At 64.0% G+C, this 55,951-nt stretch carries 53 protein-coding genes (1 of these 53 cut by a window edge); 24 read left to right on the forward strand and 29 right to left on the reverse strand.

Annotated features, from left to right (window positions below; all coding sequences use genetic code 11):
* Window positions 1–221 precede the first annotated feature (221 nt).
* The 6 genes from AB4Z51_RS30555 to AB4Z51_RS30580 all read right to left on the reverse strand — a co-directional run bounded on the left by AB4Z51_RS30555 (window position 222) and on the right by AB4Z51_RS30580 (window position 5,072).
* A complete protein-coding gene (locus AB4Z51_RS30555; protein ID WP_063981995.1) occupies window positions 222–521 on the reverse strand; it encodes a copper-binding protein in 300 nt (99 codons plus the stop codon).
* A 139-nt stretch (window positions 522–660) separates the two neighbouring features.
* On the reverse strand, window positions 661–1,269 hold the full coding sequence (locus tag AB4Z51_RS30560; protein WP_063981996.1) for a hypothetical protein: 609 nt from the start codon (window positions 1,267–1,269) through the stop codon (window positions 661–663).
* Window positions 1,266–2,114 carry an ABC transporter permease gene (locus AB4Z51_RS30565; protein WP_085405679.1) on the reverse strand — a complete coding sequence of 283 codons (849 nt, stop codon included), beginning with the start codon at window positions 2,112–2,114 and terminating at the stop codon, window positions 1,266–1,268. Before AB4Z51_RS30565 ends, AB4Z51_RS30560 begins: the two co-directional genes overlap by 4 nt.
* Window positions 2,111–2,917 carry an ABC transporter ATP-binding protein gene (locus tag AB4Z51_RS30570; RefSeq protein WP_135215176.1) on the reverse strand — a complete coding sequence of 269 codons (807 nt, stop codon included), beginning with the start codon at window positions 2,915–2,917 and terminating at the stop codon, window positions 2,111–2,113. The genes AB4Z51_RS30565 and AB4Z51_RS30570 overlap by 4 nt, the downstream gene beginning before the upstream one ends.
* Complete coding sequence (locus AB4Z51_RS30575) at window positions 2,914–3,882, reverse strand: YVTN family beta-propeller repeat protein (RefSeq protein ID WP_166343188.1); 969 nt, start codon at window positions 3,880–3,882, stop codon at window positions 2,914–2,916. Before AB4Z51_RS30575 ends, AB4Z51_RS30570 begins: the two co-directional genes overlap by 4 nt.
* An 8-nt stretch (window positions 3,883–3,890) precedes the next feature.
* Window positions 3,891–5,072 carry an ABC transporter substrate-binding protein gene (locus AB4Z51_RS30580; protein ID WP_135215174.1) on the reverse strand — a complete coding sequence of 394 codons (1,182 nt, stop codon included), beginning with the start codon at window positions 5,070–5,072 and terminating at the stop codon, window positions 3,891–3,893.
* Between the two features lie 59 nt (window positions 5,073–5,131).
* Between AB4Z51_RS30580 and AB4Z51_RS30585 the strand changes: the two genes are divergently transcribed.
* Window positions 5,132–5,704 carry a DUF3280 domain-containing protein gene (locus tag AB4Z51_RS30585; protein WP_135215173.1) on the forward strand — a complete coding sequence of 191 codons (573 nt, stop codon included), beginning with the start codon at window positions 5,132–5,134 and terminating at the stop codon, window positions 5,702–5,704.
* 172 nt (window positions 5,705–5,876) lie between these two features.
* Here the strand turns inward: AB4Z51_RS30585 and fghA are convergent, their stop codons facing one another.
* Together fghA and AB4Z51_RS30595 are read right to left on the reverse strand one after the other, a co-directional pair.
* On the reverse strand, window positions 5,877–6,722 hold the full coding sequence (gene fghA / locus AB4Z51_RS30590; RefSeq protein ID WP_135215172.1) for an S-formylglutathione hydrolase: 846 nt from the start codon (window positions 6,720–6,722) through the stop codon (window positions 5,877–5,879).
* Between the two features lie 74 nt (window positions 6,723–6,796).
* On the reverse strand, window positions 6,797–7,417 hold the full coding sequence (locus AB4Z51_RS30595; RefSeq protein WP_014493646.1) for a response regulator: 621 nt from the start codon (window positions 7,415–7,417) through the stop codon (window positions 6,797–6,799).
* 192 nt (window positions 7,418–7,609) lie between these two features.
* Here AB4Z51_RS30595 and AB4Z51_RS30600 point away from each other — a divergent pair, with 192 nt between their 5' ends.
* Entirely contained in the window at window positions 7,610–8,959 is a 1,350-nt protein-coding gene (locus tag AB4Z51_RS30600) for a histidine kinase (RefSeq protein ID WP_063982002.1), read from the forward strand.
* A 153-nt stretch (window positions 8,960–9,112) separates the two neighbouring features.
* Window positions 9,113–11,575, forward strand: coding sequence for a TonB-dependent receptor domain-containing protein (locus tag AB4Z51_RS30605; RefSeq protein WP_441498663.1), 2,463 nt, complete (start codon window positions 9,113–9,115; stop codon window positions 11,573–11,575).
* 48 nt (window positions 11,576–11,623) lie between these two features.
* On the opposite strand, the gene AB4Z51_RS30610 is transcribed toward AB4Z51_RS30605, so the two are convergent.
* Window positions 11,624–12,211: a DUF4440 domain-containing protein gene (locus tag AB4Z51_RS30610; RefSeq protein WP_441498641.1), complete on the reverse strand. Its 588-nt coding sequence runs from the start codon at window positions 12,209–12,211 to the stop codon at window positions 11,624–11,626.
* A 79-nt stretch (window positions 12,212–12,290) separates the two neighbouring features.
* Between AB4Z51_RS30610 and AB4Z51_RS30615 the strand changes: the two genes are divergently transcribed.
* On the forward strand, window positions 12,291–13,253 hold the full coding sequence (locus tag AB4Z51_RS30615) for a LysR family transcriptional regulator (RefSeq protein WP_441498642.1): 963 nt from the start codon (window positions 12,291–12,293) through the stop codon (window positions 13,251–13,253).
* Window positions 13,254–13,262: 9 nt separating this feature from the next.
* On the opposite strand, the gene AB4Z51_RS30620 is transcribed toward AB4Z51_RS30615, so the two are convergent.
* On the reverse strand, window positions 13,263–13,826 hold the full coding sequence (locus AB4Z51_RS30620; protein ID WP_441498643.1) for a DinB family protein: 564 nt from the start codon (window positions 13,824–13,826) through the stop codon (window positions 13,263–13,265).
* Between the two features lie 358 nt (window positions 13,827–14,184).
* On the opposite strand from AB4Z51_RS30620, the gene AB4Z51_RS30625 reads away from it, so the two are divergent.
* The 4 genes from AB4Z51_RS30625 to AB4Z51_RS30640 all read left to right on the forward strand — a co-directional run bounded on the left by AB4Z51_RS30625 (window position 14,185) and on the right by AB4Z51_RS30640 (window position 18,704).
* A complete protein-coding gene (locus AB4Z51_RS30625; protein ID WP_441498644.1) occupies window positions 14,185–14,592 on the forward strand; it encodes a hypothetical protein in 408 nt (135 codons plus the stop codon).
* Window positions 14,593–15,070: 478 nt separating this feature from the next.
* Window positions 15,071–16,534: a GH1 family beta-glucosidase gene (locus tag AB4Z51_RS30630; RefSeq protein WP_441498645.1), complete on the forward strand. Its 1,464-nt coding sequence runs from the start codon at window positions 15,071–15,073 to the stop codon at window positions 16,532–16,534.
* Window positions 16,535–16,812: 278 nt separating this feature from the next.
* Window positions 16,813–18,045: an acetyl-CoA C-acetyltransferase gene (locus AB4Z51_RS30635; RefSeq protein ID WP_085405697.1), complete on the forward strand. Its 1,233-nt coding sequence runs from the start codon at window positions 16,813–16,815 to the stop codon at window positions 18,043–18,045.
* A 356-nt stretch (window positions 18,046–18,401) separates the two neighbouring features.
* Complete coding sequence (locus tag AB4Z51_RS30640; protein ID WP_014493658.1) at window positions 18,402–18,704, forward strand: HU family DNA-binding protein; 303 nt, start codon at window positions 18,402–18,404, stop codon at window positions 18,702–18,704.
* Window positions 18,705–18,776: 72 nt separating this feature from the next.
* Here AB4Z51_RS30640 and AB4Z51_RS30645 read toward each other — a convergent pair whose 3' ends face one another.
* The 4 genes from AB4Z51_RS30645 to AB4Z51_RS30660 all read right to left on the reverse strand — a co-directional run bounded on the left by AB4Z51_RS30645 (window position 18,777) and on the right by AB4Z51_RS30660 (window position 22,480).
* Window positions 18,777–18,932, reverse strand: a complete 156-nt coding sequence (locus AB4Z51_RS30645; protein WP_167768089.1) for a hypothetical protein — start codon at window positions 18,930–18,932, stop codon at window positions 18,777–18,779.
* A 5-nt stretch (window positions 18,933–18,937) separates the two neighbouring features.
* Window positions 18,938–21,331: an endopeptidase La gene (lon, locus tag AB4Z51_RS30650; protein WP_283017227.1), complete on the reverse strand. Its 2,394-nt coding sequence runs from the start codon at window positions 21,329–21,331 to the stop codon at window positions 18,938–18,940.
* An 8-nt stretch (window positions 21,332–21,339) separates the two neighbouring features.
* Complete coding sequence (locus AB4Z51_RS30655; RefSeq protein WP_441498646.1) at window positions 21,340–21,723, reverse strand: Hsp20/alpha crystallin family protein; 384 nt, start codon at window positions 21,721–21,723, stop codon at window positions 21,340–21,342.
* 187 nt (window positions 21,724–21,910) lie between these two features.
* Window positions 21,911–22,480 carry a YciE/YciF ferroxidase family protein gene (locus AB4Z51_RS30660; protein WP_063982009.1) on the reverse strand — a complete coding sequence of 190 codons (570 nt, stop codon included), beginning with the start codon at window positions 22,478–22,480 and terminating at the stop codon, window positions 21,911–21,913.
* A gap of 145 nt (window positions 22,481–22,625) precedes the next feature.
* Between AB4Z51_RS30660 and AB4Z51_RS30665 the strand changes: the two genes are divergently transcribed.
* The 3 genes from AB4Z51_RS30665 (at window position 22,626) to AB4Z51_RS30675 (ending at window position 25,877) form a co-directional block, all read left to right on the forward strand.
* Entirely contained in the window at window positions 22,626–23,252 is a 627-nt protein-coding gene (locus tag AB4Z51_RS30665; RefSeq protein WP_071911716.1) for a MarC family protein, read from the forward strand.
* Between the two features lie 170 nt (window positions 23,253–23,422).
* Window positions 23,423–24,076 carry an L-fuculose-phosphate aldolase gene (locus AB4Z51_RS30670; RefSeq protein WP_354246368.1) on the forward strand — a complete coding sequence of 218 codons (654 nt, stop codon included), beginning with the start codon at window positions 23,423–23,425 and terminating at the stop codon, window positions 24,074–24,076.
* A 13-nt stretch (window positions 24,077–24,089) separates the two neighbouring features.
* A complete protein-coding gene (locus AB4Z51_RS30675) occupies window positions 24,090–25,877 on the forward strand; it encodes a chloride channel protein (protein ID WP_441498647.1) in 1,788 nt (595 codons plus the stop codon).
* Between the two features lie 66 nt (window positions 25,878–25,943).
* Here the strand turns inward: AB4Z51_RS30675 and AB4Z51_RS30680 are convergent, their stop codons facing one another.
* Complete coding sequence (locus tag AB4Z51_RS30680) at window positions 25,944–26,201, reverse strand: DUF2798 domain-containing protein (RefSeq protein WP_014493668.1); 258 nt, start codon at window positions 26,199–26,201, stop codon at window positions 25,944–25,946.
* 289 nt (window positions 26,202–26,490) lie between these two features.
* Between AB4Z51_RS30680 and AB4Z51_RS30685 the strand changes: the two genes are divergently transcribed.
* The 3 genes from AB4Z51_RS30685 (at window position 26,491) to AB4Z51_RS30695 (ending at window position 30,022) form a co-directional block, all read left to right on the forward strand.
* Entirely contained in the window at window positions 26,491–26,886 is a 396-nt protein-coding gene (locus tag AB4Z51_RS30685) for a hypothetical protein (RefSeq protein WP_135215161.1), read from the forward strand.
* A 272-nt stretch (window positions 26,887–27,158) separates the two neighbouring features.
* Window positions 27,159–29,084, forward strand: a complete 1,926-nt coding sequence (locus tag AB4Z51_RS30690) for an AI-2E family transporter (RefSeq protein WP_441498648.1) — start codon at window positions 27,159–27,161, stop codon at window positions 29,082–29,084.
* A 437-nt stretch (window positions 29,085–29,521) separates the two neighbouring features.
* Window positions 29,522–30,022, forward strand: coding sequence for a hypothetical protein (locus AB4Z51_RS30695; protein WP_441498649.1), 501 nt, complete (start codon window positions 29,522–29,524; stop codon window positions 30,020–30,022).
* 532 nt (window positions 30,023–30,554) lie between these two features.
* Here the strand turns inward: AB4Z51_RS30695 and AB4Z51_RS30700 are convergent.
* Window positions 30,555–30,770, reverse strand: a complete 216-nt coding sequence (locus AB4Z51_RS30700; protein ID WP_085405705.1) for a hypothetical protein — start codon at window positions 30,768–30,770, stop codon at window positions 30,555–30,557.
* On the opposite strand from AB4Z51_RS30700, the gene AB4Z51_RS30705 reads away from it, so the two are divergent.
* From AB4Z51_RS30705 to uraD, 5 genes are all read left to right on the forward strand, one after another.
* Complete coding sequence (locus AB4Z51_RS30705; RefSeq protein WP_135215160.1) at window positions 30,751–30,996, forward strand: hypothetical protein; 246 nt, start codon at window positions 30,751–30,753, stop codon at window positions 30,994–30,996. The two genes, AB4Z51_RS30700 and AB4Z51_RS30705, sit on opposite strands and share 20 nt — an antisense overlap.
* 27 nt (window positions 30,997–31,023) lie before the next feature.
* Complete coding sequence (locus AB4Z51_RS30710) at window positions 31,024–31,311, forward strand: hypothetical protein (RefSeq protein WP_085405707.1); 288 nt, start codon at window positions 31,024–31,026, stop codon at window positions 31,309–31,311.
* Between the two features lie 88 nt (window positions 31,312–31,399).
* A complete protein-coding gene (locus AB4Z51_RS30715; protein ID WP_441498650.1) occupies window positions 31,400–31,813 on the forward strand; it encodes a DUF3830 family protein in 414 nt (137 codons plus the stop codon).
* The gene (gene puuE / locus AB4Z51_RS30720) at window positions 31,814–32,749 is read left to right on the forward strand and encodes an allantoinase PuuE (protein WP_441498651.1); all 936 of its coding nucleotides are present in this window, start codon (window positions 31,814–31,816) and stop codon (window positions 32,747–32,749) included.
* A gap of 5 nt (window positions 32,750–32,754) precedes the next feature.
* Window positions 32,755–33,642 (forward strand): 2-oxo-4-hydroxy-4-carboxy-5-ureidoimidazoline decarboxylase, encoded by an 888-nt coding sequence (uraD, locus tag AB4Z51_RS30725; protein ID WP_135215159.1) that lies wholly within the window; start codon window positions 32,755–32,757, stop codon window positions 33,640–33,642.
* Here uraD and AB4Z51_RS30730 read toward each other — a convergent pair.
* Both AB4Z51_RS30730 and AB4Z51_RS30735 read right to left on the reverse strand, forming a co-directional pair.
* The gene (locus AB4Z51_RS30730) at window positions 33,639–36,365 is read right to left on the reverse strand and encodes a molybdopterin-dependent oxidoreductase (protein ID WP_441498652.1); all 2,727 of its coding nucleotides are present in this window, start codon (window positions 36,363–36,365) and stop codon (window positions 33,639–33,641) included. The genes uraD and AB4Z51_RS30730 overlap by 4 nt on opposite strands.
* Window positions 36,362–37,189, reverse strand: a complete 828-nt coding sequence (locus AB4Z51_RS30735) for an FAD binding domain-containing protein (RefSeq protein ID WP_441498653.1) — start codon at window positions 37,187–37,189, stop codon at window positions 36,362–36,364. Before AB4Z51_RS30735 ends, AB4Z51_RS30730 begins: the two co-directional genes overlap by 4 nt.
* Before the next feature lie 151 nt (window positions 37,190–37,340).
* On the opposite strand from AB4Z51_RS30735, the gene AB4Z51_RS30740 reads away from it, so the two are divergent.
* Complete coding sequence (locus AB4Z51_RS30740) at window positions 37,341–38,690, forward strand: 8-oxoguanine deaminase (protein ID WP_441498654.1); 1,350 nt, start codon at window positions 37,341–37,343, stop codon at window positions 38,688–38,690.
* Window positions 38,691–38,798: 108 nt separating this feature from the next.
* On the opposite strand, the gene AB4Z51_RS30745 is transcribed toward AB4Z51_RS30740, so the two are convergent.
* The 4 genes from AB4Z51_RS30745 to AB4Z51_RS30760 form a co-directional block, all read right to left on the reverse strand.
* Window positions 38,799–39,875, reverse strand: coding sequence for a BMP family ABC transporter substrate-binding protein (locus AB4Z51_RS30745; RefSeq protein ID WP_038957603.1), 1,077 nt, complete (start codon window positions 39,873–39,875; stop codon window positions 38,799–38,801).
* Between the two features lie 78 nt (window positions 39,876–39,953).
* A complete protein-coding gene (locus AB4Z51_RS30750) occupies window positions 39,954–40,871 on the reverse strand; it encodes an ABC transporter permease (RefSeq protein ID WP_441498655.1) in 918 nt (305 codons plus the stop codon).
* Window positions 40,858–41,949 (reverse strand): ABC transporter permease, encoded by a 1,092-nt coding sequence (locus AB4Z51_RS30755; RefSeq protein WP_441498656.1) that lies wholly within the window; start codon window positions 41,947–41,949, stop codon window positions 40,858–40,860. The genes AB4Z51_RS30750 and AB4Z51_RS30755 overlap by 14 nt, the downstream gene beginning before the upstream one ends.
* Entirely contained in the window at window positions 41,933–43,504 is a 1,572-nt protein-coding gene (locus tag AB4Z51_RS30760; protein WP_063982024.1) for an ABC transporter ATP-binding protein, read from the reverse strand. The genes AB4Z51_RS30755 and AB4Z51_RS30760 overlap by 17 nt, the downstream gene beginning before the upstream one ends.
* A 575-nt stretch (window positions 43,505–44,079) precedes the next feature.
* Here AB4Z51_RS30760 and AB4Z51_RS30765 point away from each other — a divergent pair.
* Window positions 44,080–45,189, forward strand: coding sequence for a hypothetical protein (locus AB4Z51_RS30765; protein ID WP_063982025.1), 1,110 nt, complete (start codon window positions 44,080–44,082; stop codon window positions 45,187–45,189).
* A gap of 178 nt (window positions 45,190–45,367) precedes the next feature.
* Here the strand turns inward: AB4Z51_RS30765 and AB4Z51_RS30770 are convergent, their stop codons facing one another.
* The 6 genes from AB4Z51_RS30770 to AB4Z51_RS30795 are packed head-to-tail and all read right to left on the reverse strand — an operon-like array spanning window position 45,368 to window position 51,240.
* The gene (locus tag AB4Z51_RS30770) at window positions 45,368–45,853 is read right to left on the reverse strand and encodes a nucleoside deaminase (protein ID WP_063982026.1); all 486 of its coding nucleotides are present in this window, start codon (window positions 45,851–45,853) and stop codon (window positions 45,368–45,370) included.
* Window positions 45,854–45,866: 13 nt separating this feature from the next.
* Window positions 45,867–47,399 (reverse strand): ABC transporter ATP-binding protein, encoded by a 1,533-nt coding sequence (locus tag AB4Z51_RS30775; RefSeq protein ID WP_441498657.1) that lies wholly within the window; start codon window positions 47,397–47,399, stop codon window positions 45,867–45,869.
* Window positions 47,396–48,079, reverse strand: coding sequence for a biuret amidohydrolase (gene biuH, locus AB4Z51_RS30780; protein ID WP_441498658.1), 684 nt, complete (start codon window positions 48,077–48,079; stop codon window positions 47,396–47,398). The genes AB4Z51_RS30775 and biuH overlap by 4 nt, the downstream gene beginning before the upstream one ends.
* Window positions 48,080–48,090: 11 nt before the next feature.
* Window positions 48,091–49,017 (reverse strand): ABC transporter permease, encoded by a 927-nt coding sequence (locus tag AB4Z51_RS30785; protein WP_038957599.1) that lies wholly within the window; start codon window positions 49,015–49,017, stop codon window positions 48,091–48,093.
* A gap of 1 nt (window position 49,018) precedes the next feature.
* A complete protein-coding gene (locus AB4Z51_RS30790) occupies window positions 49,019–50,131 on the reverse strand; it encodes an ABC transporter permease (RefSeq protein ID WP_441498659.1) in 1,113 nt (370 codons plus the stop codon).
* On the reverse strand, window positions 50,128–51,240 hold the full coding sequence (locus tag AB4Z51_RS30795) for a BMP family ABC transporter substrate-binding protein (protein WP_441498660.1): 1,113 nt from the start codon (window positions 51,238–51,240) through the stop codon (window positions 50,128–50,130). Before AB4Z51_RS30795 ends, AB4Z51_RS30790 begins: the two co-directional genes overlap by 4 nt.
* Window positions 51,241–51,639: 399 nt before the next feature.
* Here AB4Z51_RS30795 and AB4Z51_RS30800 point away from each other — a divergent pair, with 399 nt between their 5' ends.
* Both AB4Z51_RS30800 and AB4Z51_RS30805 read left to right on the forward strand, forming a co-directional pair.
* Window positions 51,640–52,914 carry an allantoate amidohydrolase gene (locus AB4Z51_RS30800; protein WP_354102654.1) on the forward strand — a complete coding sequence of 425 codons (1,275 nt, stop codon included), beginning with the start codon at window positions 51,640–51,642 and terminating at the stop codon, window positions 52,912–52,914.
* Between the two features lie 101 nt (window positions 52,915–53,015).
* Window positions 53,016–54,389, forward strand: a complete 1,374-nt coding sequence (locus AB4Z51_RS30805; protein ID WP_354102687.1) for a hypothetical protein — start codon at window positions 53,016–53,018, stop codon at window positions 54,387–54,389.
* An 8-nt stretch (window positions 54,390–54,397) separates the two neighbouring features.
* Here the strand turns inward: AB4Z51_RS30805 and AB4Z51_RS30810 are convergent, their stop codons facing one another.
* On the reverse strand, window positions 54,398–55,717 hold the full coding sequence (locus AB4Z51_RS30810; protein ID WP_441498661.1) for a dicarboxylate/amino acid:cation symporter: 1,320 nt from the start codon (window positions 55,715–55,717) through the stop codon (window positions 54,398–54,400).
* A gap of 181 nt (window positions 55,718–55,898) precedes the next feature.
* Between AB4Z51_RS30810 and map the strand changes: the two genes are divergently transcribed.
* A protein-coding gene (gene map, locus AB4Z51_RS30815) for a type I methionyl aminopeptidase (RefSeq protein ID WP_354102686.1) crosses the window boundary here: on the forward strand, window positions 55,899–55,951 show its 5' portion. 700 nt of this gene lie beyond the right edge of the window; the window shows 53 of its 753 coding nt (coding positions 1–53); it begins with the start codon at window positions 55,899–55,901; its stop codon lies off the right edge, out of view.

Genomic DNA, 55,951 nt, shown 5'->3' on the forward strand with positions numbered 1-55,951 from the left:
ATCAACGCTGTTCTCGCCGCCGCCGGCTATAACTTCGGTCTGCTGCTGCGATGGCTCGCAGAGCTCTTGCGTGTCATCATCCGAGCCTTCTTCGAGACCGTCCCGGCTCGAAACACCGCTTGAGCCGGGCGCCGCCGCCAGTTCTTCACTAACGACTGGATGGCCTGGACAAGCCCGGCCATGACGCCGTGCCGCGCGCGGGGACAGGTGAAGATGCAGGGTTACTGCTTCTGCAGCTTGGTCAGCGTGCCCGTACCGTTATTGTCGGTCGCCGAGTACGTCACCCTGTCGCCGGCATGGACGGCATCCAGCATTGCGGCGTCCTTGGCCTTGTACTCCTGAAGCGTGCCGGCGCCGCCTGCGCTGCCGCCGACCGTGCCCTTCTGTGTCTGCTGGATCGAGATCGTGCTGTTGAGCCGGTCGATTCTGGTGACCATCCCGGTCATGTCGTCAGCAAAAGCAGGGGACGCAAGCGTGCTGATGGCTGCAGCGCATGCGAAGATGAATTTTGTTGTTCCCATCGAGGCCTCCCGACGTCTTGGAGTTCACGTCGACAAGCCATCCTAGAGCGATTTGGTTCCGGCTGATAGCGCGGCAAAGGGTAACGATGGCGCTGATATCGCGGGAACTTTCCGAAAGTCGTCGTCAGCGAGGCTGACGCTATTCCATCTCCTGCTGGATCACGCGTCCGAGAGCGAACAGGCGCTGGTCAATCGCGGTCGGAACCTCACAGACGAACCGCACCACCTTGTGGCGATCTTCGAAAATGCGGGTTTCCCAGATCAACTGGTTGCTGAGCGCATCGACCTTTGCGTCGTCGCGTGGTGTCGCGCTCTGGAGCGCCTGGAGCTGGATCGACTCCTCGCGGATCTTGTCGGCCGCCTCGCGCTGTTTGCGGCTGACGCGTTCGAGCCCGTTCATGACCTGCGAGCGCTGGGCGTTGAGCGTGTCGAACAAGCCGGCGAACAACAGCTTGGCGTTCGCCGTCTTGTCAGCGGCGGAGCCGGCCAAAAACTCCTTCACCGACTTCTCGGCCTCGTCCATCGGCGTCTTCCGCGCCGACAGTTTTGAGACCAGCGCGGTGACCTTTGCGTCGTCCTTCCATTTGGTCTCGGCGTCGTCGAGTGCGGGACCGGCCCAGACGGCGGCGAGCGAGATGTCCGGCACCTTGGCCTGCGTGCAAGGCCAGTTGGGATAGCGTGGATCGGCGGCGCACGCAGCCGTACTCGCAACGGCGAGCGCAAAAGCGGCCATGGCCAGAACCTTCATCCTTCGCCTCCCGCAGGGCCCCGTCGCGCCAGCCCGCGCGAGGGATCATAGGCCAGAATCGCGCCGATCATGAAGACGATTGTGCAGGCCGCCACCACCGCCAGCGAGATCCAGTTGATTTGCCCATAGAATGCAAAGCGTATCAGCTCGACCGCATGGGTGAACGGGTTGGCCTGGCAGAGATAGTAGAGATAGGGGCTGCCCTCCTGCACCCGCCAGAGCGGGTAGAGCGCGGAGGAGGCGAAGAACATCGGAAAGATCACGAAGTTCATTACGCCGGCGAAGCTTTCAAGCTGCTTGATGCCCGAGGAGATCAGCATGCCGAGCGAGCCCAGCATCAGCCCCGACAGGATCAGCGCCGGCAGCACCGTGAGATAACCGATGGGGGGAGGCGTGATGTCCCAGAACCAGGCGATCAGCAGGAACGCATAGACCTGGAGCAGCGACACCGCGGTGCCCGCCAGCAGCTTGCAGAACAAGAGGAACCCACGCGGCAGCGGGCTCACCAGCAGCGTCCGCATATTGCCCATCTCGCGGTCATAGACCATCGAGAGCGAGGACTGCATGCCGTTGAAGAGCTGGATCATCGCCATCAGCCCGGGCGCGATATAGACCTCGTAGAGGATGTAGGTCTCGTAAGGCGGGATGATCGAGATGCCGAGCACCTGGCGGAAGCCGGCGGCGAAGATGAACAGCCATACCAGCGGCCGCACCAGCGCCGAGACGAAGCGCTCGCGCTGATGCAGGAAACGCAGGCCCTCGCGCCAGACGATGCCGGTGAGGCAGGTCATGTATTCCGCGGTCGAGAAACCGCGCGGTGTATCCCGCGTCGTGATGCTGCTCATGCGCCGCCTCCCGGCATCGTCTGCGCACCGGTCAGGCGCATGAAGGCGGTGTTGACGTCCTGTGCGCCGGCATCCGTGATGACGCGGCTCATCGGCCCCTGCGCCAGCACCTTGCCCTGGTGCAGCACCACGAGGTCGTCACCGGCCATGATCTCGTCGAACAGATGCGTGGCCCAGAGCACGCCGATGCCTTGCTCGGTGACGAGCTGGCGGACATGGCTGATGATGTCGGCGCGCGCCTTGACGTCGAGGCCGACGGTCGGCTCGTCCAGCAACAGCAGCCGCGGCCGGTGCAGCAGGGCGCGGGCAATCTCCAGCCGCCGCATCTGGCCGCCCGAGAGATCGCGCACCTTGCTGCCGGCACGCTCTTCGAGCCCGATGCGGCCGAGCAGCTCGCCGCTGCGCGCGGCCGCTTCGCGCCGGCTGATGCCGTGGAGTGCGGCGTGATAGAGCAGGTTCTGCGTCAGCGACAGGTCGAGATCGAGCGTGCGCGGCTGGAACACGACGCCGAGCAGCCGCAGCGCCTCGCCGGGGCTCTTGCTGATGTCGTGGCCGAAGATGCCGACGCGGCCGCTCTGGATGCCGAACAGGCGTGTGATCAGCGAGAACAGTGTGCTCTTGCCCGCGCCGTTGAGCCCGAGCAGCGCAGTGAAGCTCGCCGGCTGCACATTAAATGACACGTCCATCAGTGCCCGGCGCGGCCCGTAGGAATGGCTGACGCCGTCGATCGACAGCGCCGGCACCGCGGCCGATTCCAGCCTCGGCATCTCCTGTGGCTCGGCGATGGGAGCAGGGCTGGTCATGGCGAGATCGTAATGCCCCAGGGCAGTTCGCCCACCTGAATGGTCTTGATCACCTTTTGCGCGGCGACGTCGATGACCGAGACGTCGTTCGACACGCCGTTGGTGGTGAGCAGGTATTTCTCGTCCGGCGTGAACGCCATGTGCCAGACGCGCTGCCCCACCAGCAAATATTTCGTCACCTTGCGCGAGGCGACGTCGACCACGGCGATGCGGTTGGCCGGGCCGAGCGCGACGAAGGCGGTCTTGTCGTCTTTGGTCATGCCGATGCCGACCGGCTGGATCGCCTCCTTCCGCAACCCTGGAATCTCGAATGTGACCTTGCCGGTCACCTCGTGCTTTTTGGGATCGATGATCGAGACCGTGCCGCCGATCTCCGAGGACACCCACAGCTCCGAACTGTCGTGCTTGAATTCGGCAAAGCGCGGCCGCGCGTCGACCAGCACGTTGGCGACGATCTGGCGCGACGAGGTGTCGATGAAATGCGCCATGTTGGTCGTCTCGGACGTGTTGATCAATGTCTTGCCGTCGGGGCTGATGGTCATGCCCTCGGGCTCGACGCCGACCTGGATGTCGCCGAGCCGCGCACGCTTCTCCAGATCGATCACGGTCACCGTGTTGTCGTTCTCGTTGGCGACATAGAGGATTTTTCCGGCCGCATCCTGCGCGAACAATTCCGGGTCGGGCCCGGAGGGCAGGCTGTCCACGATCGCTTGCGTCTTCGCATCGATCACCTGGATGGTGTCGTCGTCGCCGACCGCGACCATCACGAACTTGCCGTCGCGCGTGAAGTCGATGCCGCGCGGGCGCTGGCCGACCTTGATGGTCTTGGTCACGGTCCAGCTGTCGGTGTCGATCACCGAGACCGTGTTGCTCTTCTCGTTCGAGACATAGGCGATGAACGCATGCGCGGGCGCGGCCGCAAGCGCCAGTCCGGACAGCAATCCCACACGCCACATGCGCAACATTCGCGTCCTCATTTCAGCTTGCATTTGCTCTCCGGGCGGTCGTAGCCGAGCGTGTCGAGCTCGGAGACCTGGTGCAGAAATCCCTCCTGCGGCGATACCGACACCACCATGCGGCCGTCGACCAGCAGGATCGGCTGGCGCAGCTGCAGGTTCCAGTCGCGCAGGGTCAGTTTTGTGCCCTTGAAGGCAGCGACTGAAAAATCCGGCCCCTTGATGAAGTCGGTGACCTTCTTGACGTCGCCGGAATTTGTGCGTGAGGTGGCCTCGCCGATTATGCGCACGGCCGTCCAGGCCTGCATGTCGAGCGGGGTCATGCGCCGCGAGTTCAGCTTGATGAAGCGGTTCTGCATCTGGATCGCGCCCCACTGGTCCTGCGATGCGTCCCAGCTGCGCGGCACGAGGCCGGCCGAGCCCGCGACGGGGCGCGGATCCCAGGTGCGATAGGGCAGATAGGCGCCGAACACTTCGCTCTCGTCGGCGGCGACCAGCACGTCATAGGCCGGCAACTGTTGCGTGAACACCGGCATCTGGCGCTGGATCAGCGTCACGCCGCTATCGGTGCGGCGCGCGCCGCCCTTGTCCTCGAAGGTCTTCTCTTGCACGATCTTGGCGCCGAAGCGTGTGGCGGTACGCCGGAGCGCGTCTGCAAACAGCTTGTCCTCGTCATGCGAGCCGACCACGAGCACCCAGCGCTTCCACTGCTTCCACACCAAATATTGGCCGAGCGCATCGGCCAGCATCGCGCGCGTCGGGGCGGTGTGGATGACATTGGCGCGGCAATCGGCCTCGCGCAGGCGCTCGTCGATCGCGCCGGCGTTGAACAGCAGCGTGCCGCGCTCACGCAGGGCGTCCGAGACCTTCAACAGCGCGTCGGCCGGCAGGTCGGCGATGATGAAGCCGTTTTTCTCGGCGAGCGCAGCCGCAGCCTCAACCGGATCTTCGCCTTCCTTGATGCGGCGCTCCTCCAGCGTGAAACGCTGGTTGAGGAATTTTCCCGTGGTGTTGTTGTCCTCGATGGCGAGGCGCGCGCCAGCGACGCCGTCATTCTCCGCGGGCTGCTCGACCAGCGACAGCGTCGATCTGGTGCCGGCGACGCCGAGATAGCCGACGCCGATCTGGACCGGGTCGGCCGCGAGCGCGCTCGTCGCGGCAAGACCCAGGCCGATCAGGCCGACCAACCATCGGATCATGTTTCCTCCAGATGTTCTCCCTGGCTTGACCGCCGGTGGAGAATTGTCTCTGCTAAAGCATGACCGATTTGGCCCGGCTTGCAACCCCGCATTTCGTCCCCGCGCGCGCGAGGCCGGGAATCACGATCATGCGAGCGCTGATATGTTTCGCAGCTTTGCTGTTGACGGGTTCGGTCGCGTTGGCCGATCCGCCAAGGCTCGCGGTGTTCGATTTCGAGCTGATCGACACCAGCCTGCCCGGCGAGTTCTACGGCTCCAAGCCGGAAGAGGCGCGGCTCGAGCGCATCGGCGAGCAGCTGCGCAAGGAATTGACGGAGTCAGGAAGGTTCCAGCTGCTCGATATCGCGCCGGTCAGGGATGCCGCCCGTCACGCCAATCTTCAGGCCTGCGGCGGCTGCGACCTCAAGCTTGCCGGCCAGCTTGGCGCCGACCTCGAGATCACCGGCATGGTGCAGAAGGTCTCGAACCTGATCATCAATCTGAACATCTATTTGCGCGACGTGAAGACCGGCAACATGATCACCGTCGCCAGCGCCGACATGCGCGGCAACACGGACGAATCGTGGTCGCGTACGATGAGCTATCTGATCCGCAATCGATTGCTGGCGCCGAATTACGGGAAGCCGGAGTAGAGCGCTCTTCTTCGCCTCTCCCCGCGTGCGGGGAGAGGCCGGAATTTGCGGAAGCAAATTCCGGGTGAGGGGGAGTCTCCGCGAGTCCAATTCTCACCGTTGCTGCCGAAGCAGCCCCTCACCCCGACCCTCTCCCCGAAAGAACGGGGAGAGGGGGAGGAGAGAGCAAACCTCACCCCTTCAATCTTTCCGCATGCCAGTGCAGATGATCGCCCATGAAGGTCGAGATGAAATAATAGCTGTGGTCATATCCCGCCTGCCGCCGCAGCGTCAGCGGGATGCCCGCCTTGGTGCAGGCGGCCTCGAGCAGCTCGGGCCTGAGCTGTTCTTTCAGGAAATTGTCGGCCTCGCCGACGTCGACGAGGAAGCCGGAATATTTCGCGCCGTCCTCGATCAGCGCCACGGTGTCGTGGTTGCGCCAGGTCTCCTCGTTCGGTCCGAGATAGCCGGTCAGCGCCTTGATGCCCCAGGGGACAAGCGAGGGCGCCACGATCGGCGCGAATGCGCTGGCGGCGCGATAGCGGTGCGGATTGCGCAGCGCGACCGTCAGCGCGCCGTGGCCGCCCATCGAATGGCCCATCACCGATTGCCGCTTGGCGTCGACCGGAAAATTCTCCGCCACGAGCTTGGGCAGCTCGTCGGTGACATAGCTCCACATGCGATAGTTGCGCGCAAACGGCTGTTGCGTCGCGTCGACATAGAAGCCGGCGCCGAGGCCGAAATCATAGGCATTGTTGGCATCGCCCGGCACGTCGGGCCCGCGCGGGCTGGTGTCCGGCGCGACGAAGATCAGGCCCAGCTCGGCGCAGGCTTTGCGGAATTCGCCCTTCTCGGTGACGTTGGCATGGGTGCAGGTGAGGCCGGAGAGATACCAGACCACGGGAAGCTTTGCGCCGGCGGCATGTGGGGGAACATAGACCGAGAACACCATGTCGGTTCCGGTCGCCTGGCTGGCATGGCGGTACACGCCCTGCACGCCGCCATAGGAAGTGTTGGTCGAGACAGTCTGGATCGTCATGCCGTTATGCTCCGTGGCATCTAACCACATCAAGATTGCAACGCTTGTGTGACCGAATTCCTGGCGGTGTGTGGTCAGGCGACGCCGCTGTCGATCGCCAGCCGCACCAGCTCGACCGAGGTCTTCACGCCGAGCTTCTGTCGCATGATCGAGGAGGTGTTGGCGACAGTCTTGTAGGACGACTGCACCAGCCACGCGATCTCGGACAGGCTCTTTCCGGCGCTGAGCAGCCGCAGGATTTCCATCTCGCGCGCGTTCAGCTTCGACAGCGGGCTTTGCGCCAGCGTCGGTCCTGCAAACGCGATGCTGCGCGCGATCGCGGTCGGCAGATAGGTGCCGCCGCCCCCGACGGCGCGGATCGCCTCGACGAGGTCGTCGGGGTCGCCGGTCTTGGAGACGTAGCCCTTGGCCCCGCACTCGATCGCGCGCGCGGCGAATGCAGGGTCGTCGTTCATGCTGAACATGATGATGCGGGCCTCGGGCGCACGTTCGAGGATGCGGCGCGCGAGCTCGAAGCCGGAGACGGTCGGCAGGTTGATGTCGATGATGCAGAGGTCGGGGCGCTCGACAATGAAGACGCATTCGCCGTCCTCGGCATCGGCGGCCTCCAAAATCTCGATCTCGCCCTCGTCGGCCAGCACGGCACGGCAGCCGGAGGCGACAATGGGATGATCGTCGACGATCAGAATGCGCATAGGCGTTCCCCGTGACAGCCTCGGCCTGCTTTTCCGCCGCATGATCCGACAAGAACGCTGCGCGCGTCTCATGTCGCCTCATGCAACCCGGCCGGGATTGCTGTACGCTTTCGATTAGATATCGGGCGCTTCGCCTCTGTCAACGTCATCGGACAGGCGCGGGCCAACCTTCGCGAGGCACGGGCGGCACCAATGTGGCAAAATCTATCGTTGCGCGCGCGCATCAACCTTCTGCTGGCGCTGCTGCTGGCGCTGGGGCTTGCCGTCAATATCGGCCGCCAGGTCGCGGAAGCCGGGCCGCGCGTGCAGGCCGAGGACCAGAGCGTGATCCGGCTTGCGCGCGAATTCATCGAGATGATCGTTGCGGATCTGAACGAGGCGCCCGATCCGGATGCCAGGCTGAACCAGATCGCGCGCGATCTGAGCCGCCTGCGCCATGTCAGCATCGCGCTTCAGGACGCCGGCGGTAACCCGCTGACGCCGCCCCGGCCTGCCGACGACGACGCGCGCGGACCGCCGGCCTGGTTCGTCGGCCTGGTTCATCCCGAGCAGACCACGGTGAGCGTGCCGGTCTCGGTCCATGGCAAGCCGGGCTCGCTGGTGATCACCGCGCATCCCGATGACGAGATCGCCGAGATCTGGGACGCCATCGTGACCCAGCTCGAGGTCGGCTCGGTGATCGCGCTCGCGCTGTTCCTGGTGATGATGACGGTGGTCGGCCGCGCGCTCGCGCCGCTGCAGTCGTTGGCGCAGACGATGACCGCGATCGAGGGCGGGCATTATGACGCGCGCGCCACGCCGGGCGGTGCGCCCGAGCTGGCCGCGATCTGCGGCAAGCTCAATCATCTCGCGGCGGCGCTCGGCGAGGCGGTGGAGGAAAAGCGGCTCCTGGCCGAGCGTGCGGTGTCGCTCCAGGACGTCGAGCGCAAGGAGATCGCGCGCGAGCTGCACGACGAATTCGGGCCGTATCTGTTCTCGCTGCGCGCGCATGCGAGCGCGCTGGCGAAGCTCGCGGACGGGCGCGCGCCGAATGCCGACTCGGTCCGAAAGCACGGCAGCGCCTTGCTGGAACAGATCAACCAGCTCCAGCAGTTCACCCGCCGGGTGCTGGAGCGGCTCCGGCCCGTTGGCCTTGCCGAGCTCGGCCTGCGCCAGGCGCTGGAATCGCTCTCGCGGCTGTGGCGGGAGTCGCATCCCGACGTCGCGATCGAAACCGTGATCTCCGCCACGCTCGGGGTCACCGGCGAGACGGCCGACCTCACCATCTACCGCATCGTGCAGGAGGCGCTCACCAACGTGTTCCGCCACGCCGGCGCGACGTCGGTCAATGTCGTGATCGAGCCCGTCGAGCAGGCCGGCGGCCGCGGCTATGCGCGCGTGCGGGTCAGCGACAACGGCCGCGGCATGGAGCCGGGCCAGAAGCTCGGCTTCGGCCTCGTCGGCATGCGCGAGCGCATTCTGGCGCTGGGTGGCACGCTCAACGTCGTCTCCGGCGACGGCGGCTTGACCGTGGAGGCGCTGGTTCCGACGGCGGCGTCCTGATTGCATCGGGAAAAATTCCCGATTTGGTCGGGAAGGCGGGTGCGGATAGTGCCAGACCTTTTGTGGCTGGCGGACTCACTGCCGCCGAATACACTCATCTCAACCAAACGGCGAAAATCAAAACAGCCGGTGGTCACGGATGGGAAGGCAGGGATGGGCAAGCCTCTTTGGTTCAAGCGTCGTTTGTTGATGGCCTCGGTGTCGACGGGGCTGGTGTCGGGCTTGGTCCTTGCAGGCCCCGCCGCAGCCGCGCAGGACGAGGAAACCAACGTCCAGAATCTGCCGGCGGTCGAGATCACGGCACCACCGCCGTCGGCCGTGAGGCGTAGTGCGCCGACGCGGCCGGTCGCACGGGTAGGGGCGCCGGCGTCCGCCAGCCCCAGGACGCGCCTTTACGTCTACCCGACTTCGCCAGGCACCGGCCGAGGTCTCGACGTCGACAAGGTGCCGTCCGCGATCAATGCGGTTGATGCCAGCCAGATCAGGCGTACCGCCTCCCCGGATATCGCCGTTGCCCTGCAGCAGTACGTGCCTGGTCTCAGCATCAATGAAGTGACCGGCAATCCATTCCAGCCCGATGTGCAGTTTCGCGGCTTCGTCGCTTCACCTCTGGCCGGCACGCCGCAGGGCCTCGCCGTCTACCAGAACGGCGTACGCATCAACGAGGCGTTTTCCGACACTGTTAATTGGGATCTGATCCCGACGGCTGCGATCCGATCGGCAGTGGTCGTAACTAACAATCCGGCATACGGCCTTAACGCGCTCGGCGGCGCCATCGATCTGCAGATGAAGAACGGCTTCAACTATCAAGGGGCCGAGATCGATATCATGGGCGGCTCATTCGGCCGCATCCAGGGCTCTGCACAATGGGGCAAGAAGGTCGACAATAACTGGGCAGTCTACGGAGCGCTCGAAGGCATTCACGACAATGGTTTCCGCAATTTCTCGCAATCGGATGTCCGGCGCTTCTATGGCGATGTCGGGTATCGCTTCGAAGGCAACGAGTTTCACCTCAATGGCGGCGTCGCCAACAATTCCCTGGCAGGACCCAGCACTGTTCCGGCCGAATTGCTCCAGCAATATTGGGGGGCGACCTACACAACGCCGCAAACCATCTCCAACAAGGTCGGCTATCTCAACCTGACCGGCAAGGTGGAGGCGACGCCGACCTGGACCTTTGAGGGCACGGCGCATGTGCGGAGCTTCAAACAGAGCACCGTGGACGGAAACCCGACCGACGCCCAGGCATGTGCCGATCCAACGCTCCTGTGCTTTGGCAATGATACGGTCCCGGCTTTTGGCCTGAATGGCGTTCAGCTCGCCAATACCTTTGCGCCAGACGCCATCCTCAGCGAGATCGATCGCACCAGCACGAAATCGACCACATTTGGCGTGTCCGGTCAGGCAACCAACAGCGACCAGTTGTTCGGTCATGAGAACCGCTTCGTAGTTGGCGCGAGCTATGATGTCAGCAGCACGCGCTTCACCGGCAGCGCTGAATTAGGAACCATAGGCACGAACTATGTCGTCACGGGCAGCGGCATATTCCTGGGCGCCTCCGGTGACCCGACATCGGTTGGTCCCGTGTTGCTTCGCACCGTCAACCAATATCACGGGCTCTATACGCTCGACACGTTCAACGTGGACGATCGCTTTGCGGTGACGGCAGGCGGGCGATTCAATGCGGCCCGTGTCACGCTGATGGACCAGCTCGGCACCGCCCTCAATGGCGATCATACCTATGATCGGTTCAATCCGATCATCGGCGGCACCTACAAGATCACCTCTGAAGTGACTGCCTATGCGGGCTATTCCGAGGCCAACCGGGTGCCCACGCCACTCGAGCTCGGCTGCGCCGATCCGGCGAGGCCATGCATCATCGGGCAGTTCCTGATCGCTGACCCCTCACTGCAGCAAGTCGTATCCAAGACCTTCGAAGCGGGCTTCCGCGGCACCAAGGAATTGAACATCGGCTCGCTCGGCTGGAAAATCGGTGCCTACCGTGCCACCAACTATGACGACATCCTCGCGACCCCAATTCCGGGCCTGACTGGCTTCGGCTTTTTCCAGAACGTCGGCCGGACGCGCAGGCAGGGTATCGAAGCCGAGGTGAGCCTGAAGTCGAATGTGCTTCAGTTCCAGGCGAGCTATGCGTTCCTGGACGCGCGCTTCCTCGACGCGCTGACGCTTGGATCAGAGAGCCCGTTCGCCGACGCCGGCAACATCCAGGTCTTGCCGGGCAATCACATTCCGCGCCTCCCTAGCCACCTTATTAAGGCAAGCATCGAATATGCGGTTACCGATGTCTGGAAGGTCGGGGGTGACGCGCTCTTTGTCTCAAGCCAGTATTTCGTCGGCGACGAGTCCAACCAGTTTCCGAAGCTGCCGTCCTACGCCGTGTTCAATCTCCACACCTCTTACCAGATCACAAAGAACCTGCAGATTTACGGTCGCGTCGCCAACATCTTCGACAACCGCTACTCGACCCTTGGCACCTTCTTCGATAGGGAGGCCTTGCCCAACTTCACCAATGGCGGTGCGGAATTCACCGACCCGCGCTCGCTGAGCCCGGCAAGGCCCCGTGCGTTCTATGCGGGCATGCGGATGACGTTCTGAGTTCGACACGCAAGGCCGGCCGCCTCCGGAGGGCGAAAGACATCGCCTTTACTCCGCCCAGCCTCGGGCGAGGATCGCCGCTTGCTGCAAGGAAATGCGCCGGACCAGCGGATCTGCATGGCGGTGTACCAGCTGCCAATCCGTGCTGTCCTTGCGATAGATCTCCGTGACGCGCAGCGACCAGTCCTGGGCAGGCAGGCCGCCGACCTCCGCGCGCTGGCGTTCGATCATGACGAGCGCAACGAGCCCGTTCGAGGCATAGGTCTGCAAGACCTCCAGTCCGGTTTCCCCGCTCCTGAAATATTGCGCCAGGTCAGCCAGCCGTTTTGGGCTGTTGTCGAATCCGAAGCTGGCAGGGCCACCGAAGGGCTGCATCAGCGTGAAATCCGGCGCAATGCGGACAAGCTGGGACCAACGGTTCATGTCTCCACGCATGAAGGCCGCATTCTTCTCCCCGGCGCGCTGGATGATGCTGGCTAGCGCGGCGTCCCCGGCGGTTGCATTGCATGGAAGCTGACCGGAAGCAGGAATTGCCGCCGCCGCCATCATCATCGAGCGCCTCGACATTCTGTGCGGCGAGTCCTGGTTGTCCGGCGAGCCATGGCCTTTGCTCACCCCTTTCGACCTTCTGATCATTTCGAGGCTCCTGATTGCACGATCTACGCATTCCATGGGGCCTTGATCTCGATGAATCCAGCGATATGATTTCAGCAACATGCTGAACCAAATTGATCTATCCAGGGTCGAACTGAATCTCCTTGTGGTCTTCCGCGTGGTCCTGGAAGAACGCCATGTCGCGCGCGCGGCCGCGCGACTGAACCTGACTCCGTCCGCTGTCAGCCATGCGCTTGGCCGGCTGCGCCTTGTTTTGAACGACCCGCTGTTCCTGCGAACTCCGAAGGGCGTCGTTCCAACGGAGCGGGCCCTGGAGCTCGACCACCCGATCGCTGAAATCATCGCGCGCGTCGAACAACTGGTTGGCTCGGCTAGACCATTCGACCCTGCAAAAAGCCATCGCCGGTTTACGATCGGCGCACCCGATGCTGTTCTCGCCTCGACAACGGGGCAGCTACTCGGTTCGATCGCGAGTAGGGCGCCCCACATCGACATCGGATTGATCCATGTGATGCCCGCGCCCCGCGGCGGCGCGATCGGCGAACCCTGGCACGAGTGCCTCGAGATGCTCGAAAGACGAGAGCTGGACGTCGCGATGCTGCCGCTGCCGGCGGTATCGCCGCGTTTCGAGGCGCGCAGGCTCTACGACGATGAATTCGTGCTGGCCATGCGCAAGGGACACGCCTTCGCCAGAGCTCCGACACCCGCGGCATTCTCGCAAGCGCAGCATCTGCTGGTGTCTCTCAGCRGCGAGCCGCGCGGCTTCGTCGATGAGATGTTGGCAAAGCGCGGTCTCAAGCGCCGCATTGCCTTGACTGTCCCGAACTTTATGATGGCGCTGGTCCAGCTTGCAGGGTCCGAACTGATCGCCGCATTGCCGCGGCGTCTGATGCAGCAGCACGCCGGGCATTTCGGATTGATGTTCGTCGAGCTGCCTTTCGCCCGTAAGCCGGATACGATCTGCGCCATCGCGACCAAGGCTGCGATGAAGGACGCCGGCGTTGCATGGCTGATGGAAGTTGTCTTCGCCTCGGTCGGAGCAGGTCGGAACCGCAATCGGTAGCGCGCGCGCTCAGTTGGGCGGCCCCCAAACGGTTTCCTCCGTCCAGCCCAGATCGGCAAACTCGGATGCCCTCAACGGCGCTTCGGCAGTTGAAAAGAACTCGTCGAGCTGCGGCGGCTTGATGCGCGTTCCCGACAACATCGCATGCGCCTGCCCACGGTGGTGAATTTGATGCTGAATGAGATGCATTAGCAGCCGGTCGCGTCGCTCTATCTGGACACTGGGATCTCGATTGATCCGCACGTCTTCGTTCAACGAGGCGGGTGTCAGGGCATCGCAGACGCCGATGAAGCGCCGGTCCATCGATGCTTGAGCTTCCAAGAGCCCTGCAAGAGCTGGAAATGGGATCGGATCCTCCCAGGCCTTCGGCCCAAGCCATCCGGCCTCGAGTGCATCGACGTAAAAGAGGTCAACGACATAAATATGGTTCAACGTCCGCTGTAGGCTCGGGAAGAAGCCCGTCCGCTCGACCTCAAATTCGCCTTGGCTCAGCTCGGCGCACGCGCGGAGCAACCGGTGGTTCGCCCAGGCATTATTGTAGGCGAAGGCGCGATAGCTTTGAACGATCGACATTGCAAACCCCGTACACCGACCTGCTTGGCGCCGCGTTCCTTTACCGATCAGAAACCATAGCAAATGATCTGAAAATTGTAACGAAACGACTTGGCTGTTTCCGGGTAGGTTTGCCGGAGGGCCCGTCCGATGACAGAGCACCAGTTGCGAGAGCGGGAATTCCAGATCGCGCGTTACAGGCTTCTGGAGCGCGAAGTCACCGATCCGCTTGCCGCGTGCCTGCTTCACAGCATCATCGAGGATCTGGAAGCCGAGTTGCGAAGGGACAGACCGGATTCGCACGGGCCGCGCGATTAACCGTTTCTTAGCGCTGATCATGCGGATTATTCGCGAGGGAATGTCAAGGGAGACTGCTCCCATGCTGAAGGACGGCACCTACGCGGCGTGGTACAAGACGCCACTGGACCAGGGTACCGGGATCGTCCATGTCGCAGACGGACAAATCTGGGGCTGCGACAGCCTGATGACCTATCACGGCTCCTGCAAGGTCGATGGAGATCGCTTCACCGCCACCGTGTCGACGAAGCGTCACACCGACGGACGTGCAACGGTCTTCGGCATCGACGACGAKCTCACGCTGGACATCGAGGGAAACTGCCCCGGCAAGGTCGCGACTTACACGGCGAAGGCAGCGCAGATGCCGGGAATGATCCTCCAGGGTACGCTCATTCTCACGGAACAGCAGCCGCCCGCGCGTGAGCGAACCGAGCAGGTACCCGCGTTCAATCCCGACAAGCTTCCGAAATTGCCCAAGCGCTCGCGCTGATCGAGCGAGCCGGGTCGCTCGGCGTGCTCGGTTCAATACAGCATCATGTCGGACAAGGCTTCGCGTTGCCAGCTTGCCAGGCTGGCGCGACGGCCGCAGCAGGACTCGCAATCACTCGGGACCGCGTTTGTGAACGGACGTATGCGTTCTTGCCATCGATGGTGGAGCGTCGGATCGTTCTATCGATGGTTTCGGACGATCGCTCCTGCATTCGCAGCGCGAAGCTGAAGATCATACCGCCCAACGGCAAGGACCGCGACTTCGTGGTGGATGGTCTGGGCTCGCGAGCCGTGATCAATTCGCTGTTGGCGTGCTTCGACGCGGCTCAGGGCGTGAAGGGCAAAAAGCAGGGCTGGGGGGGTAAATCCGGGGCGTTCTTCTGCATTTTTGCATCCGCAAGTCCCGGAACTCCCGCTTTTCAAGCAGCTTCCGACACGCCATTGTGCCGCCGCAACAATCGTCTCAAGGGGCAGTATCAATGTCGGACAAGGTCTCGCGTCGCCAGTTTGCCAAGCTGGCGGGATTGTCCGCAGCCGGAATCGCAAATCCGCTGGAGGCCGCCGAGGTTAAGCCGGCACCGGCGCCGCGAGGCATGGACGGCTTTCCGGCGGGCTTTGTCTGGGGCACGGCGACCTCGTCCTATCAGGTCGAGGGTGCGGTCGACGTCGACGGGCGGGGGGCTTCGATCTGGGACAAGTTCGTGCGCATCCCCGGCAAGATCGAGGACGGCACCACCGGCGATCGCGCCGTTGAGCATTATCAGCGCTACAAGGAGGACATCGCGCTCATCAAGGAGCTCGGCTGCAAGGCCTACCGCTTCTCGGTGGCATGGCCGCGGGTGTTTCCGGACGGCGACGGCAAGCCGAACCCGAAGGGGCTCGACTTCTACAATCGTCTCGTCGACGAACTCCTCAGGAACGGCATCGAGCCGTGGCTGACGCTGTATCACTGGGACCTGCCGCAATCGCTCCAGGATCGCTTCGGCGGCTGGCGCTCGACCGAGACGTGCAAGATCTTTGGCGACTATGCGGGCTATGTCGCCGAGCGCCTGACCGATCGCGTCAAGAACGTGTTCACGCTGAACGAGAGCGGACGTTTCGTCCAGTTCGGCTACGGCCTCGGCATCGACGCGCCCGGCGTGACGCTGCCGCAAGCGGAGGTCAACCAGGTTAGGCATAACAGCGCGCTCGCGCACGGGCTCGCGGTGCAGGCGGTGCGGGCGCACGGCCGCTCCGGCACCAGGGTCGGGCCGGCCGAGAATATCGACGTCTGCGTTCCCGCAATCGACACGCCCGAGCATGTCCGTGCGGCCGAGATCGCGCTGCGCGAGATGAACGCCGGCTATCTCAACGTCATCATGACCGGCCGGTATACCGACGCCTTCCTGAAATACGCGGGCGCCGATGCGCCGAAATACACCGACACCGAGCTGAAGATCATCTCCTCGCCGGTCGACTTCCTCGGTCTCAACATCTACGCGCCGCAGAACTATGTGGTGCCCTCCGACCAGGGCGCGGGCTTCATGCCGCTGCCGATCCCGAAATCGTTCCCGCACATGAACTCGAACTGGCTGCGCGTCGCGCCGGAGACGATCTACTGGGTGCCGAAGCTGGCCGCAAAGATCTGGAAGACGGATGCGATCTACATCAGCGAGAACGGCACCTCCGGCGACGACGTGGTGACGCCCGACGGCAAGATCTACGATACCGACCGCATCATGTACCTGCGCAACTATCTCGCGCAGCTCCAGCGCGCCACCGCCGAGGGCGTGCCGGTGCGCGGCTACTTCCTCTGGAGCCTGCTGGACAACTTTGAATGGGTGTTCGGGCTCAACAAGCGTTTCGGGCTCTATCACGTCAATTTCGATACGCAGGTGCGCACGCCAAAGCTCAGCGCGACCTTCTACCGCAACGTGATCGCGAAGAACGCAGCGGGGGCGTAGCGTTCTCTCCCTTTCCCGGATTTTCCGCCGCGCGTAAAATCCAACCTCTTCCCGCAGGCGGGACGGGGTGACGCAAGATCGCGCGGCCACGGCCGTTTAGCCTGACAAGCCAATCGCTTCACCGGTATCACCGCGCCCCATGCGGAACCCGCGCTTCTACTGTGCATGGGGTTGTTTTTCAGTTTTTTGCAAGGAGGCCGCGCGGCACCGCACGTTGACTCCACTCTTCCCCTTATTCAGAAACGACATCAACACCCATAAACAAGAGGACAACGCCAATGGCTGACGCGCTGATCATCGATGCCTGCCGGACCCCGCGGGGCGTCGGCAAGGCCGGCAAGGGAGCACTCTCGGGCATTCATCCGCAGCAGCTCGGCGCGACCGTGCTGCGCGCGCTCGCCGATCGCACCGGCATCGACACCGCCGACGTCGACGACATCGTCTGGGGCTGCAGCGCGCAGGTCGCGACCCAAAGCGGCGACCTCGGCCGCATGTCGGCGCTCGATGCCGGCTACGACGTGCGCGCCAGCGCGGTGACGCTGGACCGCTTCTGCGGAAGCGGCATCACCAGCGTCAACATGGCGGCGGCCTCGATCATGTCGGGCACCGAAGACCTCGTCATCGCCGGCGGCTGCGAGATGATGTCGATGGAAGGACGCCGCGGCGGCGGTCCGATGATGATGGACAGCGGCAATCTGCGCCTGCGTGCGCGGCATCCGCAGTCGCATCAGGGCGTCTGCGCCGACGCGATCGCGACGCTGGAAGGCATCACGCGGCAGGACGTCGACGCGCTCGGTCTCGAAAGCCAGAAGCGCGCAGCGCAGGCGATTGCCGGCGGCCACTTCAAGAAGAGCCTCGTGCCTGTTCATCGCGAGGACGGCAGCCTCGCGCTCGATCATGAAGAGTATCCGCGGCCGCAGACCACGATGGAAGGGCTGAGCGCATTGAAGCCCGCATTCCCCGCGATCGCCGACTATGCGCTCGACGACAAGGGCACGACCTATCGCGGCCTCATCCTGCAGAAATACCCGGACCTGAACATCGACTTCATGCATCACGCCGGCAATTCCTCCGGCGTCGTCGACGGTGCCGCCGCGATATTGCTCGCATCGCCCGCTTATGCCAGCGCGCACGGCCTGAAGCCGCGCGCTCGCGTCGTCGCGATGGCCAATATGGGGGACTCGCCGACCCTGATGCTGAACGCGCCGGTGCCGGCCACGCGCAAGGTGCTGGCGAAGGCGGGGCTCTCCATCGACGACATCGACCTGTTTGAAATCAACGAGGCCTTTGCGGTGGTGGCGGAAAAGTACATCCGCGACCTCAAGCTCGACCGCGCCAAGGTCAACGTCAATGGCGGCTCGATCGCACTCGGCCATCCCATCGGCGCCACCGGCTCGATCCTGATCGGCACCGTGCTCGACGAGCTCGAACGGCGCGACCTGAAGCGCGGTCTCGTCACCATGTGCGCCGCCGGCGGCATGGCTCCGGCCGTCATCATCGAGCGTATCTAGCGCGAGCGAAGCTCGTCGCGCCCCCGTAAGAACAGGGTGAGAGAGTAGCCGAGACGCCGCAACACGACGATCTAGCCTTATTTTTCAGGGTGAATCGCGACCGGCCTTTCACAAAGAGGCCGGTCGTCGCTTGTCGAAAGCAGCGAATCAGCTTTAGCAAGGCGGCGTGCGGGCCTTTGAAACAAGGCAAAAACCGCTGCCGGAGGCTCCTTCCGCTCTGGAAGCCGCTGAAAAGCAGGGTTTTTTGCCTCAGAGGGCCAAAAAAGCCCGTAAAATCGCGACAAAACTGTGCAGAAGGCTCTGGGCCTTCAACGGTTGGTCTAATATGCAACCGGCAACGAATCAGAGGAGACACGATGCCAACCCAAATGTCCAAATCGCAGCTGATCGAAAAGATTGCGACCGCCACCGAGCTTTCCAAGCGCGACGTCAAGAGCGTCATGGAGACGCTGACCGACGTCGGCCACAAGGAGCTCAAGAAGAACGGCCTGTTCCTGGTGCCGGGCTTCGCCAAGTTCGTGGTCATCAAGAAGCCCGCGACCAAGGCGCGCAAGGGTACCAACCCGTTCACGGGTGAAGAGATGATGTTCAAGGCCAAGCCGGCCCGGAAGATCGTCCGCGCCCGCCCGGTCAAGGCCGCCAAGGACGCGGTGGGCTAACAACGCAAAGGCCCCCTCGGCTAGGAGGGGGCCTTTTGTTTGGGGCTGCCGCGAGGGCTTGAGACGGAGGGCTCAACCCTTGCGGCGCTTCACCCGGACCGGAACGGGCTGAAGCCGCGGCCCTGGTGCCGCCAGCGCATCGCGAACCCGGTCGATAGCACGGTCGAGCAGCTGACGCAGCCGCTGCGTCTTCCGCGATCGCTTCGCCTTTTCCAGCAGTCTCTTCATCGCCTTCACTCCGCCGCTTCGACCTTGGCATCAGCCGGCTCGAGCGCTGCGGCGATGGCCTCGTCGACGCGCTCCAGCCAGATGAATTCGAGGTTGTCCCGCGCGCTCTTCGGGATGTCGTCGTAGTCCCGCTTGTTGCGTGCCGGCAGCATCACCCGCTTCAATCCGGCGGCGGCCGCAGCCACCACCTTCTCCTTGATGCCGCCGACCGGCAGCACCAGGCCGCGCAGCGAGATCTCGCCGGTCATCGCGGTGTCGCTGCGCACCGTGCGATTGGTGAGCAGGGACGTCAACGCCGTGAACATCGCAACGCCCGCGCTCGGTCCGTCCTTCGGGGTTGCGCCCGCCGGCACGTGAACGTGGATGTCGCTCTTCTCGAACACCGACGGATCGATGCCGAGCTGCGTGGCCTTGCTCTTCACCAGCGTCATCGCAGCCTGCACGCTCTCGCGCATGACGTCGCCGAGCTGGCCGGTCAGGATCATGCCGCCCCGGCCGGGCACGCGCGAGGCCTCGATGAACAGGATGTCACCGCCGACCGGCGTCCAGGCGAGCCCGGTGGCGACGCCCGGAATGCTGGTCCGCTGCGCGATCTCGCCCTCGAAGCGCGGCTGGCCGAGCACGATGGCGATGTCCTTCGGGCTCACCACGACCTTGGCAGCCGTGCCCTCGGCGATTTGCACCGCGGCATGGCGGAACACCTTGCCGATCTCGCGCTCGAGGTTGCGCACGCCGGCTTCGCGGGTGTAGCCCTTGACGACCAGCTTCAACGCCTCCGGCTCGATCTCGGCCTGCTCGGCCGTCAGGCCGTTGGCCTCGAGCTGACGACGCACCAGGTAGCGGCGCGCGATCTCCAGCTTCTCCTCCTCGGTGTAGCCGGCGAGGCTGATCAGCTCCATGCGATCCAGCAGCGGACCCGGAATCTGGTCCAGCATGTTGGCGGTCGCGATGAACACCACGCGTGACAGGTCGAACGGCACGGCCAGATAGTTGTCCCGGAACGTCCCGTTCTGCTCGGGGTCGAGCACCTCCAGCATGGCGGCCGAGGGATCGCCCTGCACACCACGGCCCATCTTGTCGATCTCGTCCAGCATCATGACGCAGTTCCGCGTGCCGGCCTTCTTGATGCCCTGGATGATGTTGCCGGGCAGCGCGCCGATATAGGTGCGCCGGTGACCGCGGATCTCGGCCTCGTCATGCACGCCGCCGAGGCTGACGCGCACGAAGGGGCGATCCATCGCGCGCGCGATGGACTGGCCGAGCGAGGTCTTGCCGACGCCGGGCGGGCCGACGAAGCACAGGATCGGCGCCTTGCCATGCGGAGCGAGCTTGCGCACCGCCAGATATTCGATGATCCGGCCCTTGATCTTCTCCAGGCCGAAATGGTCGGCATCGAGGATGCGGCGTGCCTCCTTGATGTCGATCGGCTTCTCCGCGGGCAGCGCCCAGGGCAGCTCGATCAGCCAGTCGAGATAAGTGCGGACCATGCCGGACTCACCGGCAGCCTCGGGCATGCGTTCGTAGCGGCGCAGCTCCTTCTTGGCGTGCGCCTCCGCTTCCGGCGGCATGTTGGCCTTGGCGATGGCAGCCGTCAGCTCAGCGACCTCGGCGGCCTTGCCGTCACCTTCGCCCAACTGGCGCTGAATGGTGGCCATCTGCTCGCGCAGGATCGCCTCGCGCTGACGCTCGTCGAAGGAAGCCTTGGTCTTCTGGCCGATCTCGTTGGAGATGCGCAGCACCTCCAGCCGCTCGGCCAGATGCTTCGACACCTTCTCGACGCGCAAAGCGAGGTCGATGGTCTCCAGCACCTCCTGTTTGTCCTGCGGCTTGATGTCCATGAACGAGGTCGCCAGGTCGGCCAGCGCGCCGGGCGCGGTGGTGCTCTGGAACATCGCGACCAGCTCGGGCGGCGCCTGCGGCAGCAGCTCGACCGCCTCGATGGCCTGGCGCTGCAGGTTCAGCGCGCGCGCCTCGATCTCGGGCGAGCTCGTGGTCGGCTCGGGGATCTGCTGGAAACGCGCGGCCAAGAACGGTGTTCCCGGCAGGAAGTCGAGGATGCGGGCGCGCTGCACGCCCTGGCAGACGATGTGATGCGTGCCGTCGGGCGCGGTGATGTAGCGCACGATGTTGGCGATGGTCGCGACCCGGTAGAGATCGTCAGGTCCGGGCTCCTCGATCTCGGGGCTGCGCTGCAGGACGATGCCGACCGGCCGCTGCTCGCGCAGCGCCTGCTGCGCGGCGGCGATGGACTTCGCCCGGCCGATCGCGATCGGCGCGATGGCGCCGGGAAACAGCACCATCTCGCGCACCGGGATGACGATCAGCGCGTCTTCGGGAATCTTCACGTCGGGATTATTTTGGGAATTGGCTTGTGCGGTATTCATCTGCTCGGTGGCCATGATCGACCTCAGGATTTGGCGAGGCGCAGCGCGACGCAGCCGTCCATCACGAAGCGGCTGATGGCGTAGCGGCCGACGGGAAGCGCGATGCGCCGCTCGAAGCGGCCCTGCGGCAGCTCGAGCCGGTGGATGCGGGCGTTGCGAAGCTCCGGCGGCAGCGTGCGCTGGCCGGAGATGACGAGCACGCCGTCGAGGATCCCCGTCTCGACATTGTCAGGGTTGACGCCGGGAAGCGCGACCAGGATCAAAAGCTCATGCTCGGTCTCGAGCACGTCGATCGGCGGCTCCCAGCAGGCTTCCTGGCGGCCGAACTGCTGCCGCAGCCGTTCGGCGCGGGTCAGCGAGTCCAGGGCTTCGGACAGCATCCAGTCGAGGGGATTTTTGGGTTGCATGGCAAAACTCGGGGAAGGCGCTGCGGTTGGAAAACGAGCATATGGGGACGGTTCCCCAAAATTCCAGCATCGCGCGTTTGGAGCATGCCTGGCCTCTCCAACCGGAAGAGGCCCTTGTCGTCGCACGCTTCGACGCCGCGGGGATATTCCGCGGCATCGAAGGCAACAGTAGGGCGCGTCGCGCCGATCAGGCCGCGGCGCGGTACTCCTCTTCCGCTTCGAGGTTGATGACCGAGGTCGCGAGCTCGGTCAGCGTGTGATCGGTCGCCTCTTCCTCGTCCAGCGTCTCCTGGAGCAGCCTTGCCGCGTCCGGCATGCCGAGCTCCTCGGCCCAGGTGCGCAGCGTGCCGTAGCGGGAGATCTCGTAGTGCTCGACGGCCTGAGCGGCCGCGAGCAGGCCGGCGTCGAGGGCAGGGGCGTTCTTGAAATCCTTCATGATCTCGGCGCCCTCGTCGGTGATGCCGTTGATCGCTTCGCAGGGCTTTCCGCGGGCCGGCTTGCCCAGCATCTTGAAGATCTGGTCGAGCCGTTTGACCTGGCCTTGCGTCTCGCGCAGATGCTTGTTGAAGGCGGCGGCAAGGTCCTTGGAATGCGCCGCCTTGGCCATCTTCGGCAGCGTCTTGATGATCTTGTTCTCGGCGTAATAGATGTCCTTCAGCGTCTCCAGGAACAGGTCGCTCAACATCTTCGGTGCCTGACGCGGACGGCGCGCCGCGGTCTTTTTCGCGTTCGCACGTTTCTTCGCTCGTTTAGCCATAAATCCTCCTCTTGAGGCGACACGGGAAGGGCGATGCCTTCCTCAATCCTCGCGCGACCAAGACTCTGCGAGGGCAAATGTTCCTCGCGAAGGCCTCCTCCAGCGGTTATGGATTGCGGCTGCACCTCGCGTGAGACCTACCCGCATGCTCGACTTCGCCCTGTCCGCCTTCGTGACGCTGCTGCTGGTGGTCGATCCCGTCGGCCTTGCGCCGGCCTTCCTGGCCGCGACCGGAGGCATGCCCGACAAGGTCAAGCGCACGATCGCGCTGCGCGCGCCGCTGATCGCGGCCTCGATCCTGGTGGTGATCTCGCTGGCCGGAAACTGGCTGTTGCGCCAACTCGGGATCGGCATCCCCGCCTTCCAGATCGCCGGTGGACTGCTGCTGTTCGGCGTGTCCTACCAGATGATCTTCGGCGACCGTCCGCATCGCGAGGCGCGCGAGGCCGACAAGGCGACCTCGGAGCACGCCTCCGACGTCGCGGTGTTTCCCTTGGCCATCCCGATGATGGCCGGTCCCGGCGCGATCGCGACCACGCTGCTGCTGACGGGCAATGCCGGCTACGGGGCCAAGCTCGCGATCATCATCGCGGTCGTCGTCTCCGTCTGCCTGCTCTGCATGCTGTGCTTCGTCTCCGCGAGCCTGATCGCGCGCACCCTCGGGCGCACCGGAAATGCCGTGCTCTCACGCGTGCTTGGCATGCTGCTCGCGGCCTATTCGGTGCAGTTCGTGATCAACGGAATTGCGGCCGTCCGGGCGAGCTTTTCGTAAACCTGCGACAATCTGCTAATATACTGATTTTACAACTGGTTTCTTGATGTAACGGTACAGCCGGCAAGGCAGCGGCCAATCCCGGCCGCTTTCTCTTGCGCTGCCACATTGCTTTGACGTACTCCCGGTCTAACAAACGCCCATCGCCAAAAAGTCGAGATGAAATCGGGATGTCGATGACAGCGGACGAGCTCGCAAAGCGACAGGCCATAATCGACGCGTGCCGCCGCATGAACGCGCTCGGCATCAACCAGGGCACCTCGGGCAATATCAGCGTCCGGCATGTGGACGGGCTCCTGGTCACGCCGACCAGCGTGCCCTATGACGCCATGACGCCCGACCAGATCGTGTTCATGGCGATGGACGGCTCGCATGCCCCCGGTCAGAAGCCCTCCAGCGAGTGGCGCTTCCACCGCGACATCCTGAAATCGCGGCCCGACGTCAACGCCGTCGTCCACGCTCATCCGACCTATTGCACCATCCTGGCGATCATGGGCATGGAGATTCCGCCCGTGCACTACATGATCGCGGCCGCCGGCGGTGACAGTATCCGTTGCGCACCCTATGCCACCTTCGGAACGGCGGAGCTGTCCGAGCACGCGCTGCGGGCGCTGGAGGGCCGGCTCGCCTGTCTGCTCGACCATCACGGCATGATCGCGGTCGGCAAGACGCTGGACAAGGCGATGTGGCTCGCCGTCGAGGTCGAGACGCTGGCGCGGCAGTATCACGGCTGCCTCCAGATCGGAAAACCGCCACTGCTGTCGAGTGCCGAGATCGAACGTGTCAGCCAGCGCATGGCCGGCTACGGCATGTCGGAAGGTTAGGGCGGGCAAAAAGGTGTTCGCGCGGATCAGACACATCGCCGATCGCAAGGGATCGAACCGCGTCATGGTTCGCCTGCGCGCGCTCTTGCGCAGCAACGAGTTCTACCTGATCCCGCTGGCGCTCGTGATCGGCACGCTTACGGGTGCCATCGTGACGCTGATGGCAGAGATCGCGCAGATTGCCCACATGGTGATCTACGGCATTCCCGTCGACGTTCGCCTATCCGCCCACGCCCGGGTCAGCCCCTGGGCGGCCCTCATCGCGCCCGCGCTCGGCGGACTGGCGCTCGGTATCATGGAGTGGTGGCGGCGGCGGCTGAAGATCTCCAACGCGGTCGACCCGATCGAGGCGAACGCGCTGCGCGGCGGCAATCTGTCGATGCGCGACAGCATGGTGGTGTCGAGCCAGACGCTGATCTCGAACGGCTGCGGCGCCTCGGTCGGCCTTGAGGCCGGCTACACCCAGATCGGCTCGGGTATCGCCTCACTACTCGGCAAGTTCTTCAATCTACGCCGCAACGATTTGCGCCTGATCGTCGGTTGCGGCGCTGCCGCTGCGATCGCAGCGGCGTTTGGCGCGCCGATCACCGGCGCGTTCTATGCCTGCGAGCTGATCGTCGGCGTCTATTCGGTCGGCAGCGCCGCGCCGATCCTGGCGGCCTCGCTTGCTGGCGCGCTGACCGCGCAATGGCTCGGCGGCGCGCCGTACTCTATCGAAATACCGAAGGTCAGCGCGGTCGGCGTCGAGCAATATCTGGCATTGATCGGGCTTGCGCTCATTACCAGCGGCGTCGGCATCGCCGTGATGCGGTCGTCTTCGATGTTCGAGCGCCTGTTTGTCTGGCTGCCGGTCTGGCTGCGCCCGGTGATCGGCGGCCTTATCGTCGGCAGCTTTGCCATCGTCACGCCGCAGGTGCTCGCGGCCGGCCACGGCGCCATGGTGCTCGATCTCTTTCACGACATGACGATCGGCCTGATCGCGATCATCATCGCCTTGAAGGTGACGGCCTGCCTGATCTCGCTCGCCTCGGGTTTCCGCGGCGGTCTGTTCTTTGCCTCGTTGTTCGTCGGCAGCCTGATCGGAAAGTTCTTCGCTGCGGTTCTTTTGCTCATCAGCCCGGAATTCGTGATCGACCCGCTGGTCGCGATGCTGACGGGTATGGCGACGCTCGGCGTCGCCATCGTTGGCGGCCCCTTGACCATGTCGTTCCTCGTGCTGGAAATGACTCGCAATGTCGACGTCACCGCCGTGGTGCTGGCAGGCTGCATCGTCACCTCGATCTGCGTCCGCTTCATGTTCGGTCATTCCTTCTCGACATGGCGCCTGCATCTGCGCGGCGAGACCATCCGCAGCGCCAACGACGTCGGCTGGCTGCGCAACCTCACGGTCGAGCGGCTGATGCGCTCCGACGTCGGCAAGGTGCCATCGACCACGACGATCGCCGCCGTGCGCGGTGAATTCGCGCTGGGCTCGCGGCCCGGCATCGTCATCGTCAACAATGCCRACGAATATGTCGGCCTCGTCCTGCTGCCCGACCTGTTCTCCAGCGATCTCGACAGCATCGCCGACGACATCCAGGTGATCGAGCTCGCCCGCCTGACCGAGATCGTGCTGATCCCGGAAATGAACGTGAAGTCGGCGATGGCCGTGTTCGACGAGGCGGAAGCCGAGATGCTGGCGGTGGTCGATTCCACCGACAGCCGCAAGGTGGTCGGCTTCCTCACCGAGACGTTTGCCCGCCGCCGCTATGTCGAGGAGATCGACAAGGCAACGCGCGGCGTGCTCGGGGCGCTGTCGTAGGATCACTCCCGCAGGCGCAATCATGGAAGCGGGACGGCGTGCTTCGTGTGCCGCCGTCCGCGCCGGCTATCGGCCTGGTTGAGATGGGGAAGCGACGACGCACGCCACGATCCGTCGGACCAGTGGCAGCACCATCAGCAGCGTGGGAAAGGCGACGAGCCATGACAGCGCCCAGGCGCCCGGCCAGGTCGCGAGGAACGCCGGCGTCGCGCCGAGGCTCCGGAGCGTCGAAATGACCGACACCACGGCCGTCATGAGGATGGACAGCACAAATGGCATCACGATCGGCGCATAGCGCGCCGGCAGTTTGCGAACCGCAATCATCTGATTTCTCTTGAGGAAAAGGACGCGTCAGTCACGTTGAACCTGCGAAAATGCATCGATCCCGACGGCGTCGGTTGATGCGTTGGTTCACGTGAAACGCTTACGGCGACCGAAAAACGGCGCGGCTGTTCATTATCCGCTCAGGTTGAGTGGTTCAAGCTGCATCTGGTCGTTCGGTTTACAATCGTTCGAAGCGTGGCAGATTGCCGCGATCACGAAACTTTTCAATGGTTTGCACGTTGTGGATCGTTTCATATTTTGACTTTGAGCGAGAGCAAAGGACGGTGAGATGAGCGATAGGCCCGTAAATTCCAGGTTTGGCCGCAACACCGCATTGGCTGCGTTTGCGAGTCTGGCTCTCGCGACAGCTTCCGTCTCGCCCTCGTCTGCGGCAGCGGCCGGTTCGCCGACCGTCAGCGCGAACTCTGCGACGTCTAGCAGATCCGTTGCGACCGATTTCAGCGCCGCCCGCCGCCACCGCTACTATCGCCGCGGTCCAAATGCGGCAGGGCTTGCCTTCATGGGCGTGGCGGCAGGTCTGATCGGAGGTGCGATCGCAGAGAGCCGGCGCCAGGAGTACTACGAGAATCGCTATTATGACGGCCCGGGTCCTTACTATGGTGGTCAGGGATATTATGGCGGCGGTCCCTATTACGGTCCGCGTGGCTACTATCAGCCTTATTAGGCGCCTGTTCTCGCCGTAGCCCGGATTGCACGGAGCGTGTCATCGTGCGGCGGCTTCGCGCCGACCCGTTGGCTCCGTCCGGGCTACGCGTCTCTGTGTTGCCCGACGGCAAAATACCCGAGAGGGCGTCAACCCGCGCGCTATGAGACGAGCTAGCGACATTGAACGGCATGCTCGGGCTGTCGGAACAAGTTCGTTCGGTGTAGGATGGTGTCGCGAAGGAGAATTCACCCACGTATGGGATGAATGAGCCGCGCCATGGAAGACGCGCCATGGAAGAGAAATCTCCTCAAATGAGATTGGCACAGCCGCGGGGGACTGTGCTGACGAATATGGCCGTCGCAGCGTTGATAATTGCTGCGCTCTATTTCGGTCGTGAAATTTTTGTTCCCTTCGCGTTAGCAGTTCTCCTGAGTTTCGTTATGGCGCCCTTCGTGATGCGCTTACGTTCCTGGCGAATTCCGCGCACGATTTCTGTGCTGGTGGTCGTCTTCATCGGATTCTCGATCATATTTAGTCTAGGCGGTCTTATGGTTTCGCAGGCGACCCGGCTCGCCACCAAGCTGCCAGGCTATCAACAAACATTGAGTGACAAGATCGAAAGCCTGCGCGGCTTAATGGGCGGCGGCTCTGGAACATTGGAGCAGGCGTCGACAGTTCTGAAAGAATTGAAGACAGAGTTGCAGAATCGAGATGGGGCCGGTCGACCTACTGACGGCGAACTCACCAGACAGCCCTCAGACAAGCCGATACCGATACCCGTTGAGGTAAGGCAACCCGATCCTGGTGCTCCGTCGACGTTTGGCGCAATCATCCAGCCACTGATTTCACCTTTAACGACGACAGGGATCGTCGTGATCTTTGTTGTCTTTGTCCTGCTGCAACGGGAAGATCTGAGGAATCGGCTTGTCCGACTGGCCGGATCCGCGGATATTCAACGCACGACTGCGGCCCTGGACGACGCCGGTAAGCGTCTGAGCAAGCTCTTTCTTACCCAGATCGCGTTCAATGGCGTGTTCGGTCTTGCAATAGGCTTAGGTCTTGAATTCATCGGTGTCCCTTCGGCTCCGCTATGGGGTCTGATCGCGATGATTATGCGATTTGTACCGTATATCGGTGCATTGATATCTGCGGTATTCCCTCTCATTCTCGCGGCGGCGGTGGGCACGGGCTGGCAGATGCTGATACTTACGGCGGCATTGTTCGTCGTGCTTGAGTTGCTCGCAGGACAGGTCCTCGAACCCTTGATTTTTGGGCATAGCTCGGGTCTTTCCCCGATTGCAATTATCCTGTCAGCGTCATTCTGGACGTGGCTTTGGGGGCCGGTCGGACTGGTGTTGGCCACGCCCTTAACAATTTGTCTCGTCGTCCTTGGGCGGCATGTCGATCGCCTCAAATTTCTTGACGTTATGCTTGGCGACCGACCACCGCTGACGCCGCCGCAACTGGCTTATCAACGAATGCTGGCGGGAGATCCCATTGAAGCGGTGGAACAGGCACATGAATACCTGAATGACTCGTCGCTTGAGAATTATTATGACGACATCCTCTTGAAAGGCCTGAGACTCGCGGAGGCCGACCGTCAATTGGGTCACCTCGATCAGGACCGATTAAATCGGGTAGTCTCAACGGTGGAAGAATTGGTCGCTGAGCTGGGGGCACGCCATGACGTGGAAGCAACAGGACCCAGTTCCCCGGATCTAAGCTCAAGCCCCGGAGCTGCCATTACATTCGAGCGAGCAGGCTCCGAGCATGCTTTGATTCCGGAGCCGCCGACCTCGTCTATTTCGGTCGTTTGCATCCCTGGTGCCGGGCGACTCGATGAGGCGACGGCGCTTGTGCTGGCGCAGCTTCTGCGGTACCGCGGGATTCAGGCAATTGCGGAAAAGGCTGATGCTTCATCAATGTCGAAATTGCTTTCGCTCGAATTGGCGAACACCGCGCTTGTATGTGTCTGCTATCTGAGTCAGCCGTCCACCGCCAAGATTCAGCACGTCGTTCGAGGGCTCAGTAAAAGGATTGGCGCAACCCGTATCCTGTTCGCTTTGCTGGGAACGGGAGCCGCAGAAACGGTGGGAAACGCTTCCAACGCGTTGGTAGCAAGCGGGTCGTTCGGTGCAGCCTTGGAAGCAGTCGTTCACGTGACCTCCGCGCAACCTGATGCGTCGGATCAGGCGAAGGCAGCTGCTCCGGCGTAAAAACGAATCTTTTGCTCCTCTGGATTGCCGGGCGTCGCTGAGCGACCATCCGCATCGGTCACCGGGTCCTGCGGAGAGCAAAAGGATGGGCGGGGACCGCGCGACGGTGACACTTGCGAATATTTGCCATCGCGCACCGCACATTTGGCCGGACCCAAAAGCTTCAGCAGGGACAATAGCGATCATTGCGACACGCGCGTGGAATGTCCACTCACGCCTCACAAGCAAAACATTTAGTTTGCACGGCCGCCATGACCCTTTGACCTAGGTCAATACTCTCAACGTGGGTTTACCTTGGAAGTAGCAACTATCGGAGCGACTGCACTCTTCGCCTGTATCTTGTGCGTAACGCCGATATCGCTCTTATGTCGCGCAAGCGAAACGTGTCGTGGTCTGTGGCAAGCAGCCTGAGCTAATCACGCAAGGAGGAGCTGTACATGGGTATCCTTGACGAGTTAATGGGCGGTGGGCAACGCCAGAAAGAGTATCGGGATTTCGTTGATCGATACGAACAAGGAAATCCGTCGGAGGGTTATTCCGATCAAGAGGTTCTCAAACGGTATGGTGATGTGTCACACGCCGTGCCGTCTGACCAGTACRCGCAGGCAGCGATAGAAGCGTTGGGCAAGCTTTCGCCGGAAGAGCGGGCGGCGTTCGTGAAGATGCTGCAGGAGCGAGCCGCCGCGCGCGGCGTGGCGCTACCGGGACAAGTGGCCCCCGAACCGAAGGAACTGGGCGAGGTGCTCACCGATCTGCATGGGAGGCCCGGTCAGCTCCGGGATATCCTCGCCAGTGGCGATGCCCAGCCTCACGAGCAAGCCCAACCGTCGAACCCGATCATCGACATACTTGCGTCCCCGCAGGCAAAGGCCGTGCTCGCGGGGATCGCGGCCATGGTGGTCAAGCGTGTCATGCAGGGTTCATCCCGAACCGCGTAGCGCATGCGAGGCCCGCAGCCAAAGTCCGGTTGGGGTCATTCGGTTGACCTACCGGCAAGTCCGGGCAAGGTTCGCTATGCCGCCAAAAAAGCGTAAGCGAGTTATCCTGTCGCGACGCAACAGGAATGAACACGATGACCGAGGGCGACGGCCCGCCCATCGCCAAAGGGTCTGCGACTGTCAGCGCGTCGGCCATTGGTGCGTCTGCAGCACTCGCTGTCATCGCCCGGCTTGACCGGGCGATCTAGCATTCCAGAGACGGCTGTGATTGAGCCGAGAGGCCGCGGCGTACTGGATTCCCCGCCTGCGCGGGGAATGACAATGGCACTTGGAGGACGCCGCCGCGGCCTCATACTCCGTCTCGTGCCCCGGACGCAGCGCAGCGCTCTTGCGGTGTGCTGCAGAGCCGCAGCCCATGTCTCCGCATTCTACCGTGTCGCTTTCTCGGTCCCGGCTCTGCGCAGCAACGCTTGCGCGTTGCAGCGCGTCCGGGACACGAGAGACGTCGCAGCAACCGCGTTCTACGCCCGTATCACCGTCCCGCCGGTGCCGACAGCGCGCCGTTGGCGTAGCGCTGCCAGTCGGGTGTGGTCGGCTGCGACGGCCAGAACGCGTTGGAGTCGCGGACCGACTGGGTGATCGGGGCGGGGTGTGCCTTGCTTCTGTGGTGGCGGTCGCTCGCGGCGGCGGTCTGGATGGTGGCGGCGGCAATCAGGGTGGCGCCGAGAATGGCAAAGGTCTTTCGCATGGTTGTTTCTCCCGTGACGGCGATTCAGGCTGCGAGAAAAATGTCGCCTGTGTTCGCGGTCGTGGCTGACATGGCGATGTGTCCTGCCGAATATCAGCCGGGCCGGTTTCACGATCCGAAGCGCGGCCATCACGTTGGGGCGAGCAAATTTTCTAGCGCCGGCCAAATATTCGGCAATCGCGCCCGCAGCGCCGGTGGACTTGCCCCCGGCAATCCGGTTCAATGAGGCGAATTGAGTTCTCAGGCGACAACGATGTCGAAATATCTGCTGGTCCTTGTCCTGATCGCCTCGCCGGCGGCCGCGCAGGTTAAGCTCACGCCAAAGACCTCGGCAGCGCATCCAGACCCGTGCGCCCCGATCGGGCGGACCGCGGACGGCAAGCTGGTCTACTCCATGAAATGCGAGAACCTGCCGGCGCCGCCTCCACCTCCGCCACAGGCGGAACTGAAGGAGGCGCCCCCTTCGGCCGCGCCTGCCGCCGAGCCCGAGCCGGAGGTGCGGCGGAGTGGTATTTTCGGCTGGTCCTACGACCGCAGATGACGGGCCGCGCCACTTGCGCGAGCCCGATGGAATGCTCTTTGCTTGAAAATTCCCCGTGGGCCTTTGGCCCCCGATCCAGAGAGATGAGATGAGCAAACTCGTTATCCGCGCCGGCGACTTCACCTTCGATGCCCGCTTCGAGGAGCAACTGGCGCCCAAGACCGTCGCTGCGTTCCGCAAGGCGCTGCCGTTCGAAAGCCACATCATCCATGTGCGCTGGAGCGGCGAGGGCGTGTGGATGCCGCTCGGCGATCTCGATTTCGGCGTCGGCTACGAGAACCACACCAGCTATCCCGCGCCGGGTCAGATCATCCTCTATCCCGGCGGCATCAGCGAGACCGAGATCCTGCTCGCCTATGGCGGCGTGCACTTCGCCAGCAAAATGGGCCAGCTCGCCGGCAACCATTTCATCACGCTGACCTCGGGCCTCGAGAATCTCGCGACCCTCGGCAAGAGCGTGCTGTGGAAGGGCGCCCTGCCGATCCGCTTCGGGGAAGTCTGAGTGACGGATACTCGCTACCCGCGCGATCTCCGCGGTTACGGCCGCAACCCGCCGCATCCGCAATGGCCCGACAATGCGCGGGTCGCGGTGCAGTTCGTCGTCAATTTCGAGGAGGGCGGCGAGAACAACATCTTGCACGGCGATCGCACCTCGGAAGCGTTTTTGTCCGACGTCCTCGGCGCGCAGCCCTGGCCGGGCAAGCGTCACGCCAATATCGAGTCGATGTTCGAATATGGCTCGCGCGCCGGCTTCTGGCGGCTGTGGCGGGTGTTCAACGAGCGGAAGTGGCCGACCACCGTGTTCGGCGTTGCCACCGCGCTGAAGCGGAATCCCGAGATTGTCGCGGCGATGAAGGAGTCAGGCTGGGACATCGCAAGCCACAGCCTGAAATGGATCGAGCACAAGGACATGACCGAGGCGCAGGAGCGTGCCGAGATCGCCGAGTCCATTCGCGTCCACACCGAGGCGACGGGCTCGCGGCCGCTCGGCTGGTACACCGGGCGCTCCTCGATCAACACCAACCGCCTCCTGATGGAGGAGGGCGGCTTCCTCTATCTCTGCGACTCCTATGCCGACGATCTGCCCTACTGGGTCAAGGGCGCGAACGGCAAGCAGCTCATCATTCCCTATACGCTTGACGCCAACGACATGCGCTTCATCAACCCGCAGGGGTTTGCCGAAGGCGAGCAGTTCYTCACCTATCTGAAGGACGCCTTCGACGTGCTCTATGCCGAGGGCGAGACCGCGCCGAAGATGATGTCGGTGGGGCTGCACTGCCGCCTTGCCGGCCGGCCCGGCCGTGCCGCGGGACTGATCCGCTTCCTCGACTATATCGGCAAGCACGATCGCGTCTGGGTGCCGACGCGGCTCCAGATCGCGCAGCACTGGCACGACAAGCATGCCCATCTTGCCGCCGACGCATTCGAGATCGGGTGAGGACGATGGCRCAAATCTCGCTCGCCGATCTCAATGCTGCTGATAAGGCCAGCTTTGTCGCGGCCCTCGCCAACGTCGTCGAATATTCACCGTGGATTGCGGAGAAACTCGCCGGGCAGCGCCCGTTCGCCGGTATCAACCAGTTGCACTCAGCGCTGATGGCAGCGATCCAGAGCGCCGAGCCCGACGTGCAGCTCGCGCTGATCCGGGCGCATCCCGATCTCGCCAACAAGACCCAGCGTGCAGCGGGGCTCACTGCAGAATCGACCGACGAGCAGAACAGCGCCGGCCTCGACCGGCTGTCGGAGGCCGAATACGCGGCGTTCGAGCGCGTCAACAATGCGTACCGCGACAAGTTCGGCTTCCCCTATATCGTCTGCGTGCGCCGTCACACCAGGGATTCCGTGCTGCGCGACTTCGAGACGCGGCTGCGCAATATCGCCAAGACCGAGACGCGGCGTGCGATCGAGGAGATCGGCCGCATCTCCGCGCTGCGGCTCGATCAGCTCGTCGTCGCCGACGACAAGCTGAAAGTGCATGGCCGGCTTTCCACGCATGTGCTCGACAATCACGCCGGAAAGCCTGCAGCCGGCATCCCGGTGGAGCTCGTCGAGCTCGCGAGCCTCGGTGAGAGCCGCGTGATCGCGCGCGCAATCACCAATGCCGATGGCCGCACCGACCAGCCGCTGATCGGCGGCCGTCCGCTGCCGATCGGCCGCTACGAGCTCAAATTCAGCGTTGCCAAATATTACGCCGAGCGCAACGTGCCGCTGTCAGACCCGCCGTTCCTCGACGAGATCCCGCTGCGCTTTGCGATCAGCGAGCCGGAAAGCCACTACCATGTGCCGCTGCTGGTCACGCCGTGGAGCTACTCGACCTATCGCGGAAGTTAATTCCCAAACTTCTCGTGCAGCGCCGGAAACAGCCGGTCCGGCTTGAACGGCGGCGCGGTGAAGCGGATGCCGGTGGCATCCGCGATCGCATTGCCGAGCGCGGCGGTGACCGGATTGTACGGGCTCTCGCTCATCGACTTGGCGCCGAGCGGCCCGATCGTGTCGGAGGTCTCGGCAAAGAAGACCTCCGTGCGCGGAACGTCTGCGAAGGAGGGCAGGTGGTAGTCGCGGAATTTCGGGTTGGTGACGCGACCGGTCGCGTCGATCACCATCTCCTCGTAGAGCGCCGCCCCGATTGCCTGCGCGACGCCGCCCTCGACCTGGCCGCGGCACTGCATGGGATTGGCGACGACGCCGGCGTCCGCCGCCTGCACGCTCCGGAGAATCTTGATCTCGCCGGTGCCCTTGTTCACGGCGACGCGAAAGCCCTGGACGTTGAAGCCGACCGAGCGCGGCGTCCCCTCGGAATTGCCGCGGGCCGCGAACGGCTGCCCGCGTTCGCGCGCAAGCTTCGCGAGTTCTGCAAACGACATCCGCCGGACGCCGCTGACGACGGCTTCGTCGTCGAGCGTGCAGCTCGCGGCGTCGCACAGCCRGGCGCTGGCGGCCACCGCTCTCAGCTCGGTCGCAAGCTGCATAGCGGCTGCATGCGTTGCCTTGCCGGCAACGAAGGTGCCTGCACTGCCATAGGCGCCGGTGTCGTGACCGCCATGGGCGGTATCGGACTGGCGCAGGCAGATGCGGTCGACGGTGGTTGCGAGCGTCGTCGCCGCGATCTGCCGGTGCACGGTGCTGGTGCCGTTGCCGAACTCGGCGGTGCCGACGGTGAGGTCGAAGCCGCCGTCGTCGTTGAGCGCGATCATCGCATCCGCGAGATGGCCGGCCGGCGGCACCGTGTCGATCATGGTCAGTGCCACGCCGTCGCCGATCAGCCACTCCGGCGTCAGGTCCGGCTGCGGGCCATCGGCCTGCATGGCGCGTTCGACGAGGTCGAGGCACTGGTCGAGCCCGTAGGAGCCATAGAGCACGTCGTGAAATTCGGACGGCGGCGGTGACAGCATGGGATCGCCTGGTTTGACGACGTTGCGCCGGCGCATGTCGTAGGGGCTGATGCCGAGCTGCCGTGCCAATTCGTCGATCGCGGCTTCGATCGCGATCTGCGTTTGAGGCAGGCCGTAGCCGCGAAACGCGCCCGACGGCACCGTGTTGGTGTAGACGGCGAAGCCGTCGACCTTCTTGTTCGGACAGTTGTAGACGGCGATGGACTCGGACAGCGAGTGGAACATCACGGGGCCGGCATGATTGCCGTAGGCGCCGGTGTTGGAGAGCACCTCCAGCTGGAGCGCGGTGAGCCGGCCGTCGGCATCGGCACCGGCCTTGATGTGGACCCGCATCGGATGCCGCGTCGAGGTCGCGATGAACTGCTCCTCGCGGGTCAGCTCCAGCTTGACCGGTCGTCCGGTCTTGAGCGTCGCGAGCGCCAGAATGTCCTCGACGAACATCTCCTGCTTGCCGCCAAAGCCGCCGCCGACGCGTTCGCAGAACACGCGGACCTTGTCCATGGGGAGCCCAAAGATGTCCGACAGCGCGCGGCGGGTCAGGAACGGCACCTGCGTCGAGGTGCGGACATTGAGCACGCCGGAAGCGTCGAGCCAGGCGAGGCCGCCATGGGTCTCCAGTGCCGCATGCTGCACGCGGTGGCTGTGGAAGGTGGCCTCATAGGTGACGGCGGACGTGGCGAGTGCCGCCGCCACGTCGCCGTATTCGCCGTGCGTCTCCGCCGCGAGGTTACGCTGGGGATCGGCGATGCGGTTCGCGGTGGTGCGGTCAGGATGAATGACAGGTGTACCCGGTACCATCGCCTGCTCCGGGTCGATCAGCGCAGGCAGGATTTCGTAATCGACCTTCAGCCGCCGGCACGCCTCCTCGGCGGCGGCCTCGCTCTCGGCGACGACGGCGGCGACCTTCTGGCCGATGAAGCGGACGACGTCATCGAGGATGCGGGTATCCTCCGGATCCATCCAGTCCTTCTCATGCCGCGCGGTCGAGATCAGCACCGACGGCGCATCCTCATGCGTCAAGACCGCGTGCACGCCGGGCACGCGTAGCGCGTCCGACTTGTCGATCGCGACGATTTTCGCGTGGGCGTGCGGCGAACGCTGCAGCTTGATGTGCAGCAGGCCGTCGATCTGGGTGTCGAAGGTGTAGCGCGCCTTGCCGCGCACGACGTCGGGGCCTGCCGGGGCCGGAAGGCTGCGGCCGAAGGCAGCGCCGGCCTCGACGCTCTCCTCGACATTGGTCTTGCCGAGCAGTGCGTCCTCGATCGAGCGATAACCGGTGCAGCGGCAGATATTGCCCTTCAGCGCCGATCCGAGGTCGGTGCGCTGCGCCTGGTTCAGCGAAGCGCAGGTCAGGATCATGCCGGCGGTGCAGAAGCCGCATTGGAAGCCCTGCGCATCGAGGAAGGCCTGCTGCATCGGATGCGCGCCGTGGTCGCCAGCGAGGCCTTCGATCGTGGTGACGGCGCGCCCTTCGGCGCGGAACGCCGGGATCAGGCAGCTATGCACCGGCTCGCCGTCGAGCAGCACGGTGCAGGCGCCGCAATCGCCGGCATCGCAGCCCTTCTTCACGCCGAAATGGCCGAGCTCGCGCAGGAACGTGCGCAGGCACTGGCCGGCGCGCGGCTCTTGCGGGAACGTCTTGCCGTTGACCTCGAAACTCATGACGACGTCGTCCCCACGAGTTCGCCGCGAATCTCCTCGGCGAGCCGTAGCGTCATATGCTTGCGCCAGATCAGCTTGCCGTGGATGTCAGTGTGGTACAGATCATCCGGGATCTGCTGCGCGATCGCGTCGCGAAGCGCGCCCGCGTCCGGAGCCTTCTGAAAGGACAGCTGGATCGGTCGCACGGTCGATGCGGTCACCGACAGCGTCAGCGTGCCATCGCTATCCAGGCTGCCGATCAGAAGCGCCGCAGAGCGGCCGACCGGCGCCAGCGAGATCTGGCGAAAGGCCGTGCGGCGCTTCAGCGCGGCAACCGGGATATCGATCTGCCGGATCAGGTCGCCTGGCGTCAGGCGGTTGCGCTGGTTGCCGGTGACGAAGTCGACGACGGGTATCTTCTCTTCACCGCCGTTGGCCTTCCAGATGGTGCAGACGCCGTCCAGCGCTGATGTGAGCGAGATCATCGGTCCCGCCGGCAGCGACATGCAGAGATTGCCGCCGACGGTCGCGGTCTTCCAGATCTTGAATGACGCAAGGAACGCCCGGCAGCACTGGCCGATCAGCGGGGCTGCGAGCCAGTCGGGCGGGCAGGCGAAACCGTCGAGCTGCGTGATGGTGCAGGTGGCGGAGATGGTGAGATGGGTGTCGGTGATCGTGAGCGCCGGCCATTTCAGGTCAGTGAGATCGATCAGCCGCTTCAGGTGGACCTGGGGCTCCGAGAACAGCCAGGTGCCGCCAGCGAGCCAAGCATCACCTTCCCCCCAGGCGGGCAGCTGCGCGCGCGTTTGCGGATGGGCCACCGTCGTGATGGTATTCAAATCCATGGCTGCGCCAAAGCTTCCGCCCGGTGAATCGTACAGATGAGTCTTGCAAGACCGGAGCCAAGTCGCAACAAGCAAGTCGTAGCATGAAGGTGATCGGGCCCACGGCCGCCTTGCCGGCCTTGTCATCAGCGGATGTGAGGAGACCACGATCATGAGCGATGCAAAGCCGATCTGGATCAGGGATCCCCTTGCCATCCTCGCTGATGGTGCCGAGCGCGGGATCGTGGTGAGTGATGGCCGGATTGTCGAGCTCGTGCCGGCCGGTGGCAGGCCTGCGACGGCGGATGTCGCGGTGTTCGACGCAGGCGAGCATGTCGTCCTGCCGGGCCTGATCAACACCCATCATCATTTCTACCAGACGCTGACGCGGGCGCTGCCGGCGGCGATGGACCGCGAGCTGTTTCCCTGGCTCCAGGCGCTCTATCCGGTGTGGGCGAGGATGACGCCTGAAGCACTCGAGCTCGGCGTCACCGTGGCGATGTCCGAGCTCCTGCTCTCGGGCTGCACCACCACAACGGATCACCACTATGTGTTCCCGGCGGGGCTCGAGGAGTCCGTCGACATCGAGGTCGCAGTCGCAAATCGGCTCGGTGTCCGGGTGCTACTCACGCGCGGCTCGATGAACCTGTCGCAGCGCGACGGCGGCCTGCCGCCTGACGGCGTCGTACAGGACGAGGACACGATCCTCGCCGACAGCGCGCGGGTGGTTGCAAAGCATCACCAGCGCGGCGCGGATGCGATGGTGCAGATCGCGCTGGCGCCATGTTCACCTTTCTCGGTGACGACGTCCCTGATGCGCGCCACCGCCGATCTCGCCAACAAGCTCGACGTCCGCCTGCACACCCATCTCGCCGAGACCGAGGACGAGACCAAATTCTGCCAGCAGATGTATGGCTGCCGTCCGCTCGACTATCTCGAGCAATGCGGATGGCTCAATGCGCGGACCTGGCTCGCCCACGGCATCTTCTTCAATGCGGAGGAGATGAAGCGGCTCGGCAAGGCGAAGACGACCATCAGCCATTGCGCGTGCAGCAATCAGATTTTGGCGTCGGGCTGCTGCCCGGTGTGCGAGATGGAGGAGGCCGGTGTCGGCATCGGCATCGGCGTCGACGGTTCGGCGTCGAATGACGGATCGAACCTGATGCAGGAGGTGCGGGCGGCGTTCCTGCTGCAGCGGGCGCGCTACGGAGTGGCCAAGGTCAGCCACAAGGATGCGCTGCGCTGGGCGACCAAGGGCTCGGCGGCCTGCGTCGGCCGGCCGGAACTGGGTGAGATCGCCGTCGGCAAGGCTGCCGATCTCGCCCTGTTCAAGCTCGACGAGCTGCGCTTCTCCGGTCACGGCGATCCGCTGGCCGCGCTGGTGCTGTGCGGGGCGCATCGGGCCGACCGGGTGATGGTGGCGGGACAATGGGCCGTGATCGACGGCGCGATCCCGGGACTGGATGTTCCCGATCTCATTCGCCGCCACGGTTCCGCGGCGCGGGCGATGCAGGCGGGATAATCCGGGCAAAAAGAAAGAGGGGGCGACCACAAGTGCCGGGTGCTTCTGGCCACCCCCTCCGAACCTCCTCCGGGAGGAGCAGGTGATCTAGGCAATGCAAGAAGCGTGCTACTTGCCCGGAAGCTTGTCGTCGATGCCCTTGACGTAGAAATTCATGCCGAGGATCTGGCCGTCATCGAGGTGATCGCCACCTTTGCACTCGACCGGCTTGCCGTCCTGCCCAATGACCGGGCACTTGAACGGATGCAGCTTGCCCGCTGTGATTGCGGCCTGGGCATCCTCGGCGAGCTTCTTCACGTCGTCAGGCATGTTGGTGTAGGGCGCCATCGCAAACATATGGCTGTCGAGGCCACCCCAGCTGTCCTCGGACTTCCAGGTGCCGGCGAGCTCGGCCTTGACGCGCTCGATGTAGTAAGGGCCCCAGGTGTCCAGGATCGAGGTGAGCTGGGTCTTCGGCCCGAACTTGATCATCTCGGAATCCTGGCCGAAGGCGAGCTTGCCGCGTTCGCTGGCAATCTGCATCGCCGCCGGCGAATCCGTGTGCTGCATGATCACGTCGGCGCCCTGGTCGATCAGCGCCTTGGCGGCGTCGGCCTCCTTGCCCGGGTCGAACCAGGTATTGGCCCAGATGATCTTGACCTTGATATTCGGGTTGATGGTCTGCGCCGCCAGGATCGTCGCGTTGATGCCGGAGACGACCTCCGGAATCGGGAACGAGCCGATATAGCCGAGCACGCCGGACTTCGACATCTTAGCCGCGATCAGGCCCTGGATGTAGCGGCCCTGCCACCATTTGGCCGAGTAGGTCGACATGTTCGGGTTGCGCTTGTAGCCAGTGGCGTGCTCGAAATGCACGTTCGGATATTTCTTGGCGACTTTCAGCGTCGGGTCCATGTAGCCGAACGAGGTCGTGAAGATCAGCTTGTTGCCGGCGCGGACGAGCTGCTCGATGGAGCGCTCGGCGTCGGGACCTTCGGGCACGTTCTCGAGATAGGTGGTCTCGATCTTGTCCCCCAGCTCCTTCACCAGKGCCTGGCGCGCGAGGTCGTGCTGGTAGGTCCAGCCCAAGTCTCCGATCGGACCCAGATAGATGAAGCCGACTTTCAGCTTGTCGGCGGCGGAGGCTGCGCTGACGCTTCCGGCAAGCAAAAGCCCGGCAGCCAGCGCAAGAAGTGATTTCCTCATCATCAATCTCCAAACATCAGGGGACAGCCACGATCCGCAACGTGCGCGCCCCATCGCGCCCGCCGCGGAAATGAAACGCTAGCGGTCCGGCACGAACACGGTGCCGAGCGCGGCCGGCGCGGTCGAGCCGCCGGTGCGCGCGCGGGAGAGCAGGACCAGAACGATGACGGTTGCGAGGTAAGGCAGCGCCGACATGAACTGCGAGGGAATGCCGACGCCCCAGCCCTGCGCGTGCAGTTGCAGGATCGTCACCGCGCCGAACAGGTAGGCGCCGACCACGAGCCGGCCCGGCCGCCAGGACGAAAACACGACCAGTGCAAGCGCGATCCAGCCGCGGCCCGCGGTCATGCCGGGAATGAAGAACGGCGTGTAGGCGAGCGGCAGATAGGCGCCGGCGAGGCCTGCGCAGGCGCCGCCGAACATCACGGCGAAGGTGCGGATGCGCAGCACGGGGTAGCCGAGCGCATGCGCGGAGACATGGTTGTCGCCGCAGGCGCGGAGGATCAAACCCGCCCGCGTGCGGTACAGGAACCACCAGACGCCGATGACGAGTGCGATGGAGAAATCGACGAAGGCGTCCTCGCCGAACAACACCCGGCCAATCAGCGGCATGTCCGTGAGGCTGGGAATATAGAGGTGCATCGCGGGCGTGATGCGCTCGCCGACGAAGCCCGCGCCGATCAGGCCGGACAGGCCGACGCCGAGGATGGTCAGCGCGAGACCCGTTGCAACCTGGTTGACGGCGAGCCCGAGCGTCATCAGCGCGAACACCAGCGACATCAGCGTGCCCGCGACGATGCCGAACAGCGCGCCGATGAAGATCGATCCGGTGAGCCACGCACCCGCAAAACCGCAGGCCGCACCGACGATCATCATGCCCTCGACGCCGAGATTGAGCACGCCGGAGCGCTCGGTCACGAGCTCGCCGGTCGCCGCGATCAGGAGCGGCGTGGATGCGGCGAGCACCGCGAGGATGATGGCTTCAACCAGTTCCACGGGGCACCTGTCGGTTCGGGAGCACCAGCTTGAAGCGGTAGAGAATGAGGGAATCGCAGGCGAGCACGTAGAACAGCAGAATGCCCTGGAAGACCTTGGTAACGTCCAACGGGATCTTCATCGCGATCTGCGCCTGCTCGCCGCCGATAAAGGTCAATGCGAGGAAAAGGCCTGCAATTAATATTCCAAGCGGGTTCAACCGACCGAGGAAGGCGACGATGATTGCGGTAAAGCCGTAGCCGGGCGAGATGCCGGGTTGGAGATGCCCGACCGGACCCGCCACCTCAATGATGCCGGCGAGCCCGGCGAGCGCGCCCGACACAGCGAAAGTCAGGATGACCAACTGGTTGGCGTTGAAGCCGCCGAACCGCGCGGCGCGCGGCGCCGCGCCGACCACGCGAATCTCAAAGCCCTTGATGGTTCGGCCGAGCAGGATCGCGGCGGCCGCGACGACGAGCAGGGCGATGATCGAGCCGAGATGCAGCCGGCCGCCTTCGATCAGCAGGGGCACCGTCGCTACCGGATCGAACTCGGCCGTGGTCGGGAAGTTGAAGCCATGCGGATCGCGCCAGGGGCCGCGCACGAGATAGTCGAGGAAGAGGTCGGCGACATAGACCAGCATCAGGCTGGTCAGGATTTCGCTGGCGCCGAACTTCACCTTGCAGATCGCCGGGATCAGCGCATAGAGCGCACCTGCGGCGGCGGCGAGCACGAGCATCGCCGGCAGCACCCAGGCCCCGGCATCGGTGCCCTGCGTCTTCACCGCGATCCAGCTTCCGGCCACCGCGCCGATCAGGAATTGCCCTTCGGCGCCGATGTTCCACGCGTTGGCGAGATAGCAGAGCGACAACCCGATCGCGATCATCACCAGAGGCGTCGCCTTCACCGCGATCTCCTGCAGTGAATAGCCGTCGGTCAACGGCGCGATGAAATAGGCTTGCAGCGCCAGAAGCGGATTCTTGCCGAGGATCGCGAACAGGACGGTCATGGTCGCGATCGTGAGGCCGATCGCGATGAGCGGCGAGACCAGCGCGATCGTGTTGGAACGCTCGACGCGCTTCTCAAGCACCAACTGCATGCGCGGCCTCCTTCGGCTCCAGGCTGCTGCCCCCCATCAACAGGCCGAGTTTTTCGCGCGTGGCTTCGCTCGTGGCAAGCGGCGCCGAGAGCCGGCCGTGGAACATCACGGCGATGCGGTCGGCGATCTCCGCGAGCTCGTCGAGATCCTGGCTGGTGACGAGCACGGCGGCGCCTGCGGTTGCGAGATCAAGCAGCGCCTGGCGGATCACGGCGGCGGCACCGGCATCGACGCCCCAGGTCGGCTGGCTCACCACCAGCACCGCGGGGTTGCGCAGGATCTCGCGGCCGACGATGAACTTTTGCAAATTGCCGCCGGACAGGCTCGCAGCTTCCGGATCCCGTTTGGCCTTGCGAACGTCGAACGTTTCGGTCGCGCGGTCCACGGTCTTCAGTGTCGCCGCGGTGTCGATGAAGCCGTGATGGACCATGCCGCTGGCGGCGTGCCCGGTCAGTAGCGCGTTCTCCGACAGCTTCATGCGCGGCGCGGTGCCGTGGCCGAGCCGTTCCTCCGGGACGAACGCCGCGCCCAGCTTGCGGCGCCGGGTGATCGAGAGGTGGCCGGCGGCGATGCCCTCGATCACCACCGTGCCAGGGTCCTTCGACAGGCGCTCGCCGGAGAGCGCGGCGAACAACTCGTCCTGGCCATTGCCGGCGACGCCGGCGATGCCGAGGATCTCGCCGCCCTTCAGCTCGAACGAGATGTGCTCGAGCCGCACGCCATGCGCCTCGCTCGGCGCGAGTGAAAGGTCGTTGACGACGAGCCGCGGCACGGTGGTCTTGCGGCCTACCGGTGCTCTCACTTCCCTGATCTCGCCGCCGACCATCATCCGCGCGAGCGAGGCCGCGGTCTCGAGCCGGGGATTGCAGGTCTCGACCTTCTTGCCGCCGCGCAGGATCGTGGCGGTGTCGCAGAGCCGCTTCACCTCCTCCAGCTTGTGGCTGATGTAGAGGATGGCGCGGCCTTCGGCCTTGAGGCGTTCCAGCACGATGAAAAGCTGGTCGGCCTCCTGCGGTGTCAGCACGGCGGTCGGCTCGTCCAGGATCAGGAATTTCGGATCCTGCATCAGCGCGCGGACGATCTCGATGCGCTGGCGCTCGCCGACCGAGAGTTGCCAGACCTCGCGCCTGGGATCGAGCGGAAGGCCGTAGGTCTTCGACACCTGCTCCAGCCGCGCCGACATGTCCTTGAAGGATTCCCTGCCGTCGAGGCCGAGCGCGACGTTCTCGGCGACCGTGAGATTGTCGAACAGCGAGAAATGCTGGAACACCATGCCGATGCCGCGGCTACGCGCCTCTGATGGACCCGACAGCACGATGGGGTGGCCCTGCCAGCGGATCTCGCCGGCGCTGGGCTGGATCAGCCCGTAGATCGCCTTGACCAGCGTCGACTTGCCGGCGCCGTTCTCGCCGAGCAGGGCATGGATCTGTTTCGGCTGGATCTCGATGCTGATGGAGTCGTTGGCGAGGAAATCACCATAGCGCTTGGTGAGCCCGATCGTCTGAAGCAGAGGGGGCTCGCCGGAATGCAGGTCGTTGGACGTCTGATCTAACATTCGCTGATGCGCTGGCACGGGGTGAAGTGCCTCAATTGTGGGCTAGTTTGAACCGTCGCGTAAGATGTGAAAAAGCGTCATCCCTTGCTCAACGCTTCGGCAGGCGGTCTGTGTCGCGAGTCGCGGCCCTTGTCAGTCGATGATCGTTTCCAACCGACATCAGGGAGAGCCATTGCGGCGGCCTCCCTGCGAGAGACGCCTGTTGCAAATTTGTGACGGCTCAAACCAAATCGGAACCCGCTGTGCAGGCCTGACGTGAAGTTGAGCAAAGTCGCGCCTGCGCGCGTATGCAATTCCCGACCGGGCCAACGGTCGCTGTCGTCAATTGTGTCTGCATTCTTGCGCCGCCACAAAAGACAAATGAAATCAAACGGGAATCTTCGGCATCGCGTCACCGCACGCACGCAGCAGCGAAACGGAAAAAATCCTCGAATTCCTGGGTTGAAAGGCCGCCTCCTGCCGAAACAAGCGGCATGCCTTGAAAAAAGTTGAGGCTTCTCACTCCGGGAGATCGGCGCAAGTGTCGCACCCAAGGGGCGTTCATTTTTACGTGTCCAAACTTGGGGGTATTCAGGATGTCGTTTGGTTTCAAGGCAATCGCAGCCGCGGCGCTGTCGATTGCTACACTCGCTACCAGTGGCCTGGCTCAGGCAGCGGACCTGCCGGTCAAGGCTGCCAAGAAAGCGTCGGACGTCCCGTTCTTCCTGGTGATCGACAACCGCGTCACGTTCTCCTGGATGCCCAAGGGCACTGACCCCGGCATGTGGAGCGTCAATCCGAACGGYAGCATCAACGGTACGACCGCCAAGCAGGTCTATTCGTTCACGCACTTCGACCTCTGGGCCTACGGCACCAACTTCTTCACCATCTCGATGTTCAAGTCGGGCCATAACGACCCTGCTTCGCCCTGTATCGCACCTGGTCTGTCTTCCTCCTTCGGTGCAGCCGACTGCGCCGGCGCGACCGAGATCTACGGCCTGTTCCGCTCGACCTTCGGCTGGAACCAGCTCTTCAACACCAAGGCCTTCACCATGGGGCCGCTGCAGAACATTTCGTTTGAAGTCGGTATGGATGGCAATTCCGAGAACACCTTCTTGGCGCCCGCGAAGCGGGACGTCGTTGCCGGTCTCCAGTTCGCCTTCGACCTTCCTTACAAGGGCTACATCAACGTCGCGCCCTTGATGTACTGGGAGTTCTCCAACCACAACGCCTTCACTCAGTGCGGCAGCGGTTTTGCTGGCCCCCTCCCGGGTGTGAGCTGTAACTCCGATGGCAATGTCAGCTACAACCCGACCTGGGCCGTCGAAATCAACTACTATATGGACCTCGGCTTCCTGCCGCCGAACATGCAGTTCTGGTCGATCAGCGGCCGCGCCGGCTGGTATGGAGCGAAGGGCGACTCGAACGGCCTGCCTGCGCTCTCCGGCCCTGGCCGGTTCTCTACTGCTTCCAAGGTCGAGTTGAACAGCGAACCGATCCGCCTGACCTTCGACGCTTCGAAGGCCGCCTGGGGTGACAAGTACTCGCACTTCGTCGATCTCTGGGTTGCCTATCGCTACTGGCAGAACAAGTTCGGCCTCGACCACAACGCCATGCCCGGCGTCTGCACGGTCGCCGCGACCGGCCAGAGCACCAACAGCTGCACCGAGTCCACGGTTTACGGGGGTATCACTGTGAAGTTCTGATCGGCTGAAGGTCTTCAGGTTTGAATAACGCCGCGCAGGAATGCGCGGCGTTATTAGCGTTTCCGAGCGTAGGGTGGGCAAAGGCGCAATGCGCCGTGCCCACCATCTTCCCAGATAGTTAGTTATCGGTGGGCACGCTTCGCTTTGCCCACCCTACGAAGTCGAGTTGTTGAGCTCGCTACTTGGTCCACACGCCGTCGTGCAGCGCCTCGGCCTCGTCCTCAAGCAGCGGCCCGACGACTTCCGTCGATCGCTGGCCGCTGGCAAAGACCTCGCGACAGGGCAGGTCGAGCGTCGGGTTCTCCGGATGGTTGCCGGTGACGCCGCGCAGGCGGTGCTCGCTGAGGCCATAGACCACGCGGCCGATGCCGGCCCAGTAGATCGCGCCGGCACACATCGCGCAGGGCTCGGCGGAGGAATAGAGCGTGGCTTTCGCCAGCACCTCGCGGTCGAGCATACGGCAGGCCTGCGTGGCCGCGAGGCGCTCGGCATGCGCAGTGCCGTCATGGTCGGGCATGTAGCCGTTCTCGGTCTCGATCAGCACCTTGCCATCGGCATCGACGACGACGCAGCCGAACGGATGGTTGCCATGGGTGAGCGAGCGGCGCGCGACCGTGAAGGACAGGCGAAGGAAGTGCTCGTCGCGCTCGGATCCACCGCTCATCGCTCGTCTCTGGTCAATGCCCCGCCATATGCCGGCCGACCACGGTGAGATCGGCTTCGCTGGTTCGTGCTTCATACACGAATTCGCCGTGGAACATCACCACCAGCCGATCGGAGAGTTCGAGCAATTCGTCGAGATCCTCGCTGACGAGCAGCACGGCGGCGCCACGGTTGCGGGCGGCCATGATCTCGGCGTGGATCTGCGCCACCGCCGCGAAGTCGAGGCCGAAACAGGGATTGGCCGCGATCAGCACCTCGACGTTGCCGCCAAGCTCGCGCGCCAGCACGGCGCGCTGGACGTTGCCGCCCGACAGCGCCGCGATCGGCGTATCGGGCGTGCGGGTCTTGATCTTGTACTGCGCGATTTTCTTCTTCGCATCGTCCCGGAAGGCGCCGCGGTTGAGCCACCAGCCGCCGCTGGCGAAGGGCGCGCGGTCGAATTCGCGGAAGGCGATGTTGTCGGCAACACTCATGCCGCCGACACAGGCATTCTTCAGCGGCTCCTCGGGCAGCAGCGACATCTTGTGGCGACGCATCTCCTCGCGGCTGGCGTGATAGGGATCGCCTGCGACGCGGATCTCGCCGCTCTCGGCTTCGCGCTGGCCGGCCAGCACCTCGACAAGCYGACGCTGGCCATTGCCGGAGACGCCAGCGATGCCGACGATCTCGCCGGCGCGTACGGTGAGCGAGACGTCGTGCACGGCAATGGCGCCTGCGTCATCGAGTGCGCGGACTTTTGCCAATTCCAGCCGGGCGTGGCCAGCTTCGCCGGTGCGCGGCGGCTGCACGGTCAGCTCTTCGGCGCCGATCATGGTTCGCGCCATCGCATCCGGTGTGAGTTCGGAAACCTTGCCGGCACCTGCGAACTTGCCGCGGCGCAGGATCGTGACGTCGTCGGCGAAGGCCATGACCTCGCGGAATTTGTGCGTGATCATCAGGATCGTCAGCTCGCCCTTGACGACCATGTCGCGGAGCATGCCAAGAACTTCGTCGGCCTCCGCCGGCGTCAGCACCGAGGTCGGCTCGTCCAGGATCAGGAAGCGGCGCTTCAGATAGAGCTGCTTGAGGATCTCGCATTTCTGCCGCTCCCCGGCGGAGATGTCGGAGACCTTGGCGCCGAGCGGCACCTTGAACGGCATCCGCGCCAGAAAAGCCTCGAGCTCCTTCATCTCCTTCGACCAGTTCACCACGGCCGGCACATCGTCGCGGGCCAGCACGAGGTTTTCGGCGACCGTCATGGCCGGCACCAGGGTAAAATGCTGGTAGACCATGCCGAGGCCGAGCGCGTGAGCGTCCTTTGGATTTGCGATCGCCTGCTCGCGGCCGCCGACCAGGATGTCGCCTTCGGTCGCGTGGTAATAGCCCATGATGCATTTGACGAGCGTCGACTTGCCGGCGCCGTTCTCGCCGAGCAGCGCGTGGAACGAGCCCGGCCGCACCTTCAGCTCGACATTGTCGAGCGCGAGGAAGTCGCCGAAGCGCATGGTCATGGCGATGGCGTCGACGCCGAAGGCGCCTGCTGGCGGCGGCGTTTCGCCGATGATCACGAAATAGCTCCGATGAAGGCGTCCGACGTCGAGACCGCGCCGAACACGCCGCCCTGCATCTTGATCATCTTCAGGGCATGGTCGTGATTGCTCTTGTCGGTGGCGCCGCAGCAATCGTGCAGCAGGACGCATTCGAAGCCGCGGTCGTTGGCCTCGCGCATCGTGGTGTGAACGCAGACGTCGGTCGTGATGCCCGTCAGCACGATATTCTCGATGCCGCGCACGCGCAGGATCAGCTCCAGGTCGGTGGCGCAGAACGAGCCCTTGCCGGGCTTGTCGATGATCGGCTCGCCCGGCAGTGGTGCAAGCTCTTCGATGATGTCCCAGCCCGGCTCGCCGCGAACGAGGATACGCCCGCAAGGGCCGGGATCGCCGATGCCGGCGCCGATCTGGCGCGAGCGCCAGCGCTTGTTGGCGGGAAGGTCGGAGAGATCGGGGCGGTGGCCTTCGCGCGTATGGATGATGTGGAAGCCTTGCGCGCGCATCGCTGCGAGCAACTTCTTGATCGGCTCGATCGGCGCCCGCGTCAGCGAGAGGTCGTAGCCCATCTTGTCGACATAGCCGCCGATGCCGCAGAAATCGGTCTGCATGTCGATGATGATGAGCGCGGTGTTTTTGGGACGGAGATCGCCATTGTAAGGCCAGGCGTAGGGCTCGGACTTGAGATAGCGCTCGGGCATGATTTCGCTCTCTAGCGGGTGATCGACAATTCGGCCGGGGCTCCGGTCAGCGTGCGTTTCGGCGAGCAGGTGATGATCATGATCGCCAGCGTCAGGATGTAGGGGGCGGCGTTGAAGAGGTGGTAGCCGGAGGTGACGCCGACCGATTGCAGTGCAGGGCCCAGGGCCGCGGCACCGCCGAAGGCGAGCGAGGCCCACAGGCAGAGCAGGGGATCCCAGCGCGCGAAGATCACGAGGGCCACGGCCGTGATGCCCTGGCCGGAGGACAGGCCCTCGTTCCAGCTTCCGGGATAGAACAGCGACAGGAACGAGCCGCCGATGCCGGCAAGGAAGCCGCCGACCATGGTCGCGCGCAGGCGGATCAGCAACACGGAATGGCCCATCGCGCGCGCTGCGTCGGAGCTCTCGCCGGCGGTGCGGATCAAAAGGCCCCAGCGCGTGGTGCGGAAGGCCCAATAGAGGATTGGCGCGAGCGCGACGCCGATCAGGAACAGGACGTTGACGCGCAGCGCGGCGCGAACCTGCGGGACGTCGCTCCACCAGCCAAAATCGATCGCGGGCAGGCGCGGCGCGGTGGGCTCGATCAGCGGCTTGCCGAGATAGAACGCAAGGCCGGTGCCGAACAGCATCAGCGCGATGCCAACCGCGATATCGTTGACGCGCGGCAGCGAGCAGATACCGGCGTGCAGCGCCCCCAGCAGTGCGCCTGTGATGCCGGCGGCGAGCACGCCGAGCCAGGGCGATCCCGTGAGATACGAGATGCCGTAGGCACTCATCGCGCCCATCACCAGCGTGCCCTCGAGGCCGAGATTGATGCGGCCGGAGCGCTCGGTGATGCATTCGCCCAGGCTCACGAACAGGAACGGCGTGGAGACGCGGATGGCTCCGCCGAGCACGGCGAGGGGGACGGTCCAGAGGCCGATCGATCCGTCTGCCATCTCAGGATTTTCCCTTCAACAATCCRATGCGGCCGTAGAGCGCGTCGCTGGCCAGCACGAAGACGAAGATGATGCCCTGAAGCACCAGAACGGATGCGTCGGGCAATCCGAGACGGCGCTGCAGCAGGCCGCCGCTGGCGCTGATGCCGCCGAGCAGGATCGCGACGGGAATGATCGCGAGCGGATTCTGCCGGGCGAGGAAGGCGACGAGAATGCCGGTGAAACCGTAGCCCGCCGCAAGGTTGGCGTTGGTGCGTCCCTGCACGGCGGCGACCTCGACCATGCCGGCAAGGCCCGCGGCGCCGCCGGCGAGGAAGCAGACGGTCAGGATCAGCTTGCTGACGCCGAGACCGACGATCTTTGCGGCGCGGATGTTGCCGCCGGCGACGCGCGCGGCGAAGCCGAACACGGTGTGATAGATCAGGATGTAGGCGGCGATCGCGGCGATCAGGCCGAAGACGAGGCCCCAATGCACGTCGGTGCCGGGAATGCTGCCGATCACGTTGGCGGCGCCGATCTCGCGCGTCGACGGCTTGTTGAGGCTGGCGGGATCGCGCATCAGCCCCTCAACAAGATGATTGAGGATCGCGAGCGCGATGTAGACGAGCAGCAGGCTCGAGATGGTCTCGTTGACGCCGCGATACTGCCGCAAGCCGCCCGACAGCATGATCCACAGGCCGCCGCCGATCACGCCGCCGATGACCATGGCGATTTGCACGACGAGCGGCGGCATGCCCTGAAGCGCCAGCGCGGCGCTGGTCGCCGACAGCGCGCCGATCAGGAGCGCGCCTTCGCCGCCGATGATGACCATGCCGAGCTGTGCCGGCAGTGCGGTGCAGAGCGCGGTGAGGATCAGCGGCGCGGCACGCGTCAACGTGTTTTGCCAGGAGAACCAGGTGCCGAAAGCGCCGTAATACATGTAGAAATAGAGGTCGAGCGGGTTCTTGCCGAACATCGCGACGAAGATGCCGAAGATCACGAGCGCGCCGGCCAGCGCCGTGCCCGGGATCAGGATGTATTCGATTGTCGCGCCGTGGCGCTGGAGAAAGCCGGGACCGGCGGCCGGGGCGATTGTCCCGGCCGCTTCAGTGGAATCCGCGGCTTCCGTTGTCACGAAGTCGCTCCGATCACGCCTTCGACCAGGTAGTCCATCTTCTCCAGCTCAGGATCCTTCTGGCCGCGATCGGTGCCGGCCGCGATCACCGTCTTGCCCTTGTTGTCGACCAGCCCGCCCTTGAAGATGGCGTAGCCCTCCGCCGACAGGAATTTGGCCTTGACCTCGTCGGCGTGCTTGCGCGCTTCGGCGGAGACTGCCTCACCGTACGGCGAGGTCTTGACGATCTCTTCCTTGAGGCCGCCGCGATAGAAGTTCGGGATGCTTTCGCCGGCGGCGATCATCTTGACGAACTTCGGATAGAGCGCTTCCCAATTCCACTCGGCGCCAGTGAGATACGCCTTCGGCGCCAGCGGCGACTGGTTGGTGTGATAGCCGCAGACGAAGGCGCCGCGGCGCGCCGCGTTCTCGACCATGGTCTTCGGACCGTCGACATGGCAGGTGAGCACGTCGACGCCCTGATCGATCAGGCTGTTGGTGGCTTCGGCCTCCTTGACCGGCATCGACCAATCGCCGGTGAAAATAACCTGGGTGGTGGCCTTGGGATTGGCGAGCCTGGTGCCGAGTGCGAAGGCGTTGATGTTGCGCAGCACCTGCGGGATCGGCTTGGCGGCAACGAAGCCGAGCTTGCCGCTCTTGGAGGTGTAGCCGGCGACGATGCCCGAGATGTACTGGGCCTCGTCGATATAGCCAAAATAGCTGCCGGCGTTCTTCGGATCCTTGTCGCTCCACAGGCCGCCGCAGTGCTCGAAGCGCAGCTTCGGGAACTTGGTGGCCATCTTGATCATGTGAGGGTTGTAGTAGCCGAACGAGGTCGGGAAGAGCAGGGTAGCGCCGTCGAGGTTGATCATGGACTCGATCGTCTTCTCGACCGCGTCGGTCTCCGGCACCTTCTCTTCCTCGACGACCTTCAGCCCCGGAATTTTCTTCAGTGCCGCCGCGCCCTGCGCATGCGCCTGGTTGTAGCCGTAGTCGTCACGCGAGCCGACATAGATGAAGCCGATGGTGGTATYGGCCGCGAAGGCGGGACGGACGCCCGCTGCCRCACCGAGGGTCAGGGCGGCGCCGCCCTGCAACAAATGACGTCGTGAAATCTTGCCGAAATCCATTGCTCGCTCCCCTTGGCGGATGTCCCGCCTTAATCTCGCGGCCGCGCCGGTCTGGCGGAGCCTGGGGATAAGATGTCGCAAGCTTCGTGCCAGAGGCCACGGAGTGGTCAATTGATCTGAAGCCATTGAAAAGTATCGTATTTATAAATTTTCAGAATCCTGCCGAGTAAGCCGGCAGATTAATCTTTGAGCAAAATATAGAGCTTGTATGCAATGGAGTTGAGCAGCCAGGCTAGGTCGCGTGTGTGCATGGCGGGAGCTACGAACTGCCGGCAACCCGCATTCATGCTACCCACGCGCGGATCGGGACCGCGGTCGTGATTTTTTGCTGGCACCGAACTTGTATCGATCGCCGCCAGGACCGCCGCCGCGGTCCCAAGAGATGGGAAGCTCGCCGAGATGGTTGCTGGTAACGCCGTTCAGAATGCATCGCTCGGCGAGGAGATCGTGCGACGGATCGACGAGCTCGCCGCGATCTCGGAAGACGGCGACAAGCTCACCCGCATCTATCTCACCAACGAGCTGCGCAAGGCCGCTGACCTCATCCTGGGCTGGATGCGCGAAGCCGGCATGAGCGCGCATCTCGATGCGATCGGGAATGTCTGCGGACGCTATGAAGGCGAGCAGTTGGGGGCGCCCTGCCTGATGCTCGGCTCGCACTACGACACGGTGCGCGATGCCGGCAAATGGGACGGGCCGCTGGGGGTGATCACGGCGATCGCCTGCGTCGCCGATCTCAACCGCCGCGGCAAGCGCCTGCCGTTCGCGATCGAGGTGATCGGCTTTGCCGATGAAGAGGGGGTACGTTTCGCTTCGACGCTGCTCGGAAGCCGGGCGGTGGCTGGCACCTTCGACGAGAGCGTCCTGAACACGCGCGACCGCGACGGCGTGTCGATGCGCGATGCGCTCGTCGCGTTCGGCCTCGATCCCGATCACATCGGCGCGGCCGCGCGGGCCCGGCGTGAACTGCTCGCCTATCTCGAATTGCACATCGAGCAGGGTCCGGTGCTGGAAGCCCGGAACCTGCCCGTCGGTGTCGTCACCGCGATTGCGGGCGCGACACGGCTCGCTGCGCGGCTGACCGGCATGGCCGGTCATGCCGGCACCGTGCCGATGGCGCTGCGCCGTGATGCGCTCGCCGGCGCGGCCGAATGCGTCGGCGCGATCGAGCAGTTTTGCCGCACCGACGCGGACGGGCTGGTCGGCACCGTCGGCTATATCCAGGCGAGGCCCGGGGCGACCAATGTCATTCCGGGCGAAGTATCGTTCACCATCGATATGCGGGCACCGACCGACATGCATCGCAAGCGCGCGGTCGCCGACATCGTCCGCCAGATCGAGGCGATTGCAAAACGCCGGCAATTGGCGCTTCAGCTCGACGTCACTCACGAGAACCGCACCGCGCCTTGCGCACCCTGGCTGAAGGATCAGATCGCGCAGGCGATCGCTGCCGAAGGCGCGTCGGTGTTCGAGCTGCCGAGCGGGGCAGGGCACGACGGCATGGCGATGATCGATATCGCCGATGTCGGCATGATCTTCGTCCGCTGTCGCGGCGGCATCAGCCACCACCCGGACGAGCACGTCGAACTCGCCGATGCCGACGCCGGCGCACGCGTGCTGCTGCGGGTGATCGAGAATTTCAGGCCGCGGGAGGGCCGCGCCGGCGCGAAGTGATTGCCTGAAGCCCGCAAGTCACCGGGTAGAGATACGAATCAGTCATGTTTAAAATGGTGGCCGCCATCACGGGGTCACGAGACATCAGCCGATTGACGCATATGAACAGCGACATCTCTTTTCCATCACATCGTGAGAACCGGTTCTACCAGGGGATGGCTGCGACCTTCGTCGCCAACGCGCTTCAGGCGGTCAATTTTCTCGGTGATCGCTTCCTGAGACAATCGCATCATGCGTTGTCGGACATCGAGGACCTCTACCGGCACTCGATGGACAGTGCCTTTTCGGTGACCGAGGCCTTCCTCGTCACGGGGGCGCCGCACGCCTCCGCCTATTACCCGCGCGACTTCGCCTGGTTTTACCCCGACGTTCTCGATCCTGAAACCATCATGGATTCGCAGGACGCGGTGCGCCGAGCGCGCCTGCTCGAAAAGAGCGTTCGCCTCCTGCTGCAGGCGGTTCGCGCCGACGTGGTCACGACGACCATCGTTCCTGCGGGGCGCGGGCGGTACCTCGGCGTGAATTATTTCTCGCGGCCCTCTGACACGCTGCTCGGCATTCTCGCCGGTCTCCAGCAGATGATAGGTGCCGACGAGAGAGCGTCTTCCTATCTGGCGATGTCGCAATGCGCACATGCCGGCCGCCTGCTGCTGGCCGAATATGGCGTCGACCTGAAGCGCGCGATCCTCCGGCTTGCGAGCGAACTGGAGCCATTTGACACTGATGGCACCAGGTATTTGATGTGCGATGCCGGCGGACCTCGCTCCGCGGCAACGGATACGCGGGCCGAGCGCAGGCGCTTCGTCACCAACGCCTGCGTTTACACGACGTTCGTGTGGGGCGTGCAGCTCGGGATCGTCGACGAGAACGAACTGAAGCGGCTGCTCGGTCGCGACCTTGCGCAGTACAAGAGAGATCTGCTTCGTTTGTTCGGCAAGGACGGCTATATCAGGCATTCGCTTGACGGCCCGGCGGGCGCACCGGTGTCCTTGGTGGCCCTGGATTTCGTCAGCGTGCATCGCGGCTTCTGGGACATGAACGATGCCAGCGAGCGGGCGCTGTTTGCGGCTACGACGGATCTGATCATCGCCGAGCCGCGATTTCGCATCCCCAGCACGTTCCACTTCCTGGTGTCGGCGGATAATCCACGGAACAAGATGATCCACAAGATCGCGGCGCCGGCCTATCAGGGGCGTTCGTCGTGGCCGACGTTCAATGTCGAATTCGCGGATCGGATGCTGGATTTTGATGAAGCCTCAGGGAGCGATACCTATCGGGCTTGCGCGCAGGGGATATTGAAGGACATTCGGACCGCGACCGAGGTCCATGGCGGCTATCAGGAGCTGATCTCGGAGCAGGGCCTGAAGTATCGCACCTGGGCGTATAAGGGCGCCGTGGCGCACTCCTGGTTTCCGCGCTTCCTGTCGGTCTGGAGGAGGGCGTATGGAACGCCGCTCCTCCAGTGGAATGATTGATCCGCGGCCTACCCCGCCGTCACGTCCACCAGCTCGCCGCCCTCCAGCACCTTGGCCGCCTTGGCGCGGTCGAGATCGCCTTCCCAGGCGGCGACCACCACCGTCGCCACGCARTTGCCGACSAGGTTGCCSACSGCGCGSGCSATGCCGATGAACCAATCGACCGACAACACCAGCACGAGGCCGATGGCGGGAATGCTCGGCACCGCGTTGAGCGTCGCGGCCAGGATCACGATCGCCGAGCCGGGCACGCCGTGCGCGCCCTTCGACGTGATCAGCGAGACGCCGAGCACCAGCAGGAGGTCGCCGAAGGACAGCGGCGTGTTGGTCGCCTGCGCGATGAAGACGACGGCGAGCGTCAGGTAGATCGAGAAAGCGTCGAGGTTGAAGGAATAGCCGGTCGGGATGACGAGGCCGACGACGGAATCCTTCACGCCCATCCGCTCCAGTTTCTTCATGATCTGCGGCAGCACGGCATCGGAGGATGCGGTCGCGAGCACGATGGTCAGCTCTTCGCGCAAGTAAGCGAGGAATTTGAGGATGTTGATTCCGGCGAGCGCCATGACGCCGCCGAGCACGCCCAGCACGAAGATGCCGACCGAGACGTAGAACAGCATCACCAGCGAGACGAGCTGCTTCAGAGAGCCGACGCCGTATTTGCCGACGGTATAGGCGACCGCGCCGAGCACGCCGAGCGGCGCGACCCGCACGATCAGCCCCATGACCCGAAACAGCACGGTGGAGGCCGCGTCGATGATCGATGTGACCAGCGCGCCCTTCTCGCCGCCGACGAGCGCAAGGCCGACACCGAACAGGACCGCGAAGAACAGCACCTGGAGCACGTCGTTGCGCGATAGCGCATCGAACGAGGTGCTGGGGATCACGTTCATCAGGAAGGCGCCGATGCCGCCGCCGGACAGCTTGTGGGCGTTGTCGGCATAGGTGTTGAGCGCCTTGGCGTCGAGCGTCGAGGGATCGATGTTCATGCCGTGGCCGGGGCCGAAGAGATAGGCGAGCAGCAGGCCGACCACGAGGGCGACCGTCGTCATCACCTCGAAATAGACCAGCGCCTTGACGCCGACCCGGCCGACCTTCTTGAGGTCGCCGGCGCCGGCAATGCCGTGCACGACGACGCAGAACACGATCGGAGCTACGATCATCGAGATCAGCTTCAGGAAGGCGTCGCTGAGGATCTTGAGCCCGATGGCGAAGTCCGGAACGGCCATCCCCAGGATGACGCCAAGCACCAGCGCGGCGAGGACCTGGACGAACAGCGAGGTGTAGAGCGGCTTCGGCTCGGCGGTAGGTGCCGCGGTGATGGTCGACATGGTGGACTCCCCCGGTTTGACGCGTCTTGGACGTCAAAAAGGAGCAACAACCGTGCCAGATTGTCGCGGCCTGGTTCTGGAAGTCATCCAGGCGCCGCATAATCCGGGATTCTTGTGCGCGGTCTTCCGTTTGCAAGTCGGCATCGCAACAGCTATGTCCCGGCTTTCGCAAGAGCTCGATATGACAATCTCGAATGAGAACGATCTGATCTGCCTGAAAGAGGTCGGGCGTAT

It is taken from the genome of Bradyrhizobium sp. 2TAF36, assembly GCF_052114925.1.
Classification (GTDB): domain Bacteria; phylum Pseudomonadota; class Alphaproteobacteria; order Rhizobiales; family Xanthobacteraceae; genus Bradyrhizobium; species Bradyrhizobium barranii.

What these genes read in the sequence shown, in the direction of transcription:
- AB4Z51_RS30660 (WP_063982009.1), bottom strand. Translation starts at nt 22,480, where the DNA reads ATGGCTAAACGAGCGAAGAAACGTGCGAACGCGAAAAAGACCGCGGCG.
- AB4Z51_RS30585 (WP_135215173.1), top strand. Translation starts at nt 5,132, where the DNA reads ATGACCGATTTGGCCCGGCTTGCAACCCCGCATTTCGTCCCCGCGCGC.
- AB4Z51_RS30595 (WP_014493646.1), bottom strand. Translation starts at nt 7,417, where the DNA reads ATGCGCATTCTGATCGTCGACGATCATCCCATTGTCGCCTCCGGCTGC.
- AB4Z51_RS30620 (WP_441498643.1), bottom strand. Translation starts at nt 13,826, where the DNA reads ATGTCGATCGTTCAAAGCTATCGCGCCTTCGCCTACAATAATGCCTGG.
- AB4Z51_RS30800 (WP_354102654.1), top strand. Translation starts at nt 51,640, where the DNA reads ATGGTTGCTGGTAACGCCGTTCAGAATGCATCGCTCGGCGAGGAGATC.
- AB4Z51_RS30645 (WP_167768089.1), bottom strand. Translation starts at nt 18,932, where the DNA reads ATGAAGAGACTGCTGGAAAAGGCGAAGCGATCGCGGAAGACGCAGCGG.
- AB4Z51_RS30705 (WP_135215160.1), top strand. Translation starts at nt 30,751, where the DNA reads ATGGCAAAGGTCTTTCGCATGGTTGTTTCTCCCGTGACGGCGATTCAG.
- AB4Z51_RS30685 (WP_135215161.1), top strand. Translation starts at nt 26,491, where the DNA reads ATGAGCGATAGGCCCGTAAATTCCAGGTTTGGCCGCAACACCGCATTG.
- AB4Z51_RS30785 (WP_038957599.1), bottom strand. Translation starts at nt 49,017, where the DNA reads ATGGCAGACGGATCGATCGGCCTCTGGACCGTCCCCCTCGCCGTGCTC.
- AB4Z51_RS30770 (WP_063982026.1), bottom strand. Translation starts at nt 45,853, where the DNA reads ATGAGCGGTGGATCCGAGCGCGACGAGCACTTCCTTCGCCTGTCCTTC.
- AB4Z51_RS30555 (WP_063981995.1), bottom strand. Translation starts at nt 521, where the DNA reads ATGGGAACAACAAAATTCATCTTCGCATGCGCTGCAGCCATCAGCACG.
- AB4Z51_RS30635 (WP_085405697.1), top strand. Translation starts at nt 16,813, where the DNA reads ATGGCTGACGCGCTGATCATCGATGCCTGCCGGACCCCGCGGGGCGTC.
- fghA (WP_135215172.1), bottom strand. Translation starts at nt 6,722, where the DNA reads ATGACGATCCAGACTGTCTCGACCAACACTTCCTATGGCGGCGTGCAG.
- AB4Z51_RS30610 (WP_441498641.1), bottom strand. Translation starts at nt 12,211, where the DNA reads ATGATCAGAAGGTCGAAAGGGGTGAGCAAAGGCCATGGCTCGCCGGAC.
- AB4Z51_RS30575 (WP_166343188.1), bottom strand. Translation starts at nt 3,882, where the DNA reads ATGTTGCGCATGTGGCGTGTGGGATTGCTGTCCGGACTGGCGCTTGCG.
- AB4Z51_RS30690 (WP_441498648.1), top strand. Translation starts at nt 27,159, where the DNA reads ATGGAAGAGAAATCTCCTCAAATGAGATTGGCACAGCCGCGGGGGACT.
- AB4Z51_RS30735 (WP_441498653.1), bottom strand. Translation starts at nt 37,189, where the DNA reads ATGGATTTGAATACCATCACGACGGTGGCCCATCCGCAAACGCGCGCG.
- AB4Z51_RS30605 (WP_441498663.1), top strand. Translation starts at nt 9,113, where the DNA reads ATGGGCAAGCCTCTTTGGTTCAAGCGTCGTTTGTTGATGGCCTCGGTG.
- lon (WP_283017227.1), bottom strand. Translation starts at nt 21,331, where the DNA reads ATGGCCACCGAGCAGATGAATACCGCACAAGCCAATTCCCAAAATAAT.
- AB4Z51_RS30655 (WP_441498646.1), bottom strand. Translation starts at nt 21,723, where the DNA reads ATGCAACCCAAAAATCCCCTCGACTGGATGCTGTCCGAAGCCCTGGAC.
- AB4Z51_RS30600 (WP_063982002.1), top strand. Translation starts at nt 7,610, where the DNA reads ATGTGGCAAAATCTATCGTTGCGCGCGCGCATCAACCTTCTGCTGGCG.
- AB4Z51_RS30710 (WP_085405707.1), top strand. Translation starts at nt 31,024, where the DNA reads ATGTCGAAATATCTGCTGGTCCTTGTCCTGATCGCCTCGCCGGCGGCC.
- AB4Z51_RS30670 (WP_354246368.1), top strand. Translation starts at nt 23,423, where the DNA reads ATGTCGATGACAGCGGACGAGCTCGCAAAGCGACAGGCCATAATCGAC.
- AB4Z51_RS30715 (WP_441498650.1), top strand. Translation starts at nt 31,400, where the DNA reads ATGAGCAAACTCGTTATCCGCGCCGGCGACTTCACCTTCGATGCCCGC.
- AB4Z51_RS30640 (WP_014493658.1), top strand. Translation starts at nt 18,402, where the DNA reads ATGCCAACCCAAATGTCCAAATCGCAGCTGATCGAAAAGATTGCGACC.
- AB4Z51_RS30700 (WP_085405705.1), bottom strand. Translation starts at nt 30,770, where the DNA reads ATGCGAAAGACCTTTGCCATTCTCGGCGCCACCCTGATTGCCGCCGCC.
- AB4Z51_RS30580 (WP_135215174.1), bottom strand. Translation starts at nt 5,072, where the DNA reads ATGATCCGATGGTTGGTCGGCCTGATCGGCCTGGGTCTTGCCGCGACG.
- AB4Z51_RS30680 (WP_014493668.1), bottom strand. Translation starts at nt 26,201, where the DNA reads ATGATTGCGGTTCGCAAACTGCCGGCGCGCTATGCGCCGATCGTGATG.
- AB4Z51_RS30560 (WP_063981996.1), bottom strand. Translation starts at nt 1,269, where the DNA reads ATGAAGGTTCTGGCCATGGCCGCTTTTGCGCTCGCCGTTGCGAGTACG.
- AB4Z51_RS30665 (WP_071911716.1), top strand. Translation starts at nt 22,626, where the DNA reads ATGCTCGACTTCGCCCTGTCCGCCTTCGTGACGCTGCTGCTGGTGGTC.
- AB4Z51_RS30805 (WP_354102687.1), top strand. Translation starts at nt 53,016, where the DNA reads ATGAACAGCGACATCTCTTTTCCATCACATCGTGAGAACCGGTTCTAC.
- AB4Z51_RS30570 (WP_135215176.1), bottom strand. Translation starts at nt 2,917, where the DNA reads ATGACCAGCCCTGCTCCCATCGCCGAGCCACAGGAGATGCCGAGGCTG.
- AB4Z51_RS30740 (WP_441498654.1), top strand. Translation starts at nt 37,341, where the DNA reads ATGAGCGATGCAAAGCCGATCTGGATCAGGGATCCCCTTGCCATCCTC.
- AB4Z51_RS30755 (WP_441498656.1), bottom strand. Translation starts at nt 41,949, where the DNA reads ATGCAGTTGGTGCTTGAGAAGCGCGTCGAGCGTTCCAACACGATCGCG.
- AB4Z51_RS30565 (WP_085405679.1), bottom strand. Translation starts at nt 2,114, where the DNA reads ATGAGCAGCATCACGACGCGGGATACACCGCGCGGTTTCTCGACCGCG.
- AB4Z51_RS30760 (WP_063982024.1), bottom strand. Translation starts at nt 43,504, where the DNA reads ATGTTAGATCAGACGTCCAACGACCTGCATTCCGGCGAGCCCCCTCTG.
- AB4Z51_RS30630 (WP_441498645.1), top strand. Translation starts at nt 15,071, where the DNA reads ATGTCGGACAAGGTCTCGCGTCGCCAGTTTGCCAAGCTGGCGGGATTG.
- biuH (WP_441498658.1), bottom strand. Translation starts at nt 48,079, where the DNA reads ATGCCCGAGCGCTATCTCAAGTCCGAGCCCTACGCCTGGCCTTACAAT.